This is a genomic window from Enterococcus florum (genome assembly GCF_004309355.1).
GTDB lineage: Bacteria > Bacillota > Bacilli > Lactobacillales > Enterococcaceae > Enterococcus_A > Enterococcus_A florum.
In genome coordinates this window covers 1-57,671 of the sequence record NZ_BJCC01000007.1, presented here as the reverse complement: position 1 = coordinate 57,671, position 57,671 = coordinate 1, and the positions used below count along the sequence as shown (strand labels likewise).

General features: G+C 42.4%; 55 protein-coding genes, 1 tRNA gene and 1 other annotated feature (1 of these 57 running past the window's edge). Of the genes, 40 read left to right on the top strand and 16 right to left on the bottom strand.

Features of this window, described 5'->3' with window-relative positions; translation table 11 throughout:
* Positions 1 to 808: the 3' portion of an ABC transporter permease gene (locus tag NRIC_RS03775; protein ID WP_146621372.1), read on the top strand. Its footprint begins 383 nt before the window's first position; only the last 808 of its 1,191 coding nucleotides appear in the window; the start codon falls outside the window, past its left edge; its stop codon occupies positions 806 to 808.
* 32 nt (positions 809 to 840) lie between these two features.
* Here the strand turns inward: NRIC_RS03775 and NRIC_RS03770 are convergent, their stop codons facing one another.
* A complete protein-coding gene (locus tag NRIC_RS03770) occupies positions 841 to 1,113 on the bottom strand; it encodes a hypothetical protein (RefSeq protein WP_146621371.1) in 273 nt (90 codons plus the stop codon).
* Between the two features lie 26 nt (positions 1,114 to 1,139).
* Positions 1,140 to 1,553 carry an NUDIX domain-containing protein gene (locus tag NRIC_RS03765; RefSeq protein ID WP_146621370.1) on the bottom strand — a complete coding sequence of 138 codons (414 nt, stop codon included), beginning with the start codon at positions 1,551 to 1,553 and terminating at the stop codon, positions 1,140 to 1,142.
* Positions 1,554 to 1,654: 101 nt separating this feature from the next.
* On the opposite strand from NRIC_RS03765, the gene NRIC_RS03760 reads away from it, so the two are divergent.
* The 7 genes from NRIC_RS03760 to NRIC_RS03730 all read left to right on the top strand — a co-directional run bounded on the left by NRIC_RS03760 (position 1,655) and on the right by NRIC_RS03730 (position 12,575).
* Complete coding sequence (locus NRIC_RS03760; protein ID WP_146621369.1) at positions 1,655 to 2,734, top strand: M42 family metallopeptidase; 1,080 nt, start codon at positions 1,655 to 1,657, stop codon at positions 2,732 to 2,734.
* A 103-nt stretch (positions 2,735 to 2,837) separates the two neighbouring features.
* On the top strand, positions 2,838 to 3,602 hold the full coding sequence (locus tag NRIC_RS03755) for a DUF975 family protein (RefSeq protein WP_146621368.1): 765 nt from the start codon (positions 2,838 to 2,840) through the stop codon (positions 3,600 to 3,602).
* A 16-nt stretch (positions 3,603 to 3,618) separates the two neighbouring features.
* On the top strand, positions 3,619 to 4,356 hold the full coding sequence (locus tag NRIC_RS03750) for an MBL fold metallo-hydrolase (RefSeq protein WP_146621367.1): 738 nt from the start codon (positions 3,619 to 3,621) through the stop codon (positions 4,354 to 4,356).
* An 11-nt stretch (positions 4,357 to 4,367) separates the two neighbouring features.
* Positions 4,368 to 5,375 carry a lipoate--protein ligase gene (gene lplA, locus NRIC_RS03745; protein WP_146621366.1) on the top strand — a complete coding sequence of 336 codons (1,008 nt, stop codon included), beginning with the start codon at positions 4,368 to 4,370 and terminating at the stop codon, positions 5,373 to 5,375.
* Positions 5,376 to 7,021: 1,646 nt separating this feature from the next.
* Positions 7,022 to 10,204: a VWA domain-containing protein gene (locus NRIC_RS03740; protein ID WP_175579987.1), complete on the top strand. Its 3,183-nt coding sequence runs from the start codon at positions 7,022 to 7,024 to the stop codon at positions 10,202 to 10,204.
* Positions 10,201 to 10,935: an LPXTG cell wall anchor domain-containing protein gene (locus tag NRIC_RS03735; protein WP_146621364.1), complete on the top strand. Its 735-nt coding sequence runs from the start codon at positions 10,201 to 10,203 to the stop codon at positions 10,933 to 10,935. The genes NRIC_RS03740 and NRIC_RS03735 overlap by 4 nt, the downstream gene beginning before the upstream one ends.
* Positions 10,935 to 12,575, top strand: coding sequence for a SpaH/EbpB family LPXTG-anchored major pilin (locus NRIC_RS03730; protein WP_146621363.1), 1,641 nt, complete (start codon positions 10,935 to 10,937; stop codon positions 12,573 to 12,575). Before NRIC_RS03735 ends, NRIC_RS03730 begins: the two co-directional genes overlap by 1 nt.
* Positions 12,576 to 12,623: 48 nt before the next feature.
* On the opposite strand, the gene NRIC_RS03725 is transcribed toward NRIC_RS03730, so the two are convergent.
* Entirely contained in the window at positions 12,624 to 14,258 is a 1,635-nt protein-coding gene (locus NRIC_RS03725) for a hypothetical protein (RefSeq protein WP_146621362.1), read from the bottom strand.
* A 193-nt stretch (positions 14,259 to 14,451) separates the two neighbouring features.
* On the opposite strand from NRIC_RS03725, the gene NRIC_RS03720 reads away from it, so the two are divergent.
* Both NRIC_RS03720 and NRIC_RS03715 read left to right on the top strand, forming a co-directional pair.
* Positions 14,452 to 14,946, top strand: a complete 495-nt coding sequence (locus NRIC_RS03720; protein WP_227873730.1) for a S24/S26 family peptidase — start codon at positions 14,452 to 14,454, stop codon at positions 14,944 to 14,946.
* Between the two features lie 68 nt (positions 14,947 to 15,014).
* Complete coding sequence (locus NRIC_RS03715; RefSeq protein ID WP_146621361.1) at positions 15,015 to 15,944, top strand: nitronate monooxygenase; 930 nt, start codon at positions 15,015 to 15,017, stop codon at positions 15,942 to 15,944.
* 515 nt (positions 15,945 to 16,459) lie between these two features.
* On the opposite strand, the gene NRIC_RS03710 is transcribed toward NRIC_RS03715, so the two are convergent.
* Positions 16,460 to 17,443 carry a LacI family DNA-binding transcriptional regulator gene (locus NRIC_RS03710; RefSeq protein WP_146621360.1) on the bottom strand — a complete coding sequence of 328 codons (984 nt, stop codon included), beginning with the start codon at positions 17,441 to 17,443 and terminating at the stop codon, positions 16,460 to 16,462.
* A gap of 221 nt (positions 17,444 to 17,664) precedes the next feature.
* Here NRIC_RS03710 and NRIC_RS03705 point away from each other — a divergent pair, with 221 nt between their 5' ends.
* From NRIC_RS03705 to NRIC_RS03655, 11 genes are all read left to right on the top strand, one after another.
* Positions 17,665 to 18,879, top strand: a complete 1,215-nt coding sequence (locus NRIC_RS03705; RefSeq protein WP_146621359.1) for an extracellular solute-binding protein — start codon at positions 17,665 to 17,667, stop codon at positions 18,877 to 18,879.
* Positions 18,880 to 18,939: 60 nt separating this feature from the next.
* Positions 18,940 to 20,292: a carbohydrate ABC transporter permease gene (locus NRIC_RS03700; RefSeq protein ID WP_227873729.1), complete on the top strand. Its 1,353-nt coding sequence runs from the start codon at positions 18,940 to 18,942 to the stop codon at positions 20,290 to 20,292.
* Positions 20,292 to 21,125, top strand: a complete 834-nt coding sequence (locus NRIC_RS03695) for a sugar ABC transporter permease (RefSeq protein ID WP_146621358.1) — start codon at positions 20,292 to 20,294, stop codon at positions 21,123 to 21,125. The genes NRIC_RS03700 and NRIC_RS03695 overlap by 1 nt, the downstream gene beginning before the upstream one ends.
* 5 nt (positions 21,126 to 21,130) lie before the next feature.
* Positions 21,131 to 22,573: a sucrose phosphorylase gene (gtfA, locus tag NRIC_RS03690; RefSeq protein ID WP_146621357.1), complete on the top strand. Its 1,443-nt coding sequence runs from the start codon at positions 21,131 to 21,133 to the stop codon at positions 22,571 to 22,573.
* A 15-nt stretch (positions 22,574 to 22,588) separates the two neighbouring features.
* Positions 22,589 to 24,259, top strand: a complete 1,671-nt coding sequence (locus NRIC_RS03685; protein ID WP_146621356.1) for a glycoside hydrolase family 13 protein — start codon at positions 22,589 to 22,591, stop codon at positions 24,257 to 24,259.
* 43 nt (positions 24,260 to 24,302) lie between these two features.
* A complete protein-coding gene (locus tag NRIC_RS03680) occupies positions 24,303 to 25,412 on the top strand; it encodes an ABC transporter ATP-binding protein (protein WP_146621355.1) in 1,110 nt (369 codons plus the stop codon).
* Between the two features lie 37 nt (positions 25,413 to 25,449).
* Entirely contained in the window at positions 25,450 to 26,316 is an 867-nt protein-coding gene (locus tag NRIC_RS03675; RefSeq protein ID WP_146621354.1) for an AraC family transcriptional regulator, read from the top strand.
* Between the two features lie 153 nt (positions 26,317 to 26,469).
* The gene (locus NRIC_RS03670; protein WP_146621353.1) at positions 26,470 to 27,564 is read left to right on the top strand and encodes a Gfo/Idh/MocA family protein; all 1,095 of its coding nucleotides are present in this window, start codon (positions 26,470 to 26,472) and stop codon (positions 27,562 to 27,564) included.
* Between the two features lie 5 nt (positions 27,565 to 27,569).
* A complete protein-coding gene (locus tag NRIC_RS03665; RefSeq protein ID WP_146621352.1) occupies positions 27,570 to 28,292 on the top strand; it encodes a ThuA domain-containing protein in 723 nt (240 codons plus the stop codon).
* Positions 28,289 to 29,257 carry a sugar phosphate isomerase/epimerase family protein gene (locus NRIC_RS03660; protein ID WP_146621351.1) on the top strand — a complete coding sequence of 323 codons (969 nt, stop codon included), beginning with the start codon at positions 28,289 to 28,291 and terminating at the stop codon, positions 29,255 to 29,257. The genes NRIC_RS03665 and NRIC_RS03660 overlap by 4 nt, the downstream gene beginning before the upstream one ends.
* Positions 29,258 to 29,288: 31 nt before the next feature.
* A complete protein-coding gene (locus NRIC_RS03655; RefSeq protein WP_146621350.1) occupies positions 29,289 to 30,350 on the top strand; it encodes a Gfo/Idh/MocA family protein in 1,062 nt (353 codons plus the stop codon).
* Between the two features lie 251 nt (positions 30,351 to 30,601).
* Here the strand turns inward: NRIC_RS03655 and NRIC_RS03650 are convergent.
* The 3 genes from NRIC_RS03650 to NRIC_RS03640 all read right to left on the bottom strand — a co-directional run bounded on the left by NRIC_RS03650 (position 30,602) and on the right by NRIC_RS03640 (position 32,166).
* Positions 30,602 to 30,675: transfer RNA gene (locus NRIC_RS03650), tRNA-Arg, on the bottom strand.
* 172 nt (positions 30,676 to 30,847) lie between these two features.
* Positions 30,848 to 31,516: an O-methyltransferase gene (locus tag NRIC_RS03645; protein ID WP_146621349.1), complete on the bottom strand. Its 669-nt coding sequence runs from the start codon at positions 31,514 to 31,516 to the stop codon at positions 30,848 to 30,850.
* Positions 31,517 to 31,533: 17 nt separating this feature from the next.
* The gene (locus NRIC_RS03640; RefSeq protein WP_146621348.1) at positions 31,534 to 32,166 is read right to left on the bottom strand and encodes a uracil-DNA glycosylase; all 633 of its coding nucleotides are present in this window, start codon (positions 32,164 to 32,166) and stop codon (positions 31,534 to 31,536) included.
* A 111-nt stretch (positions 32,167 to 32,277) separates the two neighbouring features.
* Positions 32,278 to 32,349: a sequence feature (ribosomal protein L21 leader region), on the top strand.
* A 20-nt stretch (positions 32,350 to 32,369) separates the two neighbouring features.
* Between NRIC_RS03640 and rplU the strand changes: the two genes are divergently transcribed.
* The 4 genes from rplU to NRIC_RS03620 all read left to right on the top strand — a co-directional run bounded on the left by rplU (position 32,370) and on the right by NRIC_RS03620 (position 35,164).
* Positions 32,370 to 32,678, top strand: coding sequence for a 50S ribosomal protein L21 (rplU, locus tag NRIC_RS03635; RefSeq protein ID WP_146621347.1), 309 nt, complete (start codon positions 32,370 to 32,372; stop codon positions 32,676 to 32,678).
* Between the two features lie 17 nt (positions 32,679 to 32,695).
* Positions 32,696 to 33,043, top strand: a complete 348-nt coding sequence (locus NRIC_RS03630) for a ribosomal-processing cysteine protease Prp (protein ID WP_146621346.1) — start codon at positions 32,696 to 32,698, stop codon at positions 33,041 to 33,043.
* A gap of 13 nt (positions 33,044 to 33,056) precedes the next feature.
* Positions 33,057 to 33,350 carry a 50S ribosomal protein L27 gene (rpmA, locus tag NRIC_RS03625; protein WP_146621345.1) on the top strand — a complete coding sequence of 98 codons (294 nt, stop codon included), beginning with the start codon at positions 33,057 to 33,059 and terminating at the stop codon, positions 33,348 to 33,350.
* 467 nt (positions 33,351 to 33,817) lie between these two features.
* On the top strand, positions 33,818 to 35,164 hold the full coding sequence (locus tag NRIC_RS03620; RefSeq protein ID WP_227873728.1) for an MATE family efflux transporter: 1,347 nt from the start codon (positions 33,818 to 33,820) through the stop codon (positions 35,162 to 35,164).
* Between the two features lie 99 nt (positions 35,165 to 35,263).
* On the opposite strand, the gene NRIC_RS03615 is transcribed toward NRIC_RS03620, so the two are convergent.
* Complete coding sequence (locus NRIC_RS03615) at positions 35,264 to 35,719, bottom strand: hypothetical protein (RefSeq protein ID WP_146621344.1); 456 nt, start codon at positions 35,717 to 35,719, stop codon at positions 35,264 to 35,266.
* Between the two features lie 194 nt (positions 35,720 to 35,913).
* Here NRIC_RS03615 and NRIC_RS03610 point away from each other — a divergent pair, with 194 nt between their 5' ends.
* The 3 genes from NRIC_RS03610 to NRIC_RS03600 all read left to right on the top strand — a co-directional run bounded on the left by NRIC_RS03610 (position 35,914) and on the right by NRIC_RS03600 (position 38,267).
* On the top strand, positions 35,914 to 36,555 hold the full coding sequence (locus NRIC_RS03610; RefSeq protein WP_146621343.1) for a TetR/AcrR family transcriptional regulator: 642 nt from the start codon (positions 35,914 to 35,916) through the stop codon (positions 36,553 to 36,555).
* A gap of 94 nt (positions 36,556 to 36,649) precedes the next feature.
* Positions 36,650 to 37,504 carry an ABC transporter ATP-binding protein gene (locus tag NRIC_RS03605; protein ID WP_146621342.1) on the top strand — a complete coding sequence of 285 codons (855 nt, stop codon included), beginning with the start codon at positions 36,650 to 36,652 and terminating at the stop codon, positions 37,502 to 37,504.
* Complete coding sequence (locus NRIC_RS03600) at positions 37,497 to 38,267, top strand: ABC transporter permease (protein WP_146621341.1); 771 nt, start codon at positions 37,497 to 37,499, stop codon at positions 38,265 to 38,267. Before NRIC_RS03605 ends, NRIC_RS03600 begins: the two co-directional genes overlap by 8 nt.
* A 479-nt stretch (positions 38,268 to 38,746) precedes the next feature.
* Here the strand turns inward: NRIC_RS03600 and NRIC_RS03595 are convergent, their stop codons facing one another.
* The 3 genes from NRIC_RS03595 to NRIC_RS03585 form a co-directional block, all read right to left on the bottom strand.
* Complete coding sequence (locus tag NRIC_RS03595) at positions 38,747 to 39,385, bottom strand: CPBP family intramembrane glutamic endopeptidase (RefSeq protein ID WP_146621460.1); 639 nt, start codon at positions 39,383 to 39,385, stop codon at positions 38,747 to 38,749.
* A 132-nt stretch (positions 39,386 to 39,517) separates the two neighbouring features.
* Positions 39,518 to 39,826 (bottom strand): DUF3784 domain-containing protein, encoded by a 309-nt coding sequence (locus tag NRIC_RS03590; RefSeq protein WP_146621340.1) that lies wholly within the window; start codon positions 39,824 to 39,826, stop codon positions 39,518 to 39,520.
* Positions 39,827 to 40,326: 500 nt separating this feature from the next.
* Positions 40,327 to 40,551 (bottom strand): DUF378 domain-containing protein, encoded by a 225-nt coding sequence (locus NRIC_RS03585; protein WP_146621339.1) that lies wholly within the window; start codon positions 40,549 to 40,551, stop codon positions 40,327 to 40,329.
* 273 nt (positions 40,552 to 40,824) lie between these two features.
* Between NRIC_RS03585 and NRIC_RS03580 the strand changes: the two genes are divergently transcribed.
* Entirely contained in the window at positions 40,825 to 42,606 is a 1,782-nt protein-coding gene (locus tag NRIC_RS03580) for an ammonium transporter (RefSeq protein ID WP_146621338.1), read from the top strand.
* Positions 42,607 to 42,769: 163 nt separating this feature from the next.
* Here the strand turns inward: NRIC_RS03580 and NRIC_RS19205 are convergent, their stop codons facing one another.
* The 5 genes from NRIC_RS19205 to NRIC_RS03560 all read right to left on the bottom strand — a co-directional run bounded on the left by NRIC_RS19205 (position 42,770) and on the right by NRIC_RS03560 (position 44,730).
* On the bottom strand, positions 42,770 to 42,898 hold the full coding sequence (locus NRIC_RS19205) for a putative metal homeostasis protein (protein ID WP_175579986.1): 129 nt from the start codon (positions 42,896 to 42,898) through the stop codon (positions 42,770 to 42,772).
* Positions 42,899 to 42,925: 27 nt separating this feature from the next.
* Positions 42,926 to 43,090, bottom strand: coding sequence for a 50S ribosomal protein L32 (rpmF, locus tag NRIC_RS03575; protein ID WP_146621337.1), 165 nt, complete (start codon positions 43,088 to 43,090; stop codon positions 42,926 to 42,928).
* Positions 43,091 to 43,107: 17 nt separating this feature from the next.
* Positions 43,108 to 43,377, bottom strand: coding sequence for a 30S ribosomal protein S14 (gene rpsN / locus NRIC_RS03570; RefSeq protein ID WP_146621336.1), 270 nt, complete (start codon positions 43,375 to 43,377; stop codon positions 43,108 to 43,110).
* A gap of 142 nt (positions 43,378 to 43,519) precedes the next feature.
* Positions 43,520 to 43,903 (bottom strand): VOC family protein, encoded by a 384-nt coding sequence (locus NRIC_RS03565; RefSeq protein ID WP_146621335.1) that lies wholly within the window; start codon positions 43,901 to 43,903, stop codon positions 43,520 to 43,522.
* Positions 43,904 to 43,965: 62 nt separating this feature from the next.
* Positions 43,966 to 44,730 carry a helix-turn-helix domain-containing protein gene (locus tag NRIC_RS03560; protein ID WP_146621334.1) on the bottom strand — a complete coding sequence of 255 codons (765 nt, stop codon included), beginning with the start codon at positions 44,728 to 44,730 and terminating at the stop codon, positions 43,966 to 43,968.
* On the opposite strand from NRIC_RS03560, the gene NRIC_RS19200 reads away from it, so the two are divergent.
* The 11 genes from NRIC_RS19200 to NRIC_RS03510 all read left to right on the top strand — a co-directional run bounded on the left by NRIC_RS19200 (position 44,704) and on the right by NRIC_RS03510 (position 57,455).
* The gene (locus tag NRIC_RS19200; protein WP_175579985.1) at positions 44,704 to 44,877 is read left to right on the top strand and encodes a hypothetical protein; all 174 of its coding nucleotides are present in this window, start codon (positions 44,704 to 44,706) and stop codon (positions 44,875 to 44,877) included. The genes NRIC_RS03560 and NRIC_RS19200 overlap by 27 nt on opposite strands.
* Before the next feature lie 140 nt (positions 44,878 to 45,017).
* On the top strand, positions 45,018 to 47,789 hold the full coding sequence (locus NRIC_RS03555; protein ID WP_146621333.1) for a sigma-54-dependent transcriptional regulator: 2,772 nt from the start codon (positions 45,018 to 45,020) through the stop codon (positions 47,787 to 47,789).
* A 172-nt stretch (positions 47,790 to 47,961) separates the two neighbouring features.
* On the top strand, positions 47,962 to 48,462 hold the full coding sequence (locus NRIC_RS03550; protein WP_146621332.1) for a PTS sugar transporter subunit IIB: 501 nt from the start codon (positions 47,962 to 47,964) through the stop codon (positions 48,460 to 48,462).
* A gap of 72 nt (positions 48,463 to 48,534) precedes the next feature.
* Positions 48,535 to 49,521, top strand: a complete 987-nt coding sequence (locus tag NRIC_RS03545) for a mannose/fructose/sorbose PTS transporter subunit IIA (RefSeq protein ID WP_146621331.1) — start codon at positions 48,535 to 48,537, stop codon at positions 49,519 to 49,521.
* A 30-nt stretch (positions 49,522 to 49,551) separates the two neighbouring features.
* Positions 49,552 to 50,355: a PTS mannose/fructose/sorbose transporter subunit IIC gene (locus NRIC_RS03540; RefSeq protein WP_146621330.1), complete on the top strand. Its 804-nt coding sequence runs from the start codon at positions 49,552 to 49,554 to the stop codon at positions 50,353 to 50,355.
* Between the two features lie 21 nt (positions 50,356 to 50,376).
* Positions 50,377 to 51,288: a PTS system mannose/fructose/sorbose family transporter subunit IID gene (locus NRIC_RS03535; protein ID WP_146621329.1), complete on the top strand. Its 912-nt coding sequence runs from the start codon at positions 50,377 to 50,379 to the stop codon at positions 51,286 to 51,288.
* Between the two features lie 91 nt (positions 51,289 to 51,379).
* Positions 51,380 to 51,751 (top strand): DUF956 family protein, encoded by a 372-nt coding sequence (locus NRIC_RS03530; protein WP_146621328.1) that lies wholly within the window; start codon positions 51,380 to 51,382, stop codon positions 51,749 to 51,751.
* A 176-nt stretch (positions 51,752 to 51,927) separates the two neighbouring features.
* Positions 51,928 to 53,697 (top strand): PTS mannitol transporter subunit IIBC, encoded by a 1,770-nt coding sequence (locus tag NRIC_RS03525; protein ID WP_227873727.1) that lies wholly within the window; start codon positions 51,928 to 51,930, stop codon positions 53,695 to 53,697.
* A gap of 79 nt (positions 53,698 to 53,776) precedes the next feature.
* On the top strand, positions 53,777 to 55,831 hold the full coding sequence (locus NRIC_RS03520) for a BglG family transcription antiterminator (protein WP_146621326.1): 2,055 nt from the start codon (positions 53,777 to 53,779) through the stop codon (positions 55,829 to 55,831).
* A gap of 45 nt (positions 55,832 to 55,876) precedes the next feature.
* Positions 55,877 to 56,314, top strand: a complete 438-nt coding sequence (locus tag NRIC_RS03515) for a PTS mannitol transporter subunit IIA (protein ID WP_146621325.1) — start codon at positions 55,877 to 55,879, stop codon at positions 56,312 to 56,314.
* Position 56,315: 1 nt separating this feature from the next.
* A complete protein-coding gene (locus NRIC_RS03510; RefSeq protein WP_146621324.1) occupies positions 56,316 to 57,455 on the top strand; it encodes a mannitol-1-phosphate 5-dehydrogenase in 1,140 nt (379 codons plus the stop codon).
* The last annotated feature ends 216 nt before the right edge of the window (positions 57,456 to 57,671 follow it).

Genomic DNA, 57,671 nt, shown 5'->3' with positions numbered 1-57,671 from the left:
CAACACGACCATTAACCATTACTTGAATACGTATTTGACCTATCAGAAAGAAATGCCGCACTTGTCATCTGCAGAATTGCTGAATCAAACGGCAGAGACTGTCGAAGAAAAAGGCACTGTCCATTTTGATCAAACCTATCATCAAAAGAGAAAACAGATTGCCAAAGGACGGATTTTTGATCTCTTGGCTTATGGGTTGTTTATGACTGTTTTCAGCGGATATGCTGTCATTAACTTGGCCTTTAATCGCGAGCACATTCGTAAACGAAACAGCTGTGCACCGGTTTCTCGTCGAAAATTGTCCCGCTATTTGTCAATTGGCAGTTTGGTGTACTCTTTCTTTTGCTTAATTATATTCACTGTCTTTTTGCTGGTGATCACAAAGAGCGGCTTTGATCAGCTTACCGGCTACTTTTTGCTTAATATTTTGGCCTTCTTTTGCGTCATGGTGGCCTTCTCCATTGCTGCCACCAGCTTAGTAAAATCAGAGGAAGCGATCAGCGGGATCAACAACGTCTTTATCATGGGCAGCTGCTTTGTTGGGGGGATCTTCGTTCCAGCAGAGCTGATGCCGGATATCGTTAATAAGATTGCCTCCTTCACACCAACCTACTGGTTTGCCCAAAACAACGCTCTGATTGGGAAAACAGTGGAATTCAATCAGTCTTTCAAAGATCAATTCCTTCAGCAAACCCTGATCCTGCTGTCTTTTGCAGCTGTCTTTATCGTCCTTCATTTGATTACCATGAAAGAAAAAGGCGGACTGAAAACCTTTTCGAAAAAAGAGACTGTGGTTCTAGAGAAATAAGAAAAGAGCCGAAGCGGAGGCTTCGGCTCTTTTTAGTAAGTCTCAAATATTTTGGGCAAAACTTCATCAATAGCAAAAAGCTCCTCTCGGGACAAGCTTTTGCCGTCCTTGCGCCAAATAGTGACTCGTCTTTGTTTTTTTTCAAGAAAATAATCACCGGAGACGTAGTTAGCATGAGGATTATTTGCCAGTGTTCGAATAAATATCGTCCGCAGCTCACTCAATGATAACTGATTTTCTCCTTGCATCAAAAAGGGAGATTCGTAAAAGTAGTGTCTTTGATTTTCAGAAACGGTACCGCGCATCTAATGACCTCCTTGAAAAATTCAACTTAATCTTCGAAATAAATAGTTTGCTTCTCACCAAAAAAAATCGGCAGCAGTTCGCTGAGTGTGCCGGCAAGCGCTTGCCCCTTCAATGCTTCCTTAGAAACCCAAAACAGGTTCGGATCAGAGACCTCTGTTGAAGGCGTGACAGCCCGAAAGAGCAAAGCCAGTTCACGAGTGTCCCTTTCTAAGTGGTTCCATTCGGCTGTTCCCATCAGCTGTGGGGTAATCGTCAGACCTGTTTCTTCTTCGATTTCTCGAATCGCAGCGGCCTCAAGTCCCTCGTTGGGTTCCACATGCCCGCCTGGAAACGTCCAGCCCGGCCAATCCTGCTTTTGTCGATCCTGTACAAGGATGTTTCCTTTGGTGTTTTCAATCATCACCATCATGGTTAACTCGATTGCTAATTCGCGCGCCAACTTCCTCACCTCCCTTTGATTATAACAGGAATAAGCGGGAATAGTACGCACATTTTTTTCGATAATGGTATACTAGAAATTGGAATAAAGGAGGGGTATTTTTGGAGAAAAAAGAAGAACAGCTTTTGATTGATCTGACTTCTGCACGCGGAATCGCTGGAAATGAAGAGGAAGTTCGGGAGGTTTTTAAGTCCTATGCCAGTGGCTTTGCCGATGATATCTTTTTTGACGGCTTAGGCAGTGTGATTGCAAAGCAAGGGGCCGGAGGCGGACCAAAAGTTTACATCTCAGGTCACCTAGATGAAGTGGGCTTCATGGTTACTAAGATCACCGAAAAAGGCTTTATAGAATTTCAGACGATCGGCGGCTGGTGGAATCAGGTCATGCTGGCTCAGCAGGTCGAGATCAAAACGATGGATGGAAACATTATCCATGGTGTGATTGGTTCTAAGCCGCCGCACGTATTAACTCCTGAGGCACGCAAAAAGCCTTTTGAGATCAAGGACATGTTTATCGATATTGGGGCATCCAGTCAAGAAGAAGTCAAAGAGTGGGGTATCCGCCCGGGTGATATGGTCACGCCTTATTCAGAGTATCGGCGAATGAACGGCAGTAAATTCTTGTTAGCAAAAGCTTGGGACAATCGAATCGGGACCGCCGTTTCGTTGCGCGTGCTGGAAAATCTGTCAAAACGGGAGCATCATAACGTATTGTTTGCAGGAAGCGACGTGCAAGAAGAAGTAGGCTTGAGAGGCGCGCGAACCAGTGCGCACATGGTCAATCCCGATGTTGCCTTTGCACTGGATACAGGAACTGCTGGTGATACCCCGGGAATGACACCTAAAGAAGCTGATTCCGTGCTGGGAAAGGGACCACAGATCCTAATTTTTGATGCTTCGATGATTCCTCACAAACGACTGTTGAATTTTGTCATTAAAATCGCTGAAGAATTGGAGATTCCTTTCCAATACACCGTGATTGCTGGGGGCGGCACCGATGCTGGACAAATGCACTTGACCCGAGATGGCGTTCCTTCACTGGCCATCACCGTGCCTGTACGTTATCTGCATTCCCACAGCACGATCATTCATGAGGAGGACTACTTGAACACCGTCCGTTTGGTTACCGAAGTAGTGGCTCGATTGGATAATGAAGCTTTAGCAGAAATCAAAAATTATTAATAGAACACGCCTTCCTCTTTGCTCGGCTGTTTGGCCAGTGCTTCTAGAAAGTAAGAGGAAGGGCAGACCGTTTAAAACGAGTATGTAAATAGGAGTGAAAAAAATGAGAATTGGTGAGTACAAAGAAATTGCAAAGGAACGTCTAAGGGGACAATGGGGAATCAACGTTGGAATGATCTTCTTAAATTCTCTGCTGGTAATGGCTATTGGCCGCGTCAGTGAAATGTTGAACCAAGGATTTGTTCAAGGAGTTATTGCTTTATTATTGAATGTATTTATTATCTTTGCTTTCGGATTCGCGATGTATTATGTGGCTTTGTTTGTCGTTCGTGGCGGACGGGCAGATATTGGACAACTCTTTGTCGTCTTTCAACAAAAGTATTATGTGCCGATGTTGGTGATCAATATCGTGTCTACGATCGTTCAATATCTGGTTGGTCTGGTGATCTTTATCCCGGTGATTTTACAAGGAGGGCTGGCAGTTTACTTTGCATTTGTGATTGGCAGTGGGGCCAATAGTGCTCAACTGCTGCCTTTGTTGGGAACTGCTGGTTTTGCTTTGCTGTTCTTAGCGACGTTTGCGATCTTCTTGCTGGTAACCTCGATTATTAGCGGACTCTTTCGTTTTGCCGTGTATCTGAAATTTGACTACCCGGAACTGGCACCAATGGAATGTATCAAAAAAGCTTGGGATATGATCAAGGATCGTTGGGGACAATTCATTTTGCTTCAGCTTTCTTTCATCGGCTGGTATATCGTGGGAGCGTTATTGTTAGTAGTCGGACTTCTCTGGGCGGTTGCCTATGCAAATACGGCGAATGCCGCTTTTTATGATGAAGCATTGAAGGAAAAAGCAGAGCTTATTTAAGAAGGGACTGACTTTTTTGAACTTAACAGTTTTAGGTTGTCTGGGTGCGTACCCTTACGATGGACAAGGGACGACGAGCTATTTGCTGCAAAGCAACGGCTTTAATCTGCTGCTGGATGCTGGCAGTGCAACATTGGTAGAATTGGAAAAAGAACTGGACCCGTTGGAGCTGGACGCAGTCATCTTGACACATTATCACCACGACCATATCGCAGATTTAGGGGTGCTGCAATACTATTGGCAATTATATCCGACCAAAACACCGAAGCCAGTGCTGCCGATCTATGGTCATACCGAAGACGCATTTCATTTCAGTGACCTGACGATGGAGGGGGTTACCGAAGGGCATGCGTATTTTGAGGCAGAAGAGTTGAAGCTGGGACCGTTTCTTGTTACCTTTATGAAAACGATCCACCCGGTCCCATGTTTTGCGATGCGTTTTGTTGAGGAAGCGACTGGATCAGTCTTTGTGTTTACCGGAGATTCAGGATACTTGGAAGACTTCACCGAGTTTGCCAAAGGAGCGGATCTTTTCTTAGCCGACACTTATCTATTCAACGGCAATGAACGACACAAAGCGCATTTCACAGCACAAGAAGCTGGGACGTTGGCTAAAGAGGCGGGTGTGAAGAAGTTAGTTCTAACACATCTTCCGCAGCAGGGGGATCTAGAGCTATTGCGTCAACAGGCCCAAGCCGTTAGTGGTAAGATACCAGTGGAATTGGCCGAACCGCATAAAAAATTTGTCCTATAGGAGCTGATTAGATGCTTTACGTACCAAATGACAACCAACGTGATCCACGGATCAACTTAGCCATCGAAACCTATTTATTAAGAGAAATGCCGTTAGATGAACCGATTCTATTGTTTTATATTAATGAGCCGTCGATTATTATTGGTCGAAATCAAAATACGATCGAAGAAATCAATAAAGAATATGTCGATGCACATGGCATCAAGGTCGTTCGCCGATTGAGCGGTGGCGGGGCTGTCTACCACGATGAAGGCAATTTAAATTTTAGCTTTATTATGCCTGATGATGGCAATTCCTTCCGCGATTTCAAAAAAGTGACGGAGCCGATCGTCGAAGCGCTGCAAAAGCTGGGTGTTGCCGATGCGGAGCTAAAGGGTCGTAATGACCTGGTTATCGAGGACAAGAAGTTTTCTGGGAATGCCATGTATTCGACCAATGGGCGGATGTTTGCTCATGGGACGCTGATGTTTGACAGCGACATTGATGAGGTCGTAAACGCACTGAAGGTGAAGAAGGACAAAATCGAATCCAAAGGCATTAAATCGATTCGTTCCCGGGTAACGAATATCAAACCTTACCTCTCCGAACAGAAACAAGCCATGACCACAGAAGAATTCCGCGAGGCGATCCTGCTGCAGATTTTTGGTGTGGACAGTGTTGAGGAGGTCAAAACCCATGAGCTCAATGAGGAAGACTGGCAGGCTATCAATGCCATTTCTGACGAATACTACCGCAATTGGGATTGGAATTTTGGTCATTCTCCAGCATTTGATTTAGAACGTCAGCAACGTTTCCCAATCGGATCGATCGAGATTCGCTTGAATGTTGCTGAAGGAATAATCAAAGAAGTGAAGATCTTTGGGGACTTCTTTGGGTTAGGGGAGATTGAGGATGTTGAAAAAGCGCTGACTGGCACGCAATACAGCAAAGAAGAATTAGCTAAGGTCATCGACACCATCGACATCAGCCACTATTTTGGAAATATAACAAAAGATGATTTATTATCACTGGTTTACTAAAATTCTTTTTTTTAAAAACGAATATAAACAACAGATAATAAAACTCTCGTGCATGTTGCAGAGCCATCGAAAAAGGTTAATAATAAGAAAATCCGTTGCGGGTAATGATTGTTGCCAATCCTATCCACGGCGGATTTTCTGTTTCCTAGCGAAAAATCGCTACAGATTCTATTCAAAGGGCATGCAATCTCTGCCTGCTAAAAACCAACAAAATGACTATGCTCGTCAGTTGATTAAACGCAGCGACGCTGACGGGACCAGTGGAAGACGTCATTGGTGATAAGGACTTATACAGAAAAAATCTGAAACTGACAGCTGAAAAAGAGAGACTGCTTTTCTCAAAATTGAATCCGATTACTTTCAATCGCCCACGTGAATAGGATGTAAGCTGGTTCAATACCATCACTAGCATGATATGCTCCAAGGGACATACACGCTCTTCACCACCAATGTCAAACGAACGATCCGATTAGAAGATGAAAAATGAAGAAGTGAAGAACAATCCCTATCAAGTAATTGCTCACAGTCAACCTACACATAATCAAAATACATTTAGCTCAGAAAATCTTTCGGGTAAAGGCATCATCATTACAAAGGCGCTGGTGAGTACAGACTTATGCGTTCACTAGACGAAATGAATACTGGAATAGAGTTTTTACAGCAGATAATCCGAAATTCAAAGTCACTTGTTAAGCGGATGGAGAGATGGTGCTGGCTGAGGAATTGTTCCAAGAGACAATCAACAATCAATTGACTGCTGAGCCTTTACTCTTCACAGGAAGACTGATTTTGATATTAGGAATTGCTGCAGGAGGACTGTATTGCATTTCAAGATAGAAGGAAGAGAACAAAGTTTTAAAGATAAGAGCATTGCAAAGAGAGAGTTCCTTCTATTGCAATGTTTTTTCGTGTAAAAAGAATCACGGAGGCTATTTTTTTTTGCAGAATTTGAAAAAAAGTATAGTTGACATTCTTCATTTAGGCTTTGATTTTTAAATAGAATAGGTGAGAGCCTTTTCGCTTTATAATAGTGATGTTCTTTTTGGAGGTCAAAAAAAATATTTACTCCCCTAACCATAACTAATATTAACGATTTCTATTCATATAAACCTCATTTTAAATAACTTAGCAAATCTAAATTAATATATAGGTAGATTATATAAAAAAACACATATCGAAAAGTTTTCAGCATTTTTTTTTACTGGAAAATGTCAAATTCAAAAAGAAAAAAATTGTTTTTGATTCATGAAAAATGAGTTTTCAATGAAATAATGCTTTGCCACGGGCACCCATATCATCTTTTTGCCCTTTCAACCGTTGATTTATAAGCTTTTTTATAAAACGAGGAATAATTTATTTTATTTGAAAATAATTCAATAATTTTACTTAGTTATAAAGATATAGGGAATTCGTTTTGTTTATATAATTTAAATTTTTTTGTAAAATAACATTTGTAAAAAGTGGAAAGCGATGTTTAAAAGCATTTTTTTTATTAATAAAAAATTAAAATAACTAATTTAAAAAATGATGCCAAATGGATTAAAAAACTAAAATTATTTAAACTGATATCGCTAGGGGGAATTTAGATAGGAAGTGAGGTAGGAGTTATGAAATGAAAGAAACTGAGATTGTTGATGGTTCTTACGATGCTGCTTTCATTAATTTTGGAGGTATTGCCTCTTGGAATGCAAGCTATTGCTGAAACAACAAAAACAGTTTTGATTGATGAAGATTTCTTGTCCGTCTCATATGAGATGGAAGCAACGGGAAAAGAAAATGTCTTTCGAATAAAGTACCAGCATGATGCACAAGAAGAAAATCATCAGCAACGTCTGAAACTCCAAATTTTAGACGAAGATGGGAACGTCATTGATTATCCGACCACTAGTGGAATGGAGGTGGAAGATGGTTGGTTCATTGAAAAATCTTTTACACCCTCAGCAAAAAAAGAATTTTCAATCACCATTCCGAAATCGCAAAAAAGGCTTCAACTGTTTGTCGAAATGGACGAACAAGTATCTAACGGCCAAAAATCCAGTAAAAAGACAACAAATCAAAATATCTTAGGACTGGGAGAATCATTTTGGCTGGAAGTTCCAACTGATTTAACAAAGAGTTCCGAAGAACCCGCAAAAAAAAGCTCTTCGGCAAAAAGTACGAAAGCCTCAAAGGCAGCCAGCTCAAGAGACGCTTCAACATTAAGTACGATCTACACTGCGAAGATCCCGGAATACACTGAGGATACTACAGGGAAATATCCCAAACATCCTTGGGTTCCGGAAAATCAAACCAATGTGATCAATCACCAAGGTGGACAAAGCACAGAAACGAACTGGGATGGTGTAACACAATGGGATGTGGCTAATGATGATAACACTAAATCATACATCCATTACGGAAATAAGCAAAATCCCAACTTGTCTATGCGGGCACTGGCTAAACAAACAGATGTGAAAAACGAATTTGATGTTCAAATGAATGTTCGCGGACATCTGAATTACGAGCCCGGTGTTGATATTGTCTTTCTATTGGATAATTCAAAGTCAATGGATAGTGCGAGTGGAACAGGCGGTAATAGAAAAGCGAATGCTGTGAAGGCGATGGGGGACTTAGTTGAACAAATCTCGAAGCTTCACGTTCCAAGCACGAATAATATTCGAGTAGGAGCAACAATTTTCTCAGACTTCATGCCAAGCAGCGACAATAAAAACTTTGCTGTTTCGGGAAATCCGGATGACTGGAAAGATATGGTTGCCCAATACGGTTCTACAGCACCAGAAGGTGGTACCTTTACCGAACGTGGACTGGCTGAAGCAAACGATCTTTTCGAAAGTGCAGGTAATAGAAAGAAACTATTATTTGTCTTAACCGATGGAGTTCCGACGTATAGTTGGGAAGGATTGTCTGCCGTACAGGATTCCGACATGTATTATGACCAAACCTATATCACTGATTCAAGAGATAAAGATGGCTCAGGCAATTATCTAGGCTACCATTCAGGTTACATTTCTGGAGCAGGCCCTGGTTCGACAACCCAATTTGCTGCCTCTCAACCGAGATCAGTTGATGGACATCCGTTAACGAGTCATATTACTACTACGAATTCACGTGCAAAGCGTATTAAAGCTGAAGGAGTAGAAATTCATTCACTTGCGTTCAACATTGCACCTCTGCCGAGTTATGAGCCGATAGAACACTCGATTCCTGATTTGCTTCGGGGACTATACAAGATGTCTTCTAAAAAAGCAAATGCGACAGGTGATACTGAGGATGATTATTTCTTCTATAACGCGGGTGATAGTACCGAACTAGGTGACTACATCACAAACTGGTATGACATTATCAGCCGGACCGTTGACCAAGGAGAAATCATCAACCAACTAGGTGACATGTACGAAGTGGTTGGCAACCCAACTGTTCAACAGGTAAAAGCTGGAGAAGCTGGTTGGGGAAATACGATTCCAAACGGAGACCTTCCAAAAGCAAGTAAAACCAATAACGATCGTACCATCGAAGTCAAAGATATCAATCTTTCGGCTGGGCAAGAGATTCAGGTGAACTATAAAGTCCGTTTGAAGACGACCCAATTAGGCTTCAAGTCTGAACATTGGTATCCGATTCATAAATCATCGACTTTGGCGCCAATTCCTCAGCGAACACAAGATATATTGCCGTTTGGTATTCCTTCGGCTCGGGCATCAATCAAAGACTTTGTGATTCCTGTTCGAATCGATTGGGATGATTCGCGAAACGCTGCTGAAGATTTCTGGAAACTGCGACCATCAAGTGCCAAGATCATCTTGCAGGAGCAAGATGACAACGGGACGACATGGAGTACGATCGAGGAAATTGAGCTAACAGAAAATGGCAATTGGAGTGGAAGTTTCCCTCCTGTGATGAGTGGACCAAATTACACCTATCGGATTGTGCAGCAAGTAGGCAGTGAGGAAAGAGTGTTAGGGTATGCGAAACCGACATATTCGAACAACACGAACAATTCCTTCAAACCTGACAGCCTTGTATCGAATACACCGATCGTTATTACGAATACGTTGATGACGACAAACTATTCGTTCAAGAAATTCAAACATGACGGAACACCGTTTACTGGAACAGATAAGCCTAAATTTACGATTACACGAACTTCTGGGACACAAGATGTAGTTGTTGAGACAGGTATCGAACCAGAAGCGGACGGCACTGTCACTGTGACTGGCTTACCAGTAGGCACGTACAAAGTCGAAGAGACGCACGTTCCATCTGGATACGCAAAAATGACCAATTTCAACATTGAGGTCAAAGAAAATTCAGGTGGTACAGCTGTCGAGGCATCTGTACAAGGTCAGTCTGGGTCGCATGAAGTCATTAATAGGATCGCCGACTTTGAACTGAAGGTGGACAAAATCGATGAACGTGGCAAAGCACTGAACGGAGCCTCTTTCCGATTAACCGGACCAAATGGCTACGATCAAACCAAAACGTCAGGTTCAACCTTTACTTTTACCGGACTGAAACCAGGAGTGTATCAACTGGAAGAAACAGTGACACCAACTGGGTTTGTCGGTCTGGACAAGAAAATTGCAATCACGATTGCGGAAGACGGAACAGTCACGATTGAATCAAATCCGCTTGTGACAGGTTCTGGCGGAGCAACCAGTGCGGGCAATAAAATTGATTTAAAAGTAAAGAATGCGATGGGTAAAGTTCTTCCGAGCACTGGTGGTTCGGGCGTTCAGAAACTAATGCTTATTTCATTATCTTGTCTAGCTGTCGGAGGCAGCTTGGGAGCAGGGTACTTATTCTTAAACAAAAGGAGGGGCTCACGATGAAAAAGATCAAACTTTTCCTTGCGGTCCTTCTAACCTTTCTAATTGCAGGTATTACAGCTTCACCCGCTCAAGCAATTGAGGATACTACGGTGGAGGTTCTGATACACACAAAAATAGAAGGAGGAGAAAAAGTACAAGGAACGGAAGACATTACGTTTATGCTCTATGACATCACGTCATGGTGCAAAGCGAATAACTTTTCCGAAAAAGCTGCCAAAGAATTCTTACTAGATAAGTTTTCGAAGACAGGGGAAATGCAGGAATTTCTTGAATCGGAAGACCTTGAGGCGTTGAATGAAACACCAATCGGTGTAGATGCACAAGGGGTAGCGAAAACAACTGTTGATCGCTATCAAAACGATCAAGAAGCGGCGTATTTGATCTTAGCAAGCGGCGAAACAGGCAACTACCGCTTTTTACCAGTGGTACTGTTTCCAGCACAGCTTCACACCATGGATACAATGGTTGACAGCAGTGAGCAGCTAATGGTCTACGGCAAGTACCTAGAGATCGAAGAACCAGCACCATCAGAGCCGACACCATCATCGGAAGAAGAGCCGCGTACAAGTTTGCCGCGGACACAAGGGGTTACTGAAGGAACAACGACTCGAAAAACTTTGCCTCAAACCAATGACGTGGTAACAAACTACCTCGCAATCGGCGGTTTGCTTTTAATCCTTGGGATCTTAGGGCTCAGGAACAATACTAAAAAAATCAGGGGGAACGAATAATGAAACGCAAATTAATGACAATGTTAGCGGCAGCAGCATGTATTGTGCCGTTAGCAACAGGGCTGTTTGGATTGGGTAGCACCGCTTCAGCAGCAGAAGAAGTGAATGTAACACTACACAAAAAGAAAATGGATCAACTTCCATCTGAATCAATCAAGAACACGGGTAAGGTTTCAAGTGCCTTTGATCAATATCAGGGACTACCTGATGTAGAATTCACGCCTTGGGATGTTACAGAAGATTTTTATGATGAATTAGCTTTGACAGGAAACGAAACAAATGATCAAGCTAAGGCAAAAACTGAAGCTTTGATGAAAACATATAAGCTTAATAAAGCTAATGCTACTCAAGCTGCACCAACTGCTAAGACGGATGCTAATGGAAATGTAACATTTAGCGGATTGGAAAAGCGTGCTGCTGATGGAACATACAAAGTTTATTACTTTGAAGAAGCTATTCCAAATGGTTATGAAGGCGACAGATTTCCAACAATCTTAGTATTGCCAGTAATGGACGGTTCTAATGAAATCGTGGATATCCATTTGTATCCGAAAAATAGATCGACTGACAAACCTGGACCAGAAAAGGAATTGGTTGATGAAAATGGGAATCCATTACCAACTCTACCAACAGGCGAAAACAACTATGTATTTGAAGTTGGTAAAGTAATCAACTACAAAGCATCATTCAACTTCCCAAGCCAAATCGGTGATATCTTAACTGACGGAGCGACGGGTGAACAAATGACTCGTTACAACAAATTTGCATTTGTCGATAGAGTATCAAAAACAGGTGTGAAATTTGAGGGCATTAAGAAAATTACGATTAACGGAACTGAATTAACTGGTGCTGCATTGGCTGAGTTTAACAACCATACAACATTGACTCAGTATGGTGTGACAGCTCCTTACAGTGACGCAGCTGGATTTACTTTGGCAGCGAACTTAAACGCTGGTAAAAGCACTGATACACCTTCAACTGATTTCACTACATCAAAAGCAACTGCAGATTACTTGAAGCAATTTGCAGGACAAAAGATCGAAATCACTTATGCAATTTCATTAACTGACTACACAGAAGTAGACACAGAAGTGAAAAATAACTTGGGAATCGAAATGACACATGACGGTGACCAAGAAGACAACAGAACAACACCAAACCCTCCTCCAGGAGTAAGAACTGGTGGACGTAAGTTCAAAAAACACGAGTCTGGCAATGAAGCACAAGGTTTAGGCGGAGCAGAATTTGTCGTTGTTAAAAAAGAGGGCGCATCAGAAACATTCTTGAAAAAAGATGCAGCTGGAAACCCAACTTGGGTAGCCAATAAAGCAGATGCGGACGTATTAACTTCTGCAAATGATGGCGCATTTGAAGTAACTGGCTTGGCTAAAGGCACTTACTACTTGCGTGAAACAAAAGCTCCAAACGGATTCTTGTTATTAGACGATGATTTTGAATTTACAGTTACTGAAGGTTCTTATACAGAAACTTCTGCGTTGTCTAAAGTACCAAACGTTTCTTCAGGCGGATTCCTACCATCAACTGGTGGAATGGGTATCATTGCCTTCCTAGTTGTAGGTATTGCATTGATGGCAGCAGCTGTTATTAAATACCGCAACATCAGAGAAGAAGCAATCTAAAACAACTATAAAAAATAGATGATGGGAATTTTCCCGTCATCTATTTTTTTAGATTCGAATAATCAAACAGTCTTCCAGCTGTTCATAGTGACCGCACCTCTTTTGGATCAGAGTGGTGAGGTGATGGAAGTACAGACGAACATCGGACTCAACTGGATGATCCAGCAGGTCTTTTTCGTAATGAGCCGAATGACTTTCGATGGTCCACTCCCCGTTTCTTTGCCTGATTACCACATGAACAGGGAATGGCATCTGCTTGCTGAGCTGCCATAGCTTTTCAAGCAGGTGAACCAACAGCAGCAGCTGTTCTTCTTCGAGCGCCTTGGAAGATTCTTCCAATTGCAGCTGATAGGTGAATGGGACGGTCAATGCTTCAAATTTCTTTTGATAATCGTGGTGTAATTCTTCCAGTATTTCTGAAACAGAATAGTTACGATTATCCAGTAGTTCCTGATAGCCAGCAGCAATGGCTTCCGGTTCTTTTTTTATTTCTATTAATCGTTTATGTGTGCGAATATACGTGCAATCTTCCCAATAATGGTAGCTGAATAATACGATTGCCAGACAAGTAAAAACAATCATTGGCCAATCGATGGTCAAGTTGGCAGCACCAATAAACAATTGAATGTAGAAAAAGCAATGAATAATCGCTGCAGTAATAATTCCTGGCGAACAAATGATAAAAAAGTGATTCTCATCTGACGCCTCTAATAAGGAGATCAAGGCTGTGTAAAGTGTGTTGAAGACATGGAACCCTACCGCAAGATTTAATACAGCAGGGATCGGTGTCCGCATGAAAACAACACAAGCCAAATTAATAAGAACGATCAAATAACCGATCAGCATCATCGGAAAATACCAGCGGAAATAGCGTTTTGTCCGCAGCAGGTAATAGCTAGTTAAAAAAGTCGGTATCAGCAACAACGACAAATTGTACAAGGTTGATGGCAATTCAGGGTTTACATGTGCCATCATTGAAGGCGGTGTGCTGGATAATGCATGTATGCCGATCGAAAAGATAAATGCGATCAGCGAACCACTCATAACTTTACGTCTCTTCGAACTCGTTTGACGTCGTTTCAAGCATATGAGGATGACTCCTGAAAAACAGATGCTCAATAGCAAAAGCACCCTCTGAGGCAAGGTATGAATACGCAGGAAGCGCTGGATCGCCTCTTGACTGCCGATAAATACCTGTGCAGGGATTCCAGAATAAAACGAATAAGGACTTGTTGTGACGATCCTTAAAGTATTGTCGTTGAAGTGGCTGGGGAGCTTGACCGAGGTGAATAAAAAACCGGGTCTTTGCTCTTTGGCTGTTGGCTGGTATTCGTAGATCAATTGATTATCGACGAACACTGAAATCCATTGATGATTGGTTCGCAGTGCTAAAGTTGTGATTTCAGACGCAGTCGTCAAATTCTTTTGCATGATCAGCGGTTCTTCCGCTTGGATCGTGGCCATTCGTTTTTTAGTGGAACCAATTAATTGCTGGTCGGTTCGATTTTTTTCAGAAAACAGCCAATCCTGTTCAAGGACCTGCACCGCCGATACCGGATGAAGCAAATTTGTCCAAATGATAGTAATTGAAAGAATGATTAAAATAACTGTTGTGATGATAACAGTGATGGCTTTCCAGTGAACGAATAAAAAGGAGGTCGGTTGTTTATTTTCAGTAAGCATTAAAAGATTCTCTCGCTTTCAGATAAATCTATATTTTTTAGTATTCTTTGATAATCCTAACACATCAATGAAAAATAAGGAATGTTATTTGTGATCAATATGATAAAACTGGTTGGTAATTGATTGTTTAACCAAATATGTTATCATAATATTTAAAGAAATAAATCATTTTTCCGAAGGAGTCTGTGGCAGGGTGAAAAGAAAAATAACGTTTATTATGGGTATATCTATTTTGTTCATGTTCTTTTTATCAGCGTTGACGATCGTTGTTCCGCGTGTTTTTAATGTTAGTCCGTATATCATTGGAGACGATCACATGGCTCCTGAGTATAGAAAGAACGGGTTGGTTTTCGTCAGGAAGCAATCCCGTGATATTCGGAAGGGTGATCTGATCACCTATTATGAAAATCAAGGAAAAGCCATCAAAACCAGAAGAGTGCTTACGGCAGACAATCAGCTTGGCGGGTATTTTGTCAAAGGAGATCAGATGCTGCAAGCAGAGATGGGTGTCATTCATGCCCGAAACATTATCGGTGAGCCCGCGTTTTACGTTCCGTATTTGGGTATTTTGATGAATGACTACTATATGAATATCATCAAACTCCTCCTGCTGCTGTCATCTGTTTTTTTGACCTTGGCAACATTGTTTTCCCAGCAGGACTACCATCGAAACGTGTTTTTAGAATAAAGTTCGTTTGAAGCCGTCTCTTCATTGTGATACGATTCGATCAGAGATGAGACCGAAAGGAGCAGACAATGAAAGTAAGTGAATTGTTGAAGATCAAGTATCCGATTTTTCAAGGAGCGATGGCTCAAATCTCCACACATCAGCTGGCCGGAGCTGTATCCAAAGCAGGCGGGTTAGGTATCATTGCCTCGAATGGATTGACACCAGAAGGATTACGGGACGAAATTCACGCGCTGCGCCGAATGACCGAGAAACCGTTTGGTGTGAATCTGATGCTTTTGATGAAGAACTGCCAAGAATTTGTCGAAGTCATCGTGGACGAAAAGGTGCCCATCGTTACCACGGGAGCAGGAACGCCGAAACGGTTTATGGCACAATTCAAGGAAGCAGGCATCAAAGTCATTCCAGTGGTCCCGAATGCTTCGATTGCGCGCAAAATGGAAGAAATCGGTTGTGATGCAGTCATCGTAGAAGGAGTAGAGTCAGGAGGCCATATCGGGAATGTCTCGACACTGGTTCTGTTACAAAAGGTGCTGCAGACAGTTTCGATTCCAGTGATCGCTGCGGGTGGAATTGCTGCACCGAACGGCATGGCAGCTGCGTTAGCGGCAGGAGCATCTGGAGTTCAGTGCGGGACCATATTTCTGGCAGCGAAAGAGTGTCCAGTTTCTCAAACGTACAAGGAAAAAATCCTGCAGGCGAGAGAAACGGATACGGTGGTGATCGGCTCAACCTACAAACGACCATTGCGAGTTGTGGCTAATAAAATGACGAATGAATATGTTGAACTAGAACGTCAGCAGGCCGCAGATGATGTCTTACAAACAAGAGTTAGCAAATCGTTCAGCGCGATTAAAAAAGGCGATGCTGATTTTGGAGCGGTGATCGCTGGTCAGAGTGCGGGATTGGTCGATGAGGTCAGAAGTGCACAGGAGATCCTAGAGTGGTTGTATGAAGGTGCAGTGGAGCTGGTGAGGCAGGCTGTGGAGAATTTGTAAGAAAGAACGGTCAGCTGATTTTAATAAGCTGACCGTTCTTTCCATTCTTGTTTTTGAAGTGCCAGAAGGGATTCGAACCCGCGATTGCCCACTTAAAAGGTACATGAAAAAATATATCTAGACGCTTTAAAGTGGAGCAGAGCAGCCTTATATCAACGATAAGTAGTATTTTATCGAGTCACAGAAATGGAAGTTTATGGTAGCAAATTGACTAACAAATCAATCAAATGTCATCCCCCAGTATCTAACTACGGGGAGTAAATACTAAATTCATAACCTTAATATCACTAGGAATTATGAAATGATCGTGTTTTTCGATAAAGTGTAGAATGAGGGAAATTTCCCATTAAGAATTTCTTGTAATTACTCCTAAAAAAGTTTCGAAGCAAGTAGGTTTAATTAGCATGAATTCACTACAACTAGCTTTAAAAATCTTTATTGTGATTGTACATTAACAGAAAGCAAGTAAGAAAGACGTTCGAAAAAGAACGTCGCTATTTCAAAATGTTGAAAAACTAAATCGACTCTCTGATAATCAATTCCGTTCGGAGATCATTAATCGGTTCAGAAAGGTCCTTGTTCTCGATCTTTGAGATCAGCATATTGGTCGCGCATTCTCCCATCTTGTGGATCGGCTGTTGGATTGTCGTAATTTGTGGATAGGTGATCGAAGCGATTGGCTGATCATCAAATCCTAAAACGGCTAAATCATTGGGGACAGTAATTTGAAATTTCCGCGCTTCACTTATGATACCAGCAGCAACTTCATCGCCATTAGAGAAGACCGCCGTTGGCCTATCTGCCAATTGAGCGTACCGCTCAACAAAGCTCCGCCCCCCTTCGATCCCCAAAACATCGTCAAAAAACCATTCTTCTTTAAATTCTAGTCCATGGGTGGCCAGCGCCTTCAGAAAGCCCTTGAAGCGATGGTCGTGAGGGTTCATGATATTTCCGGTACAAAAGGCAATTTTTTTATGTCCTTTTTCTATCAGATATTCTGTTCCCATGAAGCTGGCTGCAGCTTCATCAATTTGAATCACCGGCAATTTTTCATCGCCAATGTAGCGATTACAAAGGACGATTTTACCATCGTCCATCAGATCGATTACTTCTTTGGTGGCGGTTTCTAAATTGGTGATAATGATGCCGTCTAATTGCTTTTTCTTGATCATCTCAATATAAAACTTTTCCAGCTGCTGATTGCCTCGTGTTTGCATCACGACTAGATGATAGCCTTGATCCAAGGCTGTTGTCTCGATCGCATCGACTAGATAGGCGAAAAAGGGATTGGTGATATAAGAAATGATGACCCCGATCATTTTTGAGCCTTTCCCGCGTAGTTGCTGGGCGACATTATTAGGGTAATAATTCAAATCTTCCATCGCCTTGAATATTTTATTTTTCGTTTTAGCAGAAACATACGGATGATCATTCAAAGCCCGTGAAACGGTGGTGACCGATACGCGTGCTTTTTTTGCTACATCTTCTATACTAGGCATAATCTTTTCTCCTTGTTTGATAAAATAAACCTATTTCTATTATAGACTAAAAAGTTGATATAGCAACAAAAATGGATATGAAATCGTTACACATATTTTTTATGAAAACGATTGACATATGAAAACGATTGACATATAATCGACTCAGATAAAGAAAGCGAATACTTTTTGTATCAAATCCTGCTTAGGGAACCAAATATTTTAAATGAGGAGACGTTTTTATGAAGAAAAAAGTATTATGGTTGGTTTCATTGCTATGTGTTTCAGGAATGTTGGGAGCTTGTGGAGGTTCAAACGAGGATAAGGCTTCTAGCAAAGATAATAAGGAACCTTTGAAAATGTGGGTTGGTTTGAATCAAGCAGACACCTATCGCAAATTAGCAAAAGAATTCGAAAAGAAAAATGATGTAAAAGTAGAAGTAATTGAGATTGAAGAAGCTGATGACGGATTATTAAAAGATGGGGAAGCTGCTGCAGATGTGATTCGTTTGCCTCACGATCAACTTGGACAATTAGTTGAAGCGGGTTCTGTCTATGAAAATGAAAAGTACGAGGATGAAATCAAAAAGACGGATATTCCAATGGCGATCGAGGCAGCAAGTTATGAAGATACAATGTATGGGTATCCAGCCAGTGCGGATGCTATGTTCTTGTATTACGACAAACGCGTCTATAACGAAGACGATTTAGCAACATTAGACAGTTTAACAAAAAAAGGAAAAGTTGGCTTGAATATCGCAGAAGCTGGTGCCGACTATCGATTGACTCCGTGGTTTATTGCTAATGGTGCGTCACTATACGGAGAAAAGGGTGACGATGTTGATGGCTCGACGTTGAACAATGAAGCGGGGCTAAATGTACTGAAATGGGTCGGAAAAGCAAAAGAAAACGAGAATATTGTTGCGGTGAATTCTGATGAGATCAGTGCATTACAAGAAGGAAAAATTTCTGCCTTGTTCAGTGGCGTGTGGAATGCTCAAAACGTTAAAGATATTTTAGGCGAAAACATGGGTACAGCTGTTTATCCTAAAGCGGACTTTGGCAATGGACAAGTAAATTTAAAAGCATTCAGTGGTGTGCCGATCTTTGTAGTCAATGCAGCGACTAAAAATCCTGGCAAAGCGATGGATCTCGCACGGTTCGTAACAAATGAGGAAGCGCAATTAGAGGTTTTTAAAGGAATTAGCACCGTACCTAGTAACAAGGCTGCTCGTGAAAGCGATGAGATTCAAAGCGATCAAATCGCTAAAACAGTTTCTGTGGCAACAACCGATGAGCACTCAGTTTTGATGCCTAAATTACCAGAAATGAAGAACTTCTGGCCAAATATGAATGCTTTGTTAGTAGATACCTATGACGGCAAAGTGACAGAAGCGGATATGCAGAAAAAACTAGATACACTTGTGAAAGATATTTCTAAACCTGTAAAAGAATAATTATCTAATATTGAGGAAGGTAGCAGGCTACCTTCCTTTAATCTAAACGAGGTGAATAAGATGGCATCAGAACTTCCGATGACGAAAAAAATCGGTGTGATTTTTAAAGAAGGCAGTTCGCTGACAAAGGCTTCTTTTTTAATCATGGGTATTCGAAATTTAGCTAGTAAGCAGTTGGTTAAGGGAGCATTATTTTTAATTTCAGAAATAGCATTTATTCTTTTTATGGCAACCAAAGGAGTACAAGCGCTTCGGGGACTGATTACTCTAGGAACAAATACGCAAGGCTGGGAGTTTGATGAAAGCTTAGGATTTAAAGTTAGAGTGGCCGGGGATAATTCGATGCTGCTGCTGATCTTTGGTATATGTACAATTTTACTATGTTTCGGAATGTTTCTCGTTTGGCGAGCAAACGTAAAAAGTGCTGGGAAGATTGATTGGCTGAATCGTGAAAAGAAGCATATTCCTTCTTTTGTAGAAGAGGTTCATGATCTTTTGGATGGTCGCTTCCATTTGACACTATTAGCTATTCCGACAGCGAGTATTATCTTTTTCACCGTTTTGCCGCTGCTTTATATGATTTCAATTGCTTTTACTAGCTATGATCATAATCATTTACCGCCAAAAAACTTATTTGATTGGGTGGGTGTTTCCAATTTCGGCAATGTACTGAGTGGGAATATTTCTGGTACGTTTTTCCCATTACTGGGCTGGACATTGATCTGGGCAACTTTAGCGACCTTTACTTGCTTTTTTTTCGGTGTCGTTTTGGCCGTATTACTTAATGCTAAGGGAGTTGTTGGGAAAAAGGTACTGCGGACACTTTTTGTGATCACGATGGCGATTCCGCCATTTGTTTCTTTGTTAGTGATGAGGAACCTGCTGCATGCTTCTGGACCAGTCAATACACTGCTGCTGAATGCGGGATTGATTACCAGCCCAGTTCCTTTTTTAACAAATGGTTTATGGGCAAAGATGTCGATTATTTTCGTTAATATGTGGATCGGTATTCCGGCATCTATGTTGATTACGACAGGGGTAATTATTAATCTGCCAGAAGAACAGCTGGAGGCCGCGCGGATTGATGGGGCGAATTCCTTCCAAATTTTCCGCAATATTACCTTTCCACAAATATTGACGGTGATGGCGCCTACTTTGATTCAGCAATTCGTCGGTAACATCAATAATTTCAATGTTATCTATTTACTAACAGGCGGGTTGCCTTCCAATAGTAATTATTATGGCGCGGGCGAAACAGACCTGCTGGTAACTTGGTTGTATAAGTTGACTGTCGATAATGCGGATTATAACTTGGCCTCTGTTATCGGAATCATCACCTTCGTACTGAGTGCCGGTCTGTCACTGATCGTCTACACAAGAACCAGTTCCTATAAAGAAGGGCGGAATGCTTAATGAAAAAGAAAATTAATCTTCCGATCAATATTGTCTTGCTGCTATTAGTCATTGTCTGGATTTTTCCAATCTTTTGGTTGATATTGACGGCGTTTCGCGGGGAGCCGGGGCAGTTTGTTTCTTATATTTTTCCGAAAGAATATACCTTAGAGAATTTTAAATACTTATTTAGAAACAATCCTGATTTTCCTTTTTTGAAATGGGTGCAGAACACACTGATTGTTTCGATTGCTTCTTGCATACTAAGTACCTTTATCACCGTTTCCATGGCGTATGTCATGAGTCGTCTACGGTTCAAATTTAAGAACAACTATTTAAAAATTGCCTTAGTTTTGAATATGTTTCCGGCATTTATGAGCATGATTGCCGTTTACTATATTTTAAAAGCGATTAATATGACACAAACTCTGACGGGACTTGTCTTGATTTATTCTTCAACAGCGGCGTTGACCTTTTATATCGCTAAAGGCTTTTTTGATACCATTCCGCTTTCGTTAGATGAATCAGCGATGATCGATGGTGCCACGAAGGCTCAGATCTTTACGAAGATTACTTTGCCGATGTCAAAACCGATCATCGTCTACACCTCATTAATGGCGTTTATGACACCTTGGATGGATTTTATTTTTGCCAGAGTGATCATGGGCGATCGCGTCGATAAGTATACGGTTGCGATCGGTCTGTTCTCTATGATCAATAAAGAGACCGCGCAGCAGCTTTACACGAAGTTTGCAGCAGGTGCATTGATCATCGCAGTTCCCATCACCATCTTATTTATCTATTTACAAAAATACTATGTCGAAGGGATAACCGGCGGCTCAGTTAAAGGATAGTGACTATGACAATTAAGAATCAAGCAATGCTTATTACTTATGCGGATTCTTTAGGTAAGAATCTAAAAGAATTGAATGAAGTATTAGAAACCTATTTAAAAGATGTGATTGGCGGACTTCATATCCTGCCTTTCTATCCTTCAAGTGGTGATCGCGGTTTTGCGCCAATGAACTATCAAAAGGTCGATCCTGTGTTTGGTACGTGGGAGGATATCCGAACGCTGTCAGAAAAGTATTATTTTATGACCGATTTCATGATTAATCATCTTTCGCAAGCTTCAGATGAGTTTCAAGATTTCTTATTGAAGCATGACGACTCTCAATGGAAGGATTTGTTCATTCGTTACAAGGAATTTTGGCCTGACGGTGAGCCGACAGAAGCGGAAGTGGATTTGATCTACAAACGAAAACCTCGCGCCCCATACTTTGCGGCCCATTTTGCAGACGGGTCAACCGAAAAAGTCTGGTGTACCTTTGATGAGCAGCAGATTGATTTAGATGTGACGACGGAAACGACGAAACAATTTATCAAAGAAAATCTCAGCTTTCTCGTCGAACAAGGTGCGGACATCATCCGCCTGGATGCCTTTGCGTATGCCAATAAAAAGCGCGGGACGAATTGCTTCTTTGTAGAACCAGAGATATGGGAAACGTTGGAGGAATCTGCGGAGATCGTTCGCAGCAAAGGAGCAGAGGTCTTGCCGGAAATCCACGAGCATTACACGATTCAGGAAAAAATCGCCGATCACGGCTACTATGTGTACGATTTTGCTTTGCCGATGCTGGTTCTTTATAGCTTATATTCAGGAAAAGCAGATCGGCTGGTTCATTGGATGACGATTTGTCCGAGAAATCAGTTCACAACACTAGATACCCATGATGGAATCGGTGTGGTTGATGTAAAAGACCTGATGACAGATGAAGAAATCGAGTTTACGCGAGAAAAACTGTACGAGCAAGGGGCGAATACGAAGAAAATCTATTCCTCCGAAGCCTATAACAATTTAGACATCTATCAAATCAACTCAACCTATTATTCCGCGTTAGGGGATGATGATGAAGCTTATTTGCTGGCGAGAGTATTGCAATGCTTCGCGCCGGGTATTCCGCAAATTTATTACGTTGGATTACTGGCTGGTAAGAATGATATTGAACTATTGGAGCAGACAAAAGAAGGTCGAAATATCAATCGACACTACTACGAGTTGGATGAGATCAAAGAGGAAATTCAACGCCCTGTCGTACAAAAGCTGTTCAATTTATTGAAGTTTCGCAATACTTGTGACGCCTTTAGCGGGGATTTTCAGATTGAAAAGTTAGAGGATCAGGCGTTGAAAATTGTTTGGGATGCTGGATACAGTAAAGCCATACTTGTGGTGAATCTAGCCAAAAAAGAGTTTTCAATTGTAGAAGAGAAGGATGGATCAGAAGAAACGATCCAATTTTAGTTAGGAGAAAAACAAGTGAAAAATGAGTGGTGGAAAGAATCTGTCGTATATCAAATCTATCCAAAAAGCTTTCAGGACAGTAATGGCGATGGAATTGGAGATTTAAAGGGAATTCAAGAACGATTGCCTTATCTGAGTGAACTAGGGGTCGATGTTATTTGGCTTTCGCCGATCTATCGTTCACCAATGGTGGATGGAGGATATGACATTTCGGACTATCAAGCAATCGATCCCATGTTTGGCACGATGGAGGATATGGATGATTTGATCCAAGAGGCAGATAAATATGGCATCAAGATTTTAATGGATTTTGTAGCCAATCATACTTCTGATCAGCATCGCTGGTTTCAAGAAGCATTGAAAAACCCTGAGAGCAAGTATCGCGACTATTACATTTTTAAAGAAGGTTCTGATGGAAAAGCCCCAAACAACTGGCGCAGCTATTTTGGTGATTCTGCTTGGACAGCCGTTCCAAATGAAGAAAATATGTTTTACCTGCATGCCTTCGCGCCAGAACAACCAGACTTAAATTGGGAAAATCCAGCAGTCAGAGAAGAAATGATCGACATGCTAAATTGGTGGCTGGATAAAGGTTTAGGCGGCTTCCGGATTGATGCGATTTTGAATTTGAAAAAAAGCTTTGAGTATGGACAGTTTGAACCAGATGGCGAGGATGGCTTGGCCTGGATCGGTCGTTGGATCTTAGACCAGCCGGGAATCGAGCTTTGGTTGAAGGAACTGGATGATAAAGCTTTCAGAAAACATAATTGCTTAACGGTGGCTGAAGCGGATGTATCGATGGAGAGACTGGAGGAATACATTGGTAAAGAGGGTGTTTTCCGAATGGTCTTTGACTTTACTTACACAGATATTGATGTACCGCAGACTGGTGAATGGTTCAAGCAATCAGGCTGGACGGTAAAGGATTTAAAAGAGGCGATCTTTACAGATGAGCTAGAAACACAGGAAATCGGTTGGGGAGCAAAATATCTGGAAAATCACGATCAGCCGCGCAGCATCAATAAATATATCCCGAAAGAAGCTATCTCTGATCGCAGCAAAAAAATGTTGGCGACCCTGTTTATGATGCTTCATGGCACACCATTTATTTATCAAGGCCAAGAATTAGGGATGGAAAATACCTTGATGGATTCAATGGAGGATTATGATGATATCGCGACACACGATCAATACCAACGCGCACTATTATCGGGAATGAGCGAAGAGGAAGCCTTCAATCACATGTTCCAACGCAGCAGAGACAACTCTCGAACACCGATGCAATGGTCGGATGAGAAGAATGCTGGTTTTTCTGAGGCAGAAGAAACCTGGATGAAGGTAAATCCCAATCATCTAACGCTTAACGCAAAAGAAGAAGGACAAAACCCTGCTTCCGTGTTGAACTATTATCGTCAACTGATCGATCTACGGAGAAATAGTGCATATAAAGAAGTTGTTGTCTATGGCGAGTTTCAACCAATCGAATCTGAAGAAACATTGATTGCCTATAAACGTGTACTCGACACGAAAGAATTACTTGTTTTGAATAATTTTTCCAATAAAGAGACAACGTTCGATCTGCCAAACGAGGATGAAAAAATCTTATTAGCAAATTGTGAGGTACCCGTGATTGAGGGAACGATCAAACTGGCTCCCTATGCCAGCGTCGTATTAGCAAATGGTTGAACTAAATAACTGAGAATAAGCTAGAAAAGTGAGGATGGAATTAATGAAGACACTTTCCATGCAGCATATATTTAAAAAGTATGACAATGCCGACAACTACACGGTGACCGATTTCAATCTAGAAATCAAAGAAAAGGAATTCATCGTATTCGTAGGTCCTTCCGGTTGCGGGAAATCGACAACGTTAAGAATGGTGGCTGGTTTAGAGGATATTACGGAGGGGACATTAAAGATTGGCGATAAAATCGTTAACGATGTCGCACCGAAGGATCGAGACATCGCAATGGTCTTCCAAAATTACGCGCTATATCCGCATATGACCGTATTCGATAATATGGCCTTTGGTTTGAAGCTGAGAAAATACTCTACAGAGGACATTAATAAGCGAGTCACTGAGGCCGCAGAGATTTTAGGATTAACGGAGTACTTAGAAAGAAAACCAGCGGCTTTGTCTGGCGGGCAAAGGCAGCGTGTTGCTCTTGGACGAGCGATCGTCAGAGATGCGCAGGTGTTCTTGATGGACGAGCCGCTGTCGAACTTAGATGCAAAACTGCGTGTCTCCATGCGGGCGGAAATCGCAAAATTACACCAGCGTTTAGAGACCACCACCATTTACGTAACCCACGATCAGACCGAGGCAATGACCATGGCGGATCGGATCGTCATTATGAAGGACGGTCTGATCCAGCAAATTGGGACACCTAAAGAGGTCTACGATCTTCCGGCAAATGTTTTTGTCGCCAGCTTTATCGGCTCGCCTGCGATGAACTTCTTTTCGGTTACATTGAAAAACGGTTATATCACTAATGGCAGCCAAATCCGACTGAAAGTGCCAGAAGGTGAAAATAAGGTGCTAGTGGCGAAAGGGTATGAAGGTAAAGAATTACTTTTTGGTATTCGTCCAGAGGATATCCGCAGCGAACAGATCGTATTGGATACCGTTGTCGAGAGCACGATCCATGCGACGATCGTCGTATCTGAACTCTTGGGTGCAGAGACGTTGTTATATAGTAAAATAGGTGATACAGAGTTTATTTCGAAAGTAAACGCACGTGATTTTCATCGTCCTGGCGAAACAGTTCCTTTAGCTTTGGACATTTCAAAAGGACACTTTTTTGATAAAGAAACAGAAGTGCGGATTCACTGCAAGTAATCGCACCAATTTTCTCTGAAAGTAAAGGAGACAATGCATGAATTCCTATGTAGAAATTCCCAATTTCAAAAATGAATTGATGTTTCGAACATTTATGAATGATGGAATGACGATTGCATACCCTCATTTTCATAAAGAAATTGAAATTATCTATTGCCTTAAAGGAAGCGTCAATATCGGTATCGATGACCGGTTAATGGCATTAGATGAGGGGGAAATCATTATTTTTTCCAGTGGCCAGCCCCACAGCTTTTTGTCATCGCCTGACAGTGAACGGTTTGTTTATCAATTTGATCTGCAGGTTTTCGACGAGACCATCAATCAAGAAGACCTTTCCTTGCGTGAACTGTTCGAGACTCGTGAACTGCATAGTCGTTACTGGACAAAGGAATTGAAGCAGCTCATCCAAACGATTTTGTTGGAATTATATGATACTTATTCCAGTAATGCCCAAGGGAAGAATTTTTCAGTTCTAGGAAGGCTCTATCAATTGATTGCATCTTTTTATCAATGGCTGCCGGAGAAAAACAACCTGTGTCCGGTTGAGCATACAAGGATTCGCTACAAAGATACACTGGAATACGTGAACACTGTCTTTGAGTATATTAAATGCCATTACAATGAACTGATTACGTTGGAAGAAATTGCTAAGCATACGGGCTTCAGTCCCTATTATTTTACCCGCTTTTTCAAGAAGAACACGGGGAAAACCTTTGTACAGTTTTTAAATGAATACCGAATCAGTCAGGCGAAATTTATTTTGCTTAACGAGAAGGTGCCGGTATCTGAGGTAGCGGATCGTTCGGGTTTTTCCAATATCAAGACGTTTCATCATGTGTTTAAAAAGATTGTAGGATGTTCCCCTATGCAATATCAAAAACAATTTGATTATGTAGAGTGCTGAGTTGGTCTGTAGACTGACTCAGTTTTTTTGTTCACAAAGCCCACTTACGAGAAGGGCAATATCTGAGACATTTTACGAAGGATTCGGGAAGAAAAGTTCTTGCTCATTTTCTACAATGTAGAAAAGTAAAGGGTTTTGAAAGGAAGGAATCAAATGGAAAAATTAAAAATGGGTATTATCGGCTGTGGTGGAATTGCGACCGCAAAGCACCTGCCAGCATTGGCTCAAATCGATGAGGTCGAAGTAATCGCTTTTTGCGACATCGTGGAAGAAAGAGCAGTAGAAGCAAGGAAAGAGTTCGGTGCGGACTACGCAAAGGTCTTCGCCGACTATTCAGAGATGCTGCAGGAAGAATTGGACATCGTACATGTTTGTACACCAAATATCTCCCATGCGGAGATTAGCATCGCGGCTTTGGAAGCGGACTGTCACGTAATGTGCGAAAAACCGATGGCAAAGACTTACGAAGAAGGTAAAGCAATGGTCGCGGCTGCCAAGCGCACAGGAAAAAAACTAACGATCGGCTATCAAAATCGCTTCAGAACAGACGCCCATTATTTACACAAAATTTGCCAAGAAGATGCGTTGGGCGACATTTATTTCGCGAAAGCACATGCGATTCGTCGACGCGCGGTGCCGACATGGGGTGTCTTTCTGGATGAGGAAGCTCAAGGCGGAGGACCTCTAATCGATATCGGGACCCACGCATTGGATCTAACCCTTTGGATGATGGACAATTACAAACCGAAATACGTAACAGGAAAAGCCTATCATCAATTGTCAGCAACAAAAAATGCTGCGAATGCATGGGGTTCTTGGAATCCGGAAGCCTTCAAAGTAGAGGACTCAGCCTTTGGTTTCATTACGATGGAAAATGGCGCAACAATCTTTTTAGAGTCCAGCTGGGCATTGAACAGTTTAGACACGAAGGAAGCGAAAACGACCTTATGCGGCTCAAAAGGCGGAGCGGATATGAATGACGGACTGACGATCAACGGGGAAGATCATAGTTTATTGTATGAAAAAAAGATCGAGCTTGAAACTGGCGGGGTTGATTTTTATGATGGCGAAGGTGAATCGCCGGCGCTGTTGGAAGCAAAATCATGGGTTCGTTCGATCATCGAAGACACGGAGCCAGTGGTCCGACCCGAAGAAGCCTTGGTGGTCACTCAAATTTTAGAAGCGATTTACCGATCGTCAAAAACAGGTGAACCGGTCTTTTTAAATCAATCGTCTGAGAAGGAGTGAATAAAATGATTCAAGTAACTGTATGGAATGAATTTCGCCATGAAAAAAAGAACGAAGACGTACGAAAGCTTTATCCAGAAGGCATTCACGGTGCGATTGCCGAATTTTTAAAAGGCGCTGATTTTAGCGTAAAAACCGCTACTCTTGATGAAGAAGAGCATGGTTTAACCGAGGAAGTAGTAGCGAAGACCGATGTGCTGATCTGGTGGGGACATATCGCACATGAAGAAGTTTCTGATGAGATCGTTGCCCGTGTCCATCAACGGGTGTTGGAAGGGATGGGGTTGATCGTTTTACATTCTGGTCATTTTTCTAAAATCTTCAAAAAGTTGATGGGCACCAGTTGTGACTTGAAATGGCGAGAAGATGGCAAGCATTGTCGAATCTGGAACGTGAATCCTAGTCATCCAATTGTCGAAGGGATTGGCGAGCGGATTGAGCTGGAGCAGGAAGAGATGTACGGGGAACATTTTGACATTCCGACACCAGATGAGCTGATCTTTGTCAGCTGGTATCCTGGCGGCGAGGTTTTCCGCAGTGGCTGTACGTTTTCAAGAGGAAATGGAAAAATCTTCTATTTTCAACCAGGCCATGAAACCTACGGCAGCTACTACAATGAAAAAGTTCAAAAAGTCATCTGCAATGCAGTAAATTGGGTCGCGCCAAAGGACCATTTGTATCCAACTTATGGGCATTTTGAGGCATTGGAGAAGGAGGAGAAACAATGAAGCTAGGTGTATTTACGCCATTGTTCAATAATTTGAGTTTTGAGGAAATGATCGCTGCGGCGGCTGATAAAGGGCTTGAAGCCGTCGAAATCGGTACTGGCGGTTATCCAGGCTCGGCCCATTTAGCCGTCGATGAGTTATTAGAAAGCAGCGACATTCGAAAGGAATATTTAGCCAAGCTGGCTGATAAAGGGTTAAGCATTTCGGCGTTGAGTTGTCATAACAACCCGATTTCACCATTGCCGAGCGTCTCTAGTGAAGCAGATACATTGTTAAGAAAAACCATCAAGCTGGCTAGCTTAATGAACGTTCCAGTTGTAAATGGCTTCTCCGGTGTAAGCGGCGGAAACGAGACAGATACCCAAGTCAACTGGCCGGTACTGCCTTGGCCGACCGAGTACAACGATAACTATTCTTACCAATGGGAACGGAAATTAATTCCTTATTGGAAGGAAATTAATCAGCTTTCAAAGAGTGCCGGAATAAAAATCGGACTCGAATTACATGGCGGCTTCTTATGCCATACGCCTCACACCATGCTGCGATTAAGGGAAGAAACAGGAAAAGCTATTGGCTGTAATTTAGACCCGAGTCATCTTTGGTGGCAAGGCATTGATCCAGTCGCAGCAATCAAGATTCTAGGTGCGAGCGATGCGATCCACCATTTCCATGCTAAAGATATTTATCTGGATCAAGACAATATTAATATGTACGGCTTGACGGACATGCAGCCCTATAGTGATGTGAAGACGCGAGCTTGGACATTTCGCTCGGTGGGCTGCGGTCATGAACTTAATGTTTGGTCAGATATCATCTCAACCTTGCGAATTTATGGGTACGATCATGTGCTCAGTATTGAACATGAAGATCCATTGATGTCCATTGATGAAGGACTATCAAGGGCAGTAGCGAATTTAAAGACATTAATGATCAAAGAACAGCCTACTGATATGTGGTGGGCTTAGGGTGTCAGGAATACGAAATAGGGGGAAAGAAATGAAACCAATTAATTTTGCAGTTATAGGTTATGGCGGGATGGGCAGTTATCACGTGCATACAATCATGGCAAAAGAACCTGAGAAAATCAGAGTGATCGGAACCTACGATATCTCTGAAATTCGACAATCAATCTCTGCTGACGATGGCTATTATTGTTATGAAAGCTTTGAAGAGGTATTAGCAGACACAACTATCGAAGCAGTACTGATTGCAACACCAAATGATACTCATAAAGAACTATCAATCCAGGCGATGAAAGCAGGAAAGCATGTTGTATGTGAAAAACCTGTAGCAATGAACACTAAAGAGTTCGATGAGATTTTATCAGTTTCTCAAAAAACTGGGATGCACTTCATGGTTCATCAAAATCGCCGATGGGATCCTGATTTCTTAATCGTCCAAGAACTGTATCGTAATAAGCAAATAGGAGAAATTTTCCAAATTGAATCCCGCGTTCAGGGTGCCAACGGGATTCCCGGTGATTGGCGCCATTTGAAGAAGCACGGCGGCGGGATGATGTTAGATTGGGGCGTCCATCTATTTGATCAGCTGCTCTATCTGACAGGAAGCCCAATCAAAAAAATTGACGCTGATTTGAGCGATATTCTTGGAGATGAAGTGGATGATGGCTTTCATTGCTTTATTATCTTTGAAAATGGACTGCGGGCAATCGTAGAAGTTGGAACAACCAACTATTCGAAGCTGCCACGCTGGTATGTTAAAGGGACAGAAGGCACGGCTAAAATCGATGATTGGGACTTATCTGGTGAAATGATCGTTGCAACAAAAGAGGAGAATTTATCTTCTCCAACACCGATTCAAGCAGGTGTCGGTTTGACAAAAACGATGGCACCACCATCAGAAGAGGCAACTCAAAAATTGCCATTCCCTGAGGTTCCGAGAAATCCGTCGTTTTATCATAATTTTTTTGAGGTCATTCGTTACGATGCTGAACCATTTGTAAAGAATGAAGAGGTGCGTTGTGTAATGGTACTATTGGATCAGATATTGAGTGATGGGAGAATAGCAGAGAAAGAACGGGTTCTGACAATTGTTTAGGCTGAATTAAGGAATGCAATTAGCAAAATTTTTTGGCAGCAACGCAAATTTAGAAAATCATTTTATTTTATTTTTTGAGTACAGAAAAATTTTCTGTAGTTGGTTTTCTAATGGTTTTTCGACAAAACAAAAAATCTGTTAGCAGACTTTGAGGTCAACGAACAGATCATTTTTGAGAAAGTCTTAGTAGAAATTTCTTTTTGCTAACACGTTGATTAATCGTTAAAACATTGTTAAATAAACATTTTAAACGTGCCAGGAGGGATTCGAACCCGCGACCGCTCGCTTAGAAGGCGAGTGCTCTATCCAGCTGAGCTACTGGCACAATAGTCGTTTCGCAACAATAGCTATTATAGAAAACCTGTCCTCAAAAGTCAATCCCAAAACAGTTATTTTATTTTATCGAAGAGATATTCACGGATTGAGAAAATCGTTTGCGGATTTTCCCTTCCGTGAAGTGCATCTCTTTGGCATGTTCATTGTAAGGCAAATGACCGCTATTCGTCTTTCGTAATCAGAGCTACGCCATCCCCTAAAGGCAAGAGGCTGGAGGTCAGATCGGGCGCTTTGGTAACGGCTTCTAAAAACTCATTTAGCTTGCGATAGATCGAACGGTTTTTTCTAGGCGTTTCTTCGATCGGATGAAAGAGGGTTCCGGCTTGGAAAATGTCGTCTACCATCAATACGCCGCCTGGATTCAATAAACGCAGACACTCTGGCAAAAATGTAATGTATTTGGCTTTGGCACTGTCCATAAAAATAAAATCATAAGGGCCGGTCAACTCCTTTAGCAGATCGGCTGCATCTCCCTCCAGCAGGTCGATCTGATCTGTCAGCTCTAAAGTCTCAAAGGTTTTCTTGGCTTTTTCGATCATGACAGGGAAGCGGTCGATCGTGGTGATATGAGCGGCCTCTCCCAATGTTTCGGCCATTAAACTGGCAGAAAAGCCGATCGCTGTACCGATCTCTAAGACTTTTTTCGGTTTGAGCTGTTTTAATAAAAATTGCAAAAAGACGACCGTCTCATGAGGGATGACCGGCACGCCAGCTTCGTGTGCTTGGTCTTCTAGTTCCTTTAATTTTCCTGTCAATGGCTTTTGTTCATTGCGCATATAATCCAATACGTCTTGGTTGACGATCGGGCGATGCATCATTTCGTTTCGCATGATAAACCTCTTTTCTTCTATAATAAAGGACCTAAGTGTTTCCAGTCCTCAATGATCGTTTCCGACAGGCTGCGATTATAAAAGATCGCTGCAGGGTGGTACAAAGGATAGATCTGGTACTGCTTTTCCGACCATTGGTAGTTGTCCTGAGCGGCATTTAGTTCTAAGACCGATCCATGGTAAAGCTGACCATGGCTGTGGGTGATCTGGTGCTGATTGCCTAAAAGACGCTGCAATCCGATGTTGCCCAAGGTAGCGATGAGCGGTGGCTGTATCTGCCGAAGCTCGTAATCTACGATCGGTGCATGAGCAAAAATCTCTTTTTTAGTCGGTGTTCGATTGGGTCGCACGATTTCTTCTTGCTGCGTTCGTTTATTGATGCGCTGGACCACTTTGAATGGACGGCTGCGAACGGCGCTGGTGATATAGGTGTTTTCTCGAGAGAGACCGACAGAGTTCATCAACTTGATCAGTTCTTTGCCAGCTGCACCGCTGAAAGGGATGTGATTCTCCACTTCGTTTCTTCCGGGTGCCTCACCTAAAAGCATTAATTTTGGGCGATTTGGACCTTGACCTGCGACAAAGCCTTCCAATGGCATACCGGCAGATCGTCTTTTTACTGCTTCGACTAACTCATCGGGATACTTCATCAATGTCACCTCGCTTTTCTATAGTAAGGAATAACCCTGCCTGCCGTCAACAATTAATCATTGACTTGATCTTCTTTTTTTAGTAAACTATGAATGTTGTAATTGTGGACCCCACAGCTACAACCGCACAGACCAAGTTTATAAGTACGCAAGTCACTTGTGATGGCGAGTCTAAGTATAAAACATAAGGAGGTGCCACAAGCATGTACGCAATCATCAAAACAGGCGGAAAACAAATCAAAGTTGAAGAAGGCCAAGCAGTCTACATCGAAAAATTAGATGTTGAAGCTGGTGAAAAAGTTGTCTTTGACCAAGTCGTTTTAGTCGGCGGCGAGTCTACGAAAGTAGGAGCTCCGATCGTTGAAGGTGCAACAGTTGAAGGTACAGTTGAAAAACACGGCAAACAAAAGAAAGTCGTGACATTCAAGTACAAACCTAAAAAACATTCACACCGTAAACAAGGTCATCGTCAACCTTACACAAAAGTTGTCATTGACGCTATCAAAGCTTAATTAAAGAAGGTGCCTATATGATCACAGGTACATTCACACGAAACAACCGTGGTCGAATCATTTCCATTGAAATCACAGGGCATGCGGGCTTTGGTGAAGAAGGCGAAGATATTATCTGCGCTGGCATTTCAACCTTGGCTTATAGCGTACTGAACAGTATTGATTCATTGGCTGGCTTTCAGCCGATCGTTGAGATCGATGAAGTCGAAGGCGGCTATCTTTATGCAGAAATGCTGGAAGATCTACCGCAGGAAAAGGTCAATATTTCACAGATTTTGTTGGAAAGCTTACTGGTCGGCTTTAAAACGGTTAAAGAGGAATATCCTGATTACATTAAGATCAGGACCATCAATATTGAAGAATAAGGAGGAAACCGATATGTTCTTAAAATTGAATTTACAATTATTCGCCCATAAAAAAGGGGGCGGTTCAACTTCTAACGGACGTGACTCAGAATCCAAACGCTTAGGCGCTAAACGTGCGGACGGTCAAACTGTTTCAGGTGGATCGATCCTTTACCGTCAACGCGGTACAAGAATCTACCCAGGCGTAAACGTGGGTAAAGGCGGAGACGATACATTGTATGCAAAAGTTGATGGCGTGGTACGTTTCGAACGTAAAGGCCGCGACAAAAAACAAGTATCTGTTTATCCAGTCGCTCAAGAAGCTTAATTACAACCGGCTCCATCCCTTGTCGCTCAAGGGATGGAGCTTTTTTGTTTGGATAGACAGATACTTAACTACGGTTTTGACTACGTTCCGTTTAAAAGTCAGCGACTTTTGCTAACTTATCCACCGTTTCGTCCTTGTTCTTTTGGCTCAAATGGGTAAGATGTTCATGGTCATTTGAATCGAGGTATGACCGGTCTTTCTTGCACTCCCTTTATCACTGAAAGTAACCCTTACCGACCAAAACTAACCTGCTATCAGACCCAATTTACCAACCATTTCCACCATTGACTTTTAACGTTTTGTTTGATACCTTAATGAAAAGAATAGATTTTAATTTGATCATCCACTGAAGTGAGTAAAGGCGTTTAGAAGTTACCCCTTATGCAGGAACGGTTTCTCTGCATATGCGTAATTTCTAAATGTCTTTTTTGTGAAACGAGTTAAGTTTTCTTGGAAGGAGGGGTTATATGGGAAAGGATATGACACAGGGGAGTATCGTCAAGGTGTTGTTGTTGTTTACGATTCCTCTGGTTTTAAGCGGGTTGTTTCAACAGCTGTTTAATTGGGTCGATGCGTTTATCGTGGGGAATGTGGAAGGAGAGATTCCGCTTGCTTCGATCGGGGCAACCACAGTTGTTTACAACTTGTGCATTACGGCCATTATTGGGTTTACATCTGGGCTGTCGGTTTTATCAGCTCAGCAGCACGGCAAAAGGGAATTTTGGAAAATGCGGGAAACCCTGCTTTCATTTGCGTTTATTTTAGGGGCGTTCTTTTTGGTCATCGCATGCGTGGGAATGGTGTTTACGACTTCGATCGTAGAGCTGCTGAACACACCTGACAAACTGACAGTAATTGCCGTTCAATATTTAAAGATCATGTTTATCAGTGTTCCGTTTCTGGCTATCTACAATGTTTACTCAGGGGTGTTGCGAGGTGCAGGAGACAGCCGCGCGCCGTTTGTTGCTGTAATCATCTCTTCGTGTGCCAATGTAGTGCTGGATATTCTTTTTGTGGCAATCCTTCATGAAGGGGCTGCTGGAGCCGCGGTTGCCACCGTAATTTCTCAAATTGCGATGACGCTTTTTATGATCGGCTACACAGAGAAAACCTATCCGTACCTGAAGTATCGATTAGATAAGAAAATCGTGGTGAAAACGACGCTGAATCAAGGTAGCCAATTTGGCGTGCCTCCAACGATTCAGGCGAGTATCAGCTCGATTGGAAATATCGTTTTGCAACGCTTTATGAACGGGTTTGGAGAACAAACGATTGCGGCGATCACAACGGCTTATCGAGTGGACTCGGTCATTTTTTTGCCGATCATCAACTTTGGTTCGGGTGTGGCAACGGTCGTGGCTCAAAATATTGGTGCTGAAAATGAAAAAAGAGCAAACAAGACCTTGAAAATCGGATTGGTAATGATTGCTCTGATCTCGCTTGGATTGTCGGTGTTTATCTTTTTCTTTGGGGAGTATATGATGGCACTGTTTGGCCTTTCTTCTGAATCCGTAGCGATCGGAAAAACATTTTTCCGCGCATTGGCGCCTTTTTACATTGTGTACGGGTTTTCAATGGTTCTTCGAGGCTATCTTGAGGGACGAGGAGATATGGTCTTTTCGAGTGCAGCAGGAGTGACTTCTTTATTTTCCAGGATCCTGGCTTGCTATCTGTTCGTTGAGGTATTTGCCAATAGTATTATCGCCCTGTCTGAAGCATTTTCATGGTTCGTTTTATTGACAATTTATGTGGTTCGGTATTGGAGAAAGACAGCAAAAAGAAATCAGGAGATGAAGGTGCCAAGCAGACAATGATGGGAGTGTTTCTTTTTCAAGAGGATAGGGTAAAGTAAGTCTGCCTCCATTTAAGTGGGGGCAGACTTATTCGTTTCAAAAACAACTGTTTAAAAACAACTAATTTTTTACGAGTTTGCGCAGCTTCTCAAGCGTTCCATCCAAATTATTGACATGCCAGCTTTTTGTTCCCCAGAAATTTTCTACAGAAAGAGCACCGCTGTTGCGCAAAAGTGCCAATTCTTTTTGCTGAGCCACTAAGTCGATAGCGCCATCTTCCAATATAATGCTGATTCGGTAGTTGAATCCCTCTTCTTGAATATCCACTGATTTGATCGTTTCAACGGGGAGTTTCAAGGGCTCGACCTCTTTAACCTTTCCTGTCCAGCGTAATGGGGCTAAAACTAAGTCCTCTGTACAAAGCTGCAAAACATAATGAGGTTCAACCTTGATTAGAAATCGGGCAACCTTTTCACTTAAATTCGGGGCAGCGTACTGAACGACAATACAGCTTTTTTCCAAAGGCTCCACACCTAAGCTTCTTAACTTTTCCGTTACCAGTGTTTCCTTTGCCATAATTCATCCCTCATTTCCATTTAGTACCAATAGCATACTAAAACTAAATTAAGGCGTGTCGATTTCTTCATGAATGGCTCAAAAATCTTCCTGAACGGTTTATTGAACCTAGGGGCTTTAAGATAAGCAGTTGACACAAAGGTATCTGCGCTCTATAATCAAACATACCAAACGAATGTAAACGGGAGGAAATCATGGCAAGAAACAAATACCCTGAAGTAACGGTAGATAAAATATTGGAAGTATCGGAGCGGTTGTTTCTTGAAAAGGGTTACGACAAAACGACAATTCAAGATATTGTGAATGAGTTGGAAGGGTTGACCAAAGGGGCGATCTACCATCATTTTAAGTCGAAGGAAGACATTATGGATGCTTTGGGAGACAAAATGTTTTTTGACAACAATCCTTTTGAAAAGGTAAAAAAACGAACCGATTTAAATGCTCTTCAAAAAATGCAGCTGGCAATCAAGTTGAATCAATCCGATGAAAATCAGGTTGATTTAAGGAACCAATCGATTCCGCTTTTAAAGAACCCACATGTGTTAGCGAAAATGATTGATTCCAATCAGCGAATCTTGTATCCCTTTTGGCTGGAATTGATCGAAGAAGGGCAGCGAGATGGTTCGATTCAGACGGCGTATGCCAAGGAACTATCTGAATTTTTGAGTTTCATTGATTTGTGGTTCTTACTTGGATTGGCTAATGTTAGCAGCGAGGATTTCCTTCGACGGTATCGCTTTATAGGAGAGATGTTAGGAAAAATGGGCTTGCCGATTTACGATCAAGAAATCGAACAGCTGATTTCCTCTTTGCCATATTTTTCTGAGACAGAATAATTAAAATTGCCTTTTTACTGGCAATTTTATATTTTGATCATATACATTCATTCGGTATGTATGAATAAGTAAAAAATGAAAGGTTGGATGAAAGATGACAGAATGGGAGAAGTCGATTTGTATTTCGTCGTTGAAAAAAAGTTACAAGGAGAAGGAGGTGCTAAAAGGCATAGATTTGACTGTTGCCAAAGGTTCCGTTTTCGCACTATTGGGGTCCAATGGTGCGGGTAAGACAACTATGGTCAAAATAATGTCTACCTTGTTGAAGCCAGACGGAGGAACGATTACGATCAATGGATTTGATGTTGAGACACAAGGTAATCAGGTTCGGGAATGCATCAGCTTGACTGGTCAGTTCGCAGCAGTCGATGAGAGCTTAACCGGTAGAGAAAATCTGCAGCTGATCGGGCAGTTGAAGCGTTTGTCGGAGGTGAAGAAAAAGACAGCGGAGTGGTTCAGCTTTTTTGATTTGCAAAACGTGGCAGATCAGAAGGTTTCAACTTATTCTGGAGGAATGCGGCGCAGATTGGATATAGCGATGAGTTTGCTGGGAAATCCGCAGGTCCTTTTTCTCGATGAACCTACGACCGGTCTGGATCCTCAAAATCGGATCACTATGTGGGAGTTGGTCAAGAATCTGGCAGAGAAAGGAACGACAGTTTTTCTTACGACTCAGTATTTAGAGGAGGCGGAATACTTAGCTGATAAGGTCGCTATCCTTCATAAGGGACGAATTCTTGTAGAAGGAACACCGCAATACTTGAAGGAAATTATGCCGAAACGTGGAGTAAAGTTGAGTTTTAGTTATGAAGAGGAGGCGGAGAAGGCGGTCAGACTGTTAAGAGCGAACGGTATCGGGGTAGAGGGTGTTGAACAAAATTTACCTTCGTTAGAAGACGTCTTTTTGAGCCTGGTTGATGAGAAAAAGGAGAGTGAAATGCATGCGTAATCTCAAGCGAAATGTCTTATTTGATTCGTGGATCATGTTTAAACGGTGCTTGGTGATTTCATTAAGAAATCCAGAGGCATTATTGGTGGCGGTCCTTGTTCCATTTATATTGATGCTGTTGTTTGGGACTGTCTTTGGAAATATTACGAATATCGAAAATTTTCATTATATTGATTTTATTGTGCCTGGAATTCTCTTGCAAAGTATGGGGCAAGCTTCCCAGTATTCGGCAATGAATGTTGCAGTCGATATGAGCACCGGCATTATTGATCGTTTTCGAACCATGTCGATCTCGAAATCAGCTGTGCTGGTCGGCCATACGGGTGCTGGTGTGATTCGAAACACGATTTCGACGATGATCATTATTGGAACAGCGTTCATTTTGGGGTTCAGACCACAAGGGGATTTTTGGGCTTGGTGTTTAGTGATCGGTTTGTTGGTTCTAGTTAACATCACTTTTTCACTGCTAGGGGTATTATGTGGACTTCTCTCGAAGACGGTTGAAGGAGCCAGCAGCTTGATGCTCCCGCTTTTCATTTTGCCGTTTGTCAGCTCCGGTTTTGCGCCTGTTGATACACTGAGTGCCAGTATTCGGTGGCTGGCTAAAATCCAGCCGATGACACCGATCATTGATAGCTTTCGATCGCTAACGCTTGGCTTGCCAGTGGGGGATGATCTGGTGATCGCCTTGACCTGGTGTGTGGGAATGATTAGTGTCGCGTACCTACTTTCGTTGCAGATTTATCAAAAGAAAGCAGCTTAGCTGGTGCGATTTAGCGATGGTACTACAATTTTAAGAAATGAAAGTCAGAGGAAAGCAGATTGGATGAGACAATAAAGGTGTAAATTGCTCCTCACTGGAGCTTCAGTTTTTGAAGCTGCACGGTTGTTTAAAACGGGACTAAGTCCATGTTAGTATCAAAAAAATGGAGATACTCACCTGCTCTGATTACTATGTTGTTGGTGCTATCGCTCAAACGGTTTAAAATGAGCAATTGAAAAAGTTGCTGAATGATGGAATCAGTGATGTTTATATTGGTTATTTTGACTCCGATTTATCTGAAGAGAAGAAACGTCGGATGATACGATCGATCCAATACGGCCGAACAAAAAGATGATTGACAGAGCTGCTTATGAGCAAAAAAGACAAAAATTGGATAAAAGTGTAGCCAGAGCTGATTTATATGGAAAGAAGACCAGACGAGCGGTCTTCTTTTTGTTTGGATGGACTGCAGATTGATTCTATCCATGAAGGAACACGAAGTAAATCGAACTAAGATCGAACAGCACATGAATGATCCAGCTTGTCCAGATCGAGTTGCTTTTGATCGCAGCAGTATTGAAGAGAAGCCGCGCGGTGCCTTGGATCAACAGGACGTGGACGATCGTTTTCAATGGATTGCCATTGTAATAAGTGCTGAAATGGACCAAGCCGAAAACAATAGCTGAGAACAAGTTTGCCAGAAGGAGGGTAATTCTGCTGGAAAAAAGACTTAAAAAATAAATCGAAAACAGTTCTTCCCCCATGATCATGATCGGTACCGTAACAAGCAGGAGTAAAGTCGGTCGATCATTAACCGGATTGCTTTGTAGATGCCATCCGAATCCATAGGTCAAAAGCGCTCCGCTCAGGAGACTGAGCAGCCAATTCAGTAAAAAGAAGATCCCTACGTATTTTATTGGACGAACAGGCTTTGAGAAAAGAGCGTGGGTTTTTGCTTTTCCTAAGGAGTAATGAAAGGCCAGCAATCCAGTGACGGTTAGAGAAAAAATACCGATCGTCGGAGGACCAAACAATAGTCCAAGCAATCCGATACAAACAACACATGTACTGATCAAAATCTTTTGCAAAGGAATCCTTTGCGATAAAACGTCCTTCATCATACACACGTCCTAGCTTTGTTTTCTTTGTGATAAAAGGAAGTATATACCTGAAAATAAAATAGGCAACATTATTTTATTCTTTTGAAGAATACAGAGTAAAAAACGGTGGATTTGAATCGGGATATTTACTTAGCATTTAAAATGCTTAGATGTGTTCGTTAAAAGCAAAACGAGAAAAGTGGCCATGAGAATGGATGTTAGTAAGACTCTGCTGGAAACGAAGTCAGTCATCGATAGCAGAATGATCAATGAAAGAAAAATCAGGTAGTTGCCTACCAATTTGCCAGCGTTGCGTCCATTGACTTTTTGGCGTTCTTCTTTGGTCATCGTATTATAGCCGGCGATCAGCATGAGCCATTTCCCGCGCAAAAGCTGTATTCCAGCAATCAGTAAAGCAATCATCATGGAAAAAAGCAAAAAATAGTCAATCAAGTTCATTGTTCTTCTCCTTTTAGGCTATTACACCTTCAGTGTACAGTGTCAAAAAAAGGTTGTCTCAAATTGCTTCATAGAACTTCATCGTTTCTTCGGCAGTCATGGAGGTATCATCATGCGTCGTAGGGCATGAGCGGTTTTGACAGTTGTATTGATACGATACTTTGTTTGGGCTCCGCAGATCTCCAATGTCTGGATCTGCTGGCGTGGATCTTGTAAACAAAGTGAGCATTTTGAGGGATGATAAGCACTGGTAAAATTTTCCACGCTGCTCCTCTCTCTTTAGATCTGGTATGTTTGGTTCAGTTAAATCATACCATCCTACTGGTACCCATTCAACAATATCTGAATGGAGTCGTAAATGCCAAGGACGATCACCTGCAAACTATGACTTTCCTTCGAACAAAAAGACATCATGGTCGATGATATTCAAGATCACCTTTTCATCAAAAAAAGACTATCAGGATTTTCATCACTAATAGTCTAACAATCGAGATAAGTTCTTACATATGAGTAGTGTCTTTTGGTTCTGTTCTTGAAATAAGCGGGAAAAATCGGATGCAGTAGATCGCGCAGATACCAACGACCACATAAATGATTTTTGCTAGGATGGTAGTTGGACCACCTGCAATTGTTGCGACTAAGTCGAATTCGAATAAACCGACTAGTAACCAGTTCAGGCCGCCAACAATTAGTAAAACAAGTGCGATGTAATCTAATGTTTTCATTGTTTTTTCCTCCTTTATCTTAAGATATTTTATATATTATAGGTTTCATTCAGGGGTTACAAAGGAAACGACTTGTGAAAAAATGGGTAAGAAAAAGGATTGGCAAGGGGTACATTCACTTCTAACTTCCTATGTAATGATAAGTTACATTGAAAAGGGGCTTTCAAATAATTAGTTTTCCTTATGTCATAAAACATCACATAGAATGATTGACTCCATTAGGATATCATGATAATATGTTAAAAAATGTAACATAAAGAAAGGGTTGGTTGGATGTATTCTTCAATTGATGTAGTTTGGACGTTATTGGGAGCATTTTTAGTATTCTTTATGCAGGCGGGCTTTACGCTGGTCGAGTCTGGGTTTACCCGGGCAAAAAATGCTGGGAACATCATTATGAAAAATTTGATTGATTTTTGTTTCGGGACGGTCTTATATTGGATCATTGGTTTTGGCATTATGTTTGGCGGCAGCAGCGCAATTTTTGGAGGAATTAATTTCTTTGCGGCAAATTCATTGACCTTTGACTTGCCCACACCGACATTTTTATTATTTCAAACGGTGTTTTGTGCAACTGCAGCAACGATCGTTTCTGGAGCAATGGCGGAGCGGACCAACTTCATCGCTTATTGTATCTTTAGTGCGGTGATTAGCGGTCTGATCTATCCAATCTCGGGTCATTGGATTTGGGGCGGTGGTTTCTTGGCTGAAATGGGCTTTCATGATTTTGCCGGGTCAACTGCGGTACACATGGTCGGCGGTGTCGCTGCCTTAACAGGAGCAGCGATCTTGGGGCCTCGTATCGGGAAATACACGAAGGAGGGCAAGTCTCAAGCGATTCCGGGTCACAACTTGACCTTTGCGGCTTTGGGCGTATTTATCTTATGGTTCAGCTGGTTCGGTTTCAATGGAGGATCAACGACTTCAATGACAGGGGACGATACGCTGGTTTTGGCATCAAATGTATTGGTCAATACGAATATTGCTGCAGCAACAGGAACATTGGCAGCGATGGTGGTTTCTTGGATCAAGTACAAAAAGCCAGATGTGTCGTTGACATTGAACGGGACATTGGCTGGTTTGGTAGGAATCACCGCAGGATGTGACATGGTAAGTGCAGGTGGAGCTTGTATTATTGGATTAGTTGCTGGAACGGTGATGCTGTTTGCAGTCGAATTTATTGATAATACATTGAAGGTCGATGATCCTGTTGGTGCGGTGGCTGTTCACGGTGTCTGCGGAGCTTTAGGAACGATTCTTACAGGTGTCTTTGCTCTTGAAGGCGGGCTACTGTATGGTGGCGGAGCTGGTTTCTTGGGAACGCAGGTCATCGGTGTAGTGATCACAATGGCTTGGGTCGGAACAACGACCACCATTTTGTTCCTCGTACTGAAGCACACAGTTGGTTTAAGAGTATCTGAAGCAGATGAACTTGCTGGAATGGACATCATGGAGCATGGGCTGCAAACCGCTTACAGCGGCTTTGTTGTAGCACCAGAGCTGACCGACAGCACGAGTGGTTTGGCAGAAACAGCTCAACAATCGTCGAATGGATTCCTTTCACCGAAAACACCAGAATTGGCGACTGGAATGGTCAATCTCCAAATTGATGACACAGAGGACAACAAAACGCTCTCGGCCACTGCGGCTACTTCTTGGACTGGTGGAAAAACGAAAGCAACGATTGAAAAAATGATTTCAACGGTTTCCGTCGTGATCAATGAGGACAAATTGGAAAATCTCAAAAAGGGACTTGAAGAGATCGGTATCGAAGGATTGACGGTGACACAGGTCCTAGGCCATGGCGTTCAAAAAGGAAATACCGAATACTACCGTGGTTCTCCGATCCCAACGAAGCTTTTGCCGAAAGTCAAAGTGGATGTTACGGTCAGCAGTATTCCTGTCCAGCAGGTGGTGAATAAGATGAAAGCGATCCTGCATACTGGAAAACCAGGCGATGGCAAAATCTTTATCTCCTCAATGGAAAACGTAGTCCGAATCAGCAACAACGATGAAGGGACCAAGGCTTTGCAAGGGTATACTGAGGAAAAATAGAGTTGAGAAGCCTGAGGCCGTTTGACAATTCTAACAGTGACGAAACGAATCTCCATTTCATCTTTGAAGAAGGTCTCAGGCTCTTTCAATAATGTACAGTCTCTCACATTGGACATCGTACGAAAAAACAATTCTTCCGTGATCGGAAGAATTGTTTTTTTTGTCATGAGTTGAACTGTTTCAGCCATTTGATTCGTTTGGCTTCTTTGATGAGTTTCAATGCCCGTTTGCGAGTCTTGATATTTGGACTTTTCAAGCGGCGATATGCGCTTGCTAGATCGTTTTTTTCCATAAGACACTCTCCGTTCGTTGATTAAAATCATAAAACTTTCTTTCCGTTGTAGTAGCCATTCAGCGATATGCGATGACTGCGGCGATAATCGCCAGCTGATGCGTCAAAAGAAATCTCTGGACGATTCAGCTTTTGATGGGATCTGCGCATTCGTTTTTTGGCCTTGGACGATTTTCTTGCTGGAACTGCCATGAGGCATGCCTTCTTTCTTACCAACTGGCTTTCTTAACACCTGGAATTTGGCCTTTATGAGCCAATTCTCGAAAATGAATTCGGGACAAGCCAAATTTACCCATGTAACCGCGCGGGCGGCCGTCCAATTGGTCACGTTTTTTCAAACGGTTAGGGTTCGAATCCTTTGGCAGCTTAGCCAATCCGGTATAATCGCCAGCGGCTTTTAATTCTAAGCGTTTTTCTGCATATTGTTCAATCAAGACTTGCTGTTTTTTAGCCTTAACGATTTTTGATTTCTTTGCCATATGTACACTCCTTTGATGATTTATCTATGCAAATCGTAATATTTACGTTTTGGATAAATTAAGATACCAAGAACAGACAGAATTGTCAACTAGATTTGCTTTGGAAACTAAAAAACTCACCAATGATCGGTGAGTTTGGTGCTTAGGATTCTGCGAAAGTCAACACGTATCCGGTGTTGTCAACGATTGAAAATTCCCTTGTGCCATAGAATGTCTCGTGCAATGCGCTAGTCATATATGCAGTGTCTTTCAACACTTCATATTGGTTATTGAAATCAGTGATCTTCAAATAGAGTGTGATACACGGAACCAGTTTTTCGTTAGCAAGAGCAGGCAGCTCCTCGATTAAATTTCTCCGCTCTTGAAGCATCAGCAAGCACTGATCCTTCTCCAAAATGGCAAATTGAAGATACCCCTCTTGGTGTTTTACTGAATCGACCAAGGTAAAATCCAATACTTGCGTATAAAAAGCGATACTTTCTTCGACGCTTTCTACCATCAAATTGGTGGTCATAGCTGTTAACATTATGCATTCCTCCCTTTCCTCTAGTAAACCAAAGTTCCGTCCTCAACAATAGGAAAAACCCGTCATTTTTGATAATAAGCGAGCAACTCACGTGGTGTGATCCCAATATTTCGTTTAAAATCAGCGATCAGGTGGGATTGATCATAATACTCTGTGATCGCTGCGGAGTTCAGTGAATCGTGCGTGTGTGTCAAAGTTTTTTGAAAACGCAGAATCGATAATACTTTTTTCGGAGACAATCCGTAGACTTTTTTAAACTGCCGCTGGCAGGTGCGTTCACTCATGTGCAGTCGTTGACAAAGTTCGTTGACGGTTTCTGGCAGTTGTTTGGATAAGTGATCGAAAAGCTGTGTATACTGGTCTGCCTGCTGGTCCATGATCTGCTGATGGAAAAAGTTGATCAATGCTTCTTTTGCCTCTTCAAACTCGTGCTGGAAAAAAGCGTCCTCATCAAAATAGGCAAACAACTGCTTTAGCGGAAGAAATCGATCCATTGCTCGCTCAGCCGGCAGTCTTGTCAGTTGATGAAAAGCCCCGGGTTTTAAACGCAACCCCATGAATCGCTGCTGCGGCTGAATCTCATAATGAAAATCAGTTTGACGTGTCCCTGAAAAACCGATCTGTTTTTGGTCAAGGGAAACGACTAGGTCGATACAGCCATCGGCAATAATGATATTGTTAATCGGTGCGGCCCCTTCTCCAGCTGGTAACATCTGCCAGTAACAGATACAAAAGTCAGATAACGAAGCGATACGCTCCTCTTGATAACAGACAGCCGCCCGAAAAGCAGGAGACAACAGATGGGGGATCTGGACTGGGTAATACAACGAATCACTCCTTCTTCTAAATATGAACGTGTTTCTTCTATTATAAATAAAAAACTGGGAAGAAAACACAAGAAACCTGCAAAGCAAGGATTGGATATGTTTATTTCAATAGAGAAAGAAGGAGCGGTCAGTAATAATAAAGACTAACTACCCGAATTATTATGAAATGATTAAAGCAAAATGGTAATTTTTTGTATATATCAAGCAATTAGTGTATCATTTTTAGTGGAGGTAAAGACTTCCTTAAGAAAAAATAAAAAGTAATACACTGAAAGCAGGTGTGGGGGATGGAGCGACGAATCGATCGAATCTATCAATTTGTGTCCGAACATGCGAATGTAACGACCAATGAGGTAGCTAAAGCATTGGATATCCAACGAACCAATGCTAGTAAAGATTTGAACCTACTTGTAAAAGATGGCATATTGCAGAAAAGCGAAAGCAGACCCGTTCGTTACTATGTAGAATCGCAGGAGACAGTAAGTGGTCCTGCAGAAAAAAAAGTTTCCAAAACAACCGACCGACCTGAAAAGAAAATGTTAAAACAGCATGCAGCTGATGTATTTACACAAATCATTGGCTCCAGCGGCAGTATGCGAAATGCCGTGGAGCAGGCCAAAGCAGCGATCTTGTATCCGCCACGTGGATTGAACTGCCTGATTACTGGTCCAACGGGTTCCGGAAAAACCTTCTTCGCCCACGCGATGTTTCGCTTTGCGCAGGCGCAGAGTATCATTGAAGAAGAACGGGAACTAGTGGTGTTCAACTGTGCCGATTATGCCAATAATCCAGAACTGTTGATGAGTCATTTGTTCGGCTATGTGAAAGGAGCATTTACTGGGGCAGATAGTGACAAGGAAGGATTGATCCAGCAAGCGGACGGCAGTATGCTGTTTCTTGATGAGATCCATCGCTTGCCGCCGGAAGGCCAAGAGATGATCTTTTATTTCATGGATCACGGCAGCTACAACCGATTAGGCGAGACCGGAAAAAATCACTATGCCGATGTTCGAATCGTTGGTGCTACGACGGAAGATCCGCATTCTTCGTTGCTGGATACGTTTGTCCGAAGAATTCCAATCAATATTCAAATGCCGCCGTTTGGCAACCGGCCGCCAGTTGAACAAATTGATTTGGTACGAGTGATGGTGGCGATGGAAGCCAATCGGATCCAACGCAAAATTACCATCACGGAAGATGTAGTCAAAGCCTTGTTAGGCAGTGTGACCTACGGGAATATCGGGCAATTGAAATCCAATGTCCAGCTGATCTGTGCCCGTGGGTTTATGAATCATATGATGCAAGATGAAATCAATATCACGCTCAATGATTTGACCGACGGCATCAAATCCGGCTTGGTACAATTGTCCGCCGATCGTGTGAAGGCAACGGATATCTCGCCCTATTTAGAACCAATCTTGGTCATTACACCAAATGAAATCGATGAATTGATCAAAACTGACAGCTATGAACTGCCCTATAATTTGTATGATATTATTGGCGATAAAGCCGCATTGTTGAAAATGGAAGGTTTGGATCAGGAAACGATCAATCATTTTATTTCTACGGATATCAATATTCATTTAAAATCATTTTACAAAGACCATGGATTTACTTTCGACACAGAAACACGTCTAGCTGAGTTTGTCGACAAACACGTGATCGAAGTTAGCAATCGTATCGCCACATTGGTAGGTGAGCGGATGAATGCGCAGTTCCAACAAAACTTTGTGTATGCCATGAGTCTGCATATTTCTTCCTTTTTGAAAAAGATCCATGTAGGTGAAACTCGACAGACCAATGCCAACATTCGTGAGATGGCGACTGATTATCCGGCGGAGTTCCAAGTTGCGCGCGAGATTCGTCAATTGGTCGAAAAAGAATTTCATGTAGAGATTCCTGAGAGTGAAGATTATTATTTGACCGTGCTGCTGGTTTCACTGCGAGAGGATCAACCTACTGGAAAAATCGGGATTGTCGTAGCGGCACACGGCAACAGCACAGCTACCTCGATGACTCAAGTTGTCCGCGAACTTTTAGACGTGAACAATATGTTGGCCGTCGATATGCCTTTAGATATGCATCCAAGAACAGCATTTGAAAAAATCCGCGAAGCCGCGATGCAAGTAGACGAAGGCAGCGGCATTTTATTGATGGTGGATATGGGTTCCCTGGCTTCTTTCAATGACGAGATTGAAAAGGAAACAGGCATCACTGTTCGAACGCTGGATATGGTTACAACACCGCTGCTGATCGAAGCTGCACGAAAATCGAGTGTATTAGGCTCCGGTATTGATGAATTGTATGAATCTCTGCAAGGCTTTAGAGGCTACGGGCAAGTTGCGCTGGAAGAAGAAGCTGCAAAGGTTTCGGAAAAACAAGCGATCCTGGCGATTTGCGCATCCGGCGAAGGAACAGCGCAGCGCTTAAAGGAAATCATTGAAAGCCCTTTGAAGCAAAAAAGGATGGACTTCATCGAAGTGTTGACATTGTCCGTCACTCAACTGAAAACGGAAGTTCCGAAATTCCAAAAAGAATACAAACTGATTGCTACGACTGGAATAGTGGACCCCAAAATCGGTGTGCCGCACATTCCAATGGAAAAATTCATTAATCAACGAGCCGATCAGATTATCGATGAGCTTTTACTGGAGAATAATCTTGAAATTCAAGAAGAAGTCACGATGACCTTTGACAGCGCCCGAAAATTATGTCTGGATTTTATGACGGACAGCTACACCTTCATTAATCCAAAAAAGATCATTGATCCATTATGGCGTTTAGCCGAATCTCTGGTCGAAGATGACGGACAATCATCCAACTATGCAATGATGGTCAATTTTGTCATGCACATGGCGGGTGCGATCGAACGAGGGGTATTGAATCAACCGTTGGAGATCGATCAAGCGACATTGGACAACTACCAAGAGGTGACTGACAATACACTCATGAACCGCGGGTTGAATGAGCTGGAAAGCCAGATTCGCATCGAATTTCCAGAGTCGGAACGTTATTATATTTATCAATTGTTGAAAAATCATGCAGAAATTATCCACTAAGAATACACAAAAGCGATACAGTCTACTGTATCGCTTTTTGTGTATCGTTAAAAACCCATTTAATTTAAGGTTTTTTATTTAGTGTATTTTGGCACGGTACTTGCTTATATATAAGTGAGTGCTTGTGTACTCAAGGCATCGAAATTTGAATTCAATCAAAGGGGGTGCGCAAATGGTAATGGATATACGATTGGCTCGAATCGATGATCGTTTGATTCATGGGCAAGTGGCAACTGCTTGGTCGAAGGCGACGGGTATTGAACGAATATTAGTGGTCAGCGACACGGTCGCTCAGGACGAATTACGTAAATTCCTTTTAAAGCAGGCAGCGCCGCCAGGTATTAAATCAAATGTCATTACCAAGAGAAAACTGATCGAGGTATATCACGATCAACTATTCGATCATCTGCGGGTAATGCTGTTGTTTGAAATTCCCCAAGATGTTTTGGAAGTGGTTGAGGCAGGTGTCGATATACAGTCAATCAATATCGGTGGGATGCGTTTTTTGGAAGGAAAGAAAATGGTCACGAATTTTATCTCTCTGGATAAATCAGATGTCCAATGCTTTCTCAAGTTAGCTGACTTAGGTATCGAGTTAGAAACGCGCAAAGTCCCTGCGGATCGAAAAAATGATTTGATCCAATTGATTCAAAAAGAAAAGATGATGCCATAATAATCGGTTACAGGTTTTCGAACTTATCGTATATTATCCGACACTGTAACAAAAATAATAGGAGGTAAGAAGATGGTAGGAATTATCATTGCTAGTCATGGTGAATTCGCCAAAGGTATCTTGCAATCTGGAGCGATGATCTTCGGAGAACAAGAAAACGTAAAAGCTGTTACGTTAATGCCAAGCGAAGGTCCAGATGACGTCAAAGCAAAAATGGAAGAAGCGATCGCATCTTTCGACGACCAAGAAGAAGTCCTGTTTTTAGTCGATCTTTGGGGCGGAACACCGTTCAATCAAGCAAATACTTTGTTTGAAGCTCACAAAGACAAATGGGCAATTGTTGCTGGTATGAACTTGCCAATGTTGATTGAAGCGTATGCTTCTCGTTTGTCAATGAATACGGCACACGAAATTGCAGCTCATATTTTGGGTACTGCAAAAGAGGGTGTAAAAGTACGTCCAGAGGAATTGGAACCGGAAGAAAAGGCAGCAGTTGTTGCAGACAACCAGCCGAAAGGATCAATCCCTCCAGGAACAGTGCTAGGCGATGGTAAAATCAAATTTGTTTTAGCTCGTGTCGACTCTCGTCTGCTGCATGGTCAAGTGGCTACAGCATGGACAAAATCCGTACAGCCTTCTCGAATCATTGTTGTATCTGATGCAGTATCAAAAGATGATCTTCGTAAACGTTTGATTGAGCAAGCCGCTCCTCCAGGTGTTAAAGCGAATGTTATCCCAGTCGACAAAATGATCGAGATTGCAAAAGACCCTCGTTTTGGAGATACAAAAGCCTTGCTGCTTTTTGAAAACCCAGAAGATGTCGTCCGTGCCGTGGATGCTGGTGTAGAGATCAAAGAAGTGAACCTTGGATCAATGGCTCACTCGGTAGGTAAAGTGGTTGTTACTCAAGCTGTGTCGATGGGACCTAAAGATGTCGAAGCGTTTGAGCATTTGAAATCAAAAGGCATCAAATTTGATGTCCGCAAAGTGCCAAATGATTCTCGCGGCAACATGGAAGAAATCTTGAACAAAGCTAAAGCTGAATTAGCGAAAGCTTAGACAAAAATTATTATATAGGAGGGCTTATAAATGTCATTCATTTCAATGATCTTAGTTGTTATCGTCGCCTTTCTAGCTGGTATGGGCGGAATCTTAGATGAATTCCAATTCCATCAACCGCTAGTGGCGTGTACGTTGATCGGTTTAGTTACCGGTAATTTAGAAGCAGGTATCGTGTTAGGCGGGAGCTTGCAAATGATCGCTTTAGGTTGGGCAAACATTGGAGCTGCCGTTGCACCAGATGCTGCATTGGCTTCAGTTGCCTCAGCAATTATTTTAGTTTTAGGTGGACAAGGAACACAGGGTGTACCATCTGCGATCGCGATTGCGGTTCCACTAGCTGTTGCCGGTTTAGTATTGACCATGGTCGTACGTACGTTGGCTGTGCCGATCGTTCACTTCATGGACGCTGCCGCTGAAAAAGGAAACATCCGTACAGTAGAAATGTGGCACTTGGCTGCCGTAGCAATGCAAGGTGTTCGTATCGCGATCCCTGCTGCAGCATTGTTGGTTATTCCTGCTGATGTTGTACAAAATGCTTTGCAAGCAATGCCTACATGGTTGTCAGATGGTATGGCAATCGGCGGTGGGATGGTCGTAGCCGTTGGTTATGCAATGGTTATCAACATGATGGCAACAAAAGAAGTGTGGCCATTCTTCGCAATTGGTTTTGCGATTGCAGCTATTTCAGAATTAACTCTAATCGCTTTAGGTGTTATCGCTGTTGCGTTAGCATTGATCTACTTGAACCTTTCTAAAATGGGCGGTTCATCAAATGGCGGTGGCGGTGGAAACACTGGCGACCCACTAGGCGATATCTTGAACGACTACTAATCTTGAAGGAGGAGAAATAAAATGGCAGAAAAAATCGAATTATCGAAAAAAGATCGTTTATCCGTAGCATGGCGTTCTACCTTCATTCAAGGTTCTTGGAACTATGAACGTATGCAAAACGGCGGCTGGTGTTATGCAATGATTCCAGCGATCAAAAAATTATATAAAACAAAAGAAGATCAAACGGCAGCTTTGCAGCGCCACTTGGAATTCTTTAATACGCACCCATATATCGCATCACCAATTATTGGGGTAACACTAGCACTGGAAGAAGAACGTGCGAATGGTGCACCAGTTGATGATGTAGCGATTCAAGGGGTTAAGGTTGGTATGATGGGACCTTTGGCCGGTGTTGGTGACCCAGTGTTCTGGTTTACTGTACGTCCGATGCTAGGAGCTCTAGGGGCTTCTCTAGCAATTGCAGGCAACATTTTGGGTCCAATCATCTTCTTCTTGGCTTGGAACATTATTCGTTGGGCATTCATGTGGTATACACAAGAATTCGGCTACAAAGCGGGTTCAAAAATCACTGATGACTTATCAGGTGGTTTGCTGCAAGACGTAACGAAAGGTGCTTCTATTCTGGGGATGTTCGTTTTGGGAGCCCTAGTTCAACGTTGGGTAAACGTAAGATTTTTACCAGTCGTTTCAACTGTAAAACTGGATGAAGGGGCTTATATCGAGTGGGATAAATTACCTGCTGGCGGTGCAGGAATCAAAGCAGCGTTTGAGCAAGTAAATTCAGGCTTAGCGCTTGATCCAAACAAAGTGACAACATTACAAGACAACTTGAATCAATTGATTCCAGGTTTGGCAGCATTACTATTAACACTGCTATGTATGTGGTTATTGAAGAAAAAGGTTTCTCCGATCGTCATTATCCTTGGCTTGTTTGTAGTCGGTATCGGTGCACACGTTATCGGTTTAATGTAATCAACTAAAGTCCGGGATTGATCCCGGACTTTTTGCTTAATGACATGAAAAAAAGTATAATGAGGAATCAAAAGGGAATGGAGCAGGTAAGATGGTTCAATCAATCAATACAAAAGTTGACTTAGCGATAGATGCCACCTCTCACATGGGATTGTCTGACTATGGCAAAATTATGATCGGTGACAAGGGATTCGAGTTTTTTAATGACCGCGACGCGCGGAAATTCATTCAGATTCCTTGGGAAGAGGTCGATTATGTCATTGCCTCAGTGGTCTTCAAAGGGAAATGGATCCCTCGCTATGCGATACAAACGAAAAAGAATGGTACTTACAGCTTTTCATCTAAGGAGCCTAAGAAAGTTCTGCGAGCGATTCGTGAGTATGTGAAACCAGATCATATGGTCCGTTCTTTAGGATTCTTCGATGTCGTCAAGCGTGGGTTGCAGTCAAAATTCAATAAATAAAAACAAGACCGGTACAGCTTTGTATCGGTCTTGTTTTGTCAAAAAATAAGCCTAACAATCTTGGCACAAACTTCTGTGCCAAAGACCCATCTGCTATTTCTTGAAAGCATTTACTAGGAAGCGCTACAATATAAATGTAAACGAAATCATTATTTTTATTATTTCTAAAGGAGGAAATGAACATGGAAACGACTGGACAGAAAAGTGGACTAAAAGCAAAAGTCCAACGTCTCGGAAGTCACCTGTCAGGGATGGTTATGCCGAACATCGGTGCATTTATTGCTTGGGGTGTCATCACAGCACTATTTATTGAAGCGGGGTATTTCCCGAATGAACAACTTGCTACATTAGTTGGGCCAATGCTTTCTTACTTATTGCCATTATTGATCGCTTATACAGGTGGTAGCATGGTACATGGGCAACGTGGAGCAGTGGTTGGTGCGATCGCAGCGATGGGGGTCATCGTGGGATCTGAAGTACCAATGTTTATCGGTGCAATGATTATGGGTCCTTTAGGAGGATGGTTCATCAAGAAATTTGACGACATCTTCCAAGACAAGATCAAAGCCGGTTTTGAAATGCTGATCAACAACTTTTCATCAGGGCTGATCGGTTTTGCCCTAGCAGTTTTAGGTTTTTATGCGATCGGACCTGTCGTGTCTTCATTAACAGAATTGATGGCTGCTGGTGTAGAGACCATCATCAACATGCGTCTATTGCCATTAGCAAATATCTTTATTGAACCAGCGAAAATTTTATTCTTGAACAATGCGATCAACCACGGGATCTTGACACCACTTGGTGCGGATCAAGCGGCTGAATTTGGAAAATCGATCTTGTTCCTATTGGAAGCAAACCCTGGACCGGGATTGGGTGTCTTATTGGCCTTCACCATTTTCGGCAAAGGCTCAGCAAAATCTTCTGCACCAGGTGCGATCATCATTCAATTCTTGGGTGGTATCCATGAAATTTACTTCCCTTACGTAATGATGAAACCTTTGCTGTTCTTAGCGGTTATGGGCGGCGGTGTCGCTGGTACCTTCACTTTCCAATTGTTGGGTGCAGGCTTGCGGGCGGCTGCTTCACCGGGTTCGATCATTGCGATTTTGGCAATGACACCACCGGACAGCATGATTGCTGTTATCGCAGGGGTTGTTGTCGGTGCAGCAGTTTCCTTCTTGATCTCAATGATCATCATCAAAGCAGACAACAGTGAAGAAGATGATTTGGCAGCAACACAAGAGGCTGTTCAAAGTGCAAAAGCACAAAGCAAAGGACAAACAGCGTCATCAAGCAGCAACCAAGAAATGTTTGGCAATGTAAACAAGATCATCTTTGCCTGCGATGCTGGGATGGGCTCAAGTGCCATGGGCGCTTCTGTTCTTCGCGACAAAGTCAAAAAAGCAGGAATCAATATTCCAGTAACGAACTCAGCCATCAATAATTTGTCAGATGATGCCAATGCATTGGTAGTAACGCAAGAAGAATTATATGATCGCGCAAGCCAGAAAGCACCGAGCGCAACTTTCGTGAAGGTAGAAAACTTTATGAATTCGCCACGTTATGACGAAATCGTTGAACGGTTGTCGAACAATCCAAGCGCAGCAGGTGATGAGGGAAAAAAGTTAAGTGACGATGTCGTTGAAGGTGTAGCAGACTACGACAGAGTAAACCACATCGTCTTTGCGTATGAAAAAGGAAAAGGCTCCGCAAACATGGGAGCTACGATCATGAAGAAGATTCTGAAAGAGCAAGGCGTCGGCTTCACCGTCAGTGTTGCAGAGATTGCTTCATTAACGGATGATCCAGCGGCAATGGTCGTTACAGATCAAACGGAAACAGTCAAAGCAGAACAGCAAGCACCAAGTAGTGTGCATGTTCCGGTTTCGGATGTCGTGACTTCAGAAAAATATGACAAAATCGTCGCACAGTTAAAAAATAAGTAGTCTTTTTCACAGAATCGTATTACCCTTAAAGCAGTGAGTATTCACTGCTTTTACCCTTTATTAGTTGGAGGAGGTACTCGTGTACTTTTCGGTTCGAGAAAAAAAGATTTTGTCCCTGTTATTGACTTACCCAAACGGAGTTCAATTGGAGCAGTTGCGGCATGAGTTGAATGTCAGTAAGCGAACGATCTACCGTGAGATCTCCAGTATAGAAAAAACCATCAAGCCTTTGGACGTTCAGATCATTAAGCCGCGAGGTGAAGGTTACCGAATTGTTGGTGAGAGCATCAATCTAGACAAACTGAAGGATGAAATCGAAGAAAACAAAGAAGACTTGTTCACGGACAATGTTCAAAGACAAGGTGCGATCGTGTCGAGTTTGTTGTTGATGGACGAGGAGGAGACGATTGAAGGATTGTCGATCGATTTTCAAGTCAGCCCTTCAACGATTGTGTCCGATTTGCAGGCGATCGAACAAAGCTTGGAGGATTACCGGCTGCAGCTGCAACGTTTGAAAGGCCGTGGCATCAAGATCACAGGCCGAGAAAAAGAAAAGCGTCAGATCCTTGGCAACCTGATTTTTAACGGCGTCAGCGAATACGATTTTTTTCAATTCATTGATCAGCTTGATGCGGAGGCACAGGTGAAGACCGATAATTTCTTCCTAAAGCAGCTGACACCGCAAAGTCTTTATTTAGCCAAAACCATTCTTTATCATATTCCACAGTATTCATTGAAGGAAGTGACCGACAATCAGCTGCAGCGGATTTTGATTTTACTGGCGTTGTCGATCGATCGCATTCGTCAGCAGCGGTTTGTGGAGGAGGAGCAGGACAGCAGTCCTAAGCCAGAAAGCATGCAGATCGCAGGCCAAATCATGATCAAGGTAGCAACAGAATGCGGACACTCGATCCCGGCCCAAGAGGTGCGGTTCTTTGCGTATCAGCTGGAGGGGATCAATTACAAAAAGCCGCAGAATATTTTTATCGATCACTTTGATGTTGAACTCTCCTATCAGATCAAGGAATTGATTCGGCTCGTGTCCGAGGAAAGTGGGTTGGAGTTTCGCAAGGATGAGCAGCTATTCAATGATCTGTTGACCCATATGGCTGCCGCTCTGAAGCGCAACATCACGGTCTTGCCAAATGTCGTTAATCCGATCCTGCAAAAGGTGCAGGAGAAATACCATACATTGACCGATGCGGTCACGAAGGAATTGGCGGTCGTTTTTCCTGACCATACATTTTCAGAGGATGAACTGGGGTATGTCGTGGTCCACTTTGCGACTTCTTTGGAGCGCCACCCTTCAAGCAAAGGATTGTTTGTACTGGTCTTGTGCTCTAGTGGAATCGGGACGGCACGGATCTTAGAAAGTCGGATCAAAAAATATTTACCAGAGATTCAACAGATTCAAGTCGCAAAGATCTCGGAAATGAACCAGTTGAATTTTAAGCAATACGATTTGATCTTGGCAACTGTCTTTCTTCCAGAATTCACACTGCCTTACAAAGTAATCTCGCCGTTGCTGCTTGATGAGGAGATTCAAGAGCTGCGGACGTATATCCACGAGCTTCGTCCAGAGACGGAGCGAATCGTGGAGGATGTTCCAGTGGTCGAGCCGAGTGATGCTTTTGGCGACCTTTACGAAACCATGCGCACGGCGAATCAGTTGTTGAATCATCTGGAGGTCCAGCCCTTTGCAGCAGAGGAAACCATTGAACTGACTTTGGAAAAAATTATCGGTATGCTGCAGGGAACGATCGTTTCCAATGCCGAGTATGTGACACAAAAAGTCATTGATCGTTACATCGTAGCGCCGATCGGTGTTCCCAAGACCAATTTTGCATTGTTTCACAGTGCGAATAAGCAGGTCCAGGAACCTTTTTTCGCCATCTACGATCTAGACAAGGCATTTTCTATTTTGGGGATGGACAAAAAAAGTATTCAGTTGACCCGTGTATTATTGTTGCTGGCGCCTGATCCGATGCCGGAAGCTCAAAAAGGATTGTTGGGAAAAATCAGCAGTTCAGTAATCGAAAGCGATCTGAATACAGAGATCTATAAATTTGGCAATCATGAGCTTGTCTATCAATTGTTGAGTTCATTGTTTATTAAAGAGATCAAACAAAGCTAGAAGAGTGATTTCATGAAAAGGAATAATTAAGTAGGAGGAGATAACATGGATTTACAACCAGAAATGATTTTAGTTGACCAGAAATTTGCGGACAAAGAGGAAGCCATTCGGGCGTGCGGACGATTACTAGTTGATAATGGGTGTGTGGATGAGGAATACGTGGAGGCTATGATCGAGAGAAATAATTTAGTGTCAACCTACATGGGCAATTTCATCGCCATCCCTCATGGAACAGATGAAGCTAAGCGATTCGTCAAAAAAAGCGGGATCTCTGTGATTCAAGCACCAGCTGGAGTTCAGTTTGGCAACGATGATACTGAAGATGTTGCGATGGTATTATTTGGGATCGCGGGTGTTGAAAATGAGCATTTGGACTTGCTGCAGAAGATCGCGATTTTCTGTTCAGAAGTCGAAAATGTTGTAAAGCTAGCCGACGCGAAGACAAAAGAAGAGATCATCGGTTATTTGCAGGAGGTAGAGTAGCATGCGGGCGACCCATTTTGGTGCAGGAAATATCGGACGAGGATTCATTGGAGAAATTTTAGCCAAGAATGATTTTTCGATTGATTTTGTAGATATCAATGAAACGATCATCGACGCGTTGAACCAGAGGAAAGAGTATACGATCGAATTAGCCGATGCCCAAAAGGAACAGATCCATGTTCACAACGTGGATGGATTGAACAATCAAAAAGATCCTGATGCTGTCATCGCTTCTGTTGCCAAGGCAGACTTGGTGACGACAGCCATCGGTCCGAATGTTTTGCCGTTTATCGCAGAATTGATCGCTCGCGGAATCCAACAACGCAGAGCAGAAAAAAATACGATACCGTTAGACGTGATCGCTTGTGAGAACATGATCGGCGGCAGCCAGTTTTTATTCGCAAAAGTGCAGGAGCATTTATCAGAAGAAGATCTGGCATATGTGGAAGAGTTCATTGGTTTCCCTAATGCTGCTGTAGACCGGATCGTGCCGATCCAGCATCATGAAGATCCTTTATTTGTGTCGGTCGAGCCTTTCAGCGAATGGGTAGTCGATAAAACACAGTGCAAAAATCAGACGCTGCGTCTAAGTGAAGTGTCTTACGTTGCAGACTTAGAACCTTATATTGAGCGCAAGCTGTTCTCAGTGAATACTGGACATGCAACTGTGGCTTATACAGGCGCATACAATGGGTATAAAACGATCGATGAAGCGATTGGCCATGACGATGTTTTGTCGCAATTGCGTGCAGTGTTAATGGAGACTGGAAATCTGTTGATCGCAAAATGGGGCTTTGATCAAGAACAGCATCAAGCTTATATCGATAAAATCGTGGGCCGATTTGAAAACCCGTATATTTCGGACAGTATCGATCGTGTGGCTCGCACACCGATTCGTAAATTAGGGTATGACGAACGGTTTATTCGTCCGATCCGCGAATTGAAGGAGCGTGAGCTGGCTTACACACATTTGATCGAAGTCGTAGCCATGATCCTAAAGTATCAAGATCCGCAAGACGAACAAAGTGTAGAACTTCAAAGAATGCTGAAGGAAAATACACCAGAAATCGTAATTCAAGAGGTGACTGCTTTGAAGGATCAAGCATTGATCGCAGAAATCGTTGCCGCGTACAACAACTAAGAGGATGTGACCGAAGCGTTTAGCTCCGAAAGAGCTGCTTCAGTCACACCGATTATATGGTTTTTATAAAGGCTATGGCAGTGATGTGGTGCGCACCCCGTCAATAGGACAATGAAATAGTATAAAAATTTTGTGGACTACTCATCCGATTAGATGGGTAGTTTTTTTTGATGTGTCTGGTGATTTACGCAGCTTTGTAGTAGTGATTGTGAAATT

Excerpts from the sequence above, each read along its gene's own strand:
- NRIC_RS03770 (WP_146621371.1), bottom strand. The coding sequence starts at position 1,113 with ATGCGCGGTACCGTTTCTGAAAATCAAAGACACTACTTTTACGAATCT.
- NRIC_RS03755 (WP_146621368.1), top strand. The coding sequence starts at position 2,838 with ATGAGAATTGGTGAGTACAAAGAAATTGCAAAGGAACGTCTAAGGGGA.
- lplA (WP_146621366.1), top strand. The coding sequence starts at position 4,368 with ATGCTTTACGTACCAAATGACAACCAACGTGATCCACGGATCAACTTA.
- NRIC_RS03740 (WP_175579987.1), top strand. The coding sequence starts at position 7,022 with ATGCTGCTTTCATTAATTTTGGAGGTATTGCCTCTTGGAATGCAAGCT.
- NRIC_RS03735 (WP_146621364.1), top strand. The coding sequence starts at position 10,201 with ATGAAAAAGATCAAACTTTTCCTTGCGGTCCTTCTAACCTTTCTAATT.
- NRIC_RS03730 (WP_146621363.1), top strand. The coding sequence starts at position 10,935 with ATGAAACGCAAATTAATGACAATGTTAGCGGCAGCAGCATGTATTGTG.
- NRIC_RS03725 (WP_146621362.1), bottom strand. The coding sequence starts at position 14,258 with ATGCTTACTGAAAATAAACAACCGACCTCCTTTTTATTCGTTCACTGG.
- NRIC_RS03715 (WP_146621361.1), top strand. The coding sequence starts at position 15,015 with ATGAAAGTAAGTGAATTGTTGAAGATCAAGTATCCGATTTTTCAAGGA.
- NRIC_RS03710 (WP_146621360.1), bottom strand. The coding sequence starts at position 17,443 with ATGCCTAGTATAGAAGATGTAGCAAAAAAAGCACGCGTATCGGTCACC.
- NRIC_RS03705 (WP_146621359.1), top strand. The coding sequence starts at position 17,665 with ATGAAGAAAAAAGTATTATGGTTGGTTTCATTGCTATGTGTTTCAGGA.
- NRIC_RS03700 (WP_227873729.1), top strand. The coding sequence starts at position 18,940 with ATGGCATCAGAACTTCCGATGACGAAAAAAATCGGTGTGATTTTTAAA.
- NRIC_RS03695 (WP_146621358.1), top strand. The coding sequence starts at position 20,292 with ATGAAAAAGAAAATTAATCTTCCGATCAATATTGTCTTGCTGCTATTA.
- gtfA (WP_146621357.1), top strand. The coding sequence starts at position 21,131 with ATGACAATTAAGAATCAAGCAATGCTTATTACTTATGCGGATTCTTTA.
- NRIC_RS03680 (WP_146621355.1), top strand. The coding sequence starts at position 24,303 with ATGAAGACACTTTCCATGCAGCATATATTTAAAAAGTATGACAATGCC.
- NRIC_RS03675 (WP_146621354.1), top strand. The coding sequence starts at position 25,450 with ATGAATTCCTATGTAGAAATTCCCAATTTCAAAAATGAATTGATGTTT.
- NRIC_RS03670 (WP_146621353.1), top strand. The coding sequence starts at position 26,470 with ATGGAAAAATTAAAAATGGGTATTATCGGCTGTGGTGGAATTGCGACC.
- NRIC_RS03665 (WP_146621352.1), top strand. The coding sequence starts at position 27,570 with ATGATTCAAGTAACTGTATGGAATGAATTTCGCCATGAAAAAAAGAAC.
- NRIC_RS03660 (WP_146621351.1), top strand. The coding sequence starts at position 28,289 with ATGAAGCTAGGTGTATTTACGCCATTGTTCAATAATTTGAGTTTTGAG.
- NRIC_RS03655 (WP_146621350.1), top strand. The coding sequence starts at position 29,289 with ATGAAACCAATTAATTTTGCAGTTATAGGTTATGGCGGGATGGGCAGT.
- NRIC_RS03645 (WP_146621349.1), bottom strand. The coding sequence starts at position 31,516 with ATGCGAAACGAAATGATGCATCGCCCGATCGTCAACCAAGACGTATTG.
- NRIC_RS03640 (WP_146621348.1), bottom strand. The coding sequence starts at position 32,166 with ATGAAGTATCCCGATGAGTTAGTCGAAGCAGTAAAAAGACGATCTGCC.
- rplU (WP_146621347.1), top strand. The coding sequence starts at position 32,370 with ATGTACGCAATCATCAAAACAGGCGGAAAACAAATCAAAGTTGAAGAA.
- NRIC_RS03630 (WP_146621346.1), top strand. The coding sequence starts at position 32,696 with ATGATCACAGGTACATTCACACGAAACAACCGTGGTCGAATCATTTCC.
- rpmA (WP_146621345.1), top strand. The coding sequence starts at position 33,057 with ATGTTCTTAAAATTGAATTTACAATTATTCGCCCATAAAAAAGGGGGC.
- NRIC_RS03620 (WP_227873728.1), top strand. The coding sequence starts at position 33,818 with ATGGGAAAGGATATGACACAGGGGAGTATCGTCAAGGTGTTGTTGTTG.
- NRIC_RS03615 (WP_146621344.1), bottom strand. The coding sequence starts at position 35,719 with ATGGCAAAGGAAACACTGGTAACGGAAAAGTTAAGAAGCTTAGGTGTG.
- NRIC_RS03610 (WP_146621343.1), top strand. The coding sequence starts at position 35,914 with ATGGCAAGAAACAAATACCCTGAAGTAACGGTAGATAAAATATTGGAA.
- NRIC_RS03605 (WP_146621342.1), top strand. The coding sequence starts at position 36,650 with ATGACAGAATGGGAGAAGTCGATTTGTATTTCGTCGTTGAAAAAAAGT.
- NRIC_RS03600 (WP_146621341.1), top strand. The coding sequence starts at position 37,497 with ATGCGTAATCTCAAGCGAAATGTCTTATTTGATTCGTGGATCATGTTT.
- NRIC_RS03595 (WP_146621460.1), bottom strand. The coding sequence starts at position 39,385 with ATGAAGGACGTTTTATCGCAAAGGATTCCTTTGCAAAAGATTTTGATC.
- NRIC_RS03590 (WP_146621340.1), bottom strand. The coding sequence starts at position 39,826 with ATGAACTTGATTGACTATTTTTTGCTTTTTTCCATGATGATTGCTTTA.
- NRIC_RS03585 (WP_146621339.1), bottom strand. The coding sequence starts at position 40,551 with ATGAAAACATTAGATTACATCGCACTTGTTTTACTAATTGTTGGCGGC.
- NRIC_RS03580 (WP_146621338.1), top strand. The coding sequence starts at position 40,825 with ATGTATTCTTCAATTGATGTAGTTTGGACGTTATTGGGAGCATTTTTA.
- NRIC_RS19205 (WP_175579986.1), bottom strand. The coding sequence starts at position 42,898 with ATGGAAAAAAACGATCTAGCAAGCGCATATCGCCGCTTGAAAAGTCCA.
- rpmF (WP_146621337.1), bottom strand. The coding sequence starts at position 43,090 with ATGGCAGTTCCAGCAAGAAAATCGTCCAAGGCCAAAAAACGAATGCGC.
- rpsN (WP_146621336.1), bottom strand. The coding sequence starts at position 43,377 with ATGGCAAAGAAATCAAAAATCGTTAAGGCTAAAAAACAGCAAGTCTTG.
- NRIC_RS03565 (WP_146621335.1), bottom strand. The coding sequence starts at position 43,903 with ATGTTAACAGCTATGACCACCAATTTGATGGTAGAAAGCGTCGAAGAA.
- NRIC_RS19200 (WP_175579985.1), top strand. The coding sequence starts at position 44,704 with ATGGGGGATCTGGACTGGGTAATACAACGAATCACTCCTTCTTCTAAA.
- NRIC_RS03555 (WP_146621333.1), top strand. The coding sequence starts at position 45,018 with ATGGAGCGACGAATCGATCGAATCTATCAATTTGTGTCCGAACATGCG.
- NRIC_RS03550 (WP_146621332.1), top strand. The coding sequence starts at position 47,962 with ATGGTAATGGATATACGATTGGCTCGAATCGATGATCGTTTGATTCAT.
- NRIC_RS03545 (WP_146621331.1), top strand. The coding sequence starts at position 48,535 with ATGGTAGGAATTATCATTGCTAGTCATGGTGAATTCGCCAAAGGTATC.
- NRIC_RS03540 (WP_146621330.1), top strand. The coding sequence starts at position 49,552 with ATGTCATTCATTTCAATGATCTTAGTTGTTATCGTCGCCTTTCTAGCT.
- NRIC_RS03535 (WP_146621329.1), top strand. The coding sequence starts at position 50,377 with ATGGCAGAAAAAATCGAATTATCGAAAAAAGATCGTTTATCCGTAGCA.
- NRIC_RS03530 (WP_146621328.1), top strand. The coding sequence starts at position 51,380 with ATGGTTCAATCAATCAATACAAAAGTTGACTTAGCGATAGATGCCACC.
- NRIC_RS03525 (WP_227873727.1), top strand. The coding sequence starts at position 51,928 with ATGAACATGGAAACGACTGGACAGAAAAGTGGACTAAAAGCAAAAGTC.
- NRIC_RS03515 (WP_146621325.1), top strand. The coding sequence starts at position 55,877 with ATGGATTTACAACCAGAAATGATTTTAGTTGACCAGAAATTTGCGGAC.
- NRIC_RS03510 (WP_146621324.1), top strand. The coding sequence starts at position 56,316 with ATGCGGGCGACCCATTTTGGTGCAGGAAATATCGGACGAGGATTCATT.